We start from the raw sequence: 57,671 nt of genomic DNA, 5'->3' as shown, positions 1-57,671 counted from the left end.
ATACGTGTCCAGGTTGATCGTTCACCGTTTTCAGTATCGATGCGGTAGAAGTTAATATTCCATTTATCGCTTCCGGGTTTGAACCTTAAGGTCTTGAATGGAATGGCTGCTTCTGCCGTCCAGTATCCGGGAAATTGCTTTGCATCTGCCAGCCATTTATTATCCCAGGATAGTGCCAGGTCACCGCCTCTTGTGCCTCCATTGCTAATTAAACCTTCACGTTGTACACCGAAAGGGTTGATGCCGAATTGGAATGCATTGGTATTGTCCTGAAACGGATCTATTTCAATTGTAATTCCGTCGAAGTTGCCTCGGTAATCGCGTCGGAGGGAAGGGACTGCATATTCACGGTCTTCCGTTAGGTTATGCATTTTAGCGCTTACGTAGAGGTAGGTTTCATCGTATGTCATTCGTATTTCAACCGATGACTCAGCAGGAATTGAATCACTGGGAAAGTATTGACTAAAGTTTTTGATTACCTGTACATTTTCCCAGGCACTTTCATCTATGATGCCATCAATTTTGATTGGTTGGTTTGTGGAAGCAATATGATATGCATCTTCCTGGGCATGCAACCATGCAGGCAGTAGTAGTAGTAGCCAGTAAATCCTCTTCATGCACGGCAAATTTATTTTGCTTAAAGATTTTGAAAGCTGATTTTTTGATGAGTGGAGGGAAAGACTAAAAAATTTGGGTTTTAGATATAGCCTTGCCTTAGCAGCTTTTTATAAATAGCCAGACAGATCCATGCATCCGTTGCTGCATACTTTTCCTGAGATGGAGTCAGTTTTTCAGCTTCCCAGTTTGAGACTTGTTGATTCTTTGAAATCCTGGAATCAAGAAAGATTGCTGCCAGTTTCTTAACTCCCATATGCTTGACCCCTAGCTCTTTGACAACATCATTTAAATCCGTGAAATTCTTTGGTTTAAATTTTCGTGCACGGTTAAGATCTTTCAAGTCATCGTCTATGCTGATTCCTAGCTTTAGTATAGATTCATCAGCCATGTAATTGAATAATGAGGTGGGATACCCCATATTGTTCAGCCGAAATAAATAGGCGTTTTCCATGGTTGAAAGCTGTACCATAGCTGTGTGGTTATACTCTCCCTTGTTGAAGGTGGGCTTCTTTTCTGTATCAAAACCAACAACATCAAACTTACGAAGCTGCTGAATGGCTCTATTGCATTCTTCCTCAGAGTCGAGCGTATGTATTTCTCCTTCAAATGCTAAAAGAGGAAGTGCACGTATGTCTTCTTTAGTGATATGTTCAGCAAAGCGACTATTCACTTTTCCCGCTCAGCTTTTTGATTTTATAACCAGTGTAGGCTACCAATATCGTCATGAAGGGGCTAATGATATTAAAGAAGCAGTACATGAAATAAGTGCCTGTTGAAACACCCAATACGCTGGCGTGGTATGCGCCACATGTATTCCATGGGATCAATACGGATGTTACTGTACCAGAGTCCTCCAGAGTCCTACTAAGGTTTTCGGGAGCGAGTCCTTTTTTCCGATAGGTGTCTGCATACATTCTGCCGGGGACCACCAATGCTAAATATTGATCTGAAGCCGTGCCATTAAAGAAGATACAGGTGCCTACAGTAGAAGCTACCAACGAGCCGGTTGAGTTTACCTTGGAGATAATTGCGGAAGCAATCCTTCTGAGCATTCCTGCCCCTTCCATTACTCCACCAAAGATCATTGCTGATATGATCAACCAGATGGTGCCAAGCATTCCGGCCATACCTGATGCACTCAATAGTCCCTGGTCATCTAATACGGCATTTCCGGTGGTGAATGAAATATCCCCGAATAACGCCTGCATCGTTCCAATAAAACCATTTGTAAAGGCCGGTGAAGAACTGTAAATGGCATCATAAAATTTACCATCAAAGCTTGCTGTTGCTGCTACTTCAGCCACAAGGTCTGGCTGAAAAATCAAAGCAAATAGTGCTCCAAGCAACGTGCCAATCAATAGTGCCGGTAGTGCTGGCATTTTCTTCACGATTAGTACAACCACCACCACGGGTACAATAAATAGCCATCCACTGATATGAAACGTACCATCAATCGCGGCAAGTATCGATGCTTTTCCCTCTATGACTCCATCAGTTGAGTTTGTAAGGCCTATGATCAGGAATATAATTAATGCGAGAATAATAGAAGGTACAGTTGTAATAGTCATGTACCGGATGTGTGTGAATAAGTCTGTGCCTGCCATAGCAGGAGCAAGGTTGGTGGTGTCGGAAAGGGGTGACATTTTATCACCAAAATATGCACCGGATAAAATAGCTCCCGCAACCAATCCCTCCGAAATGCCTAGTGCTTGTCCAATGCCTATTAACGCAATACCTACTGTAGCGGCAGTGGTCCATGAGCTACCGGTAGCAATGGAAACAATGGAGCAAACGATGCATGCTGCAACCAGGAAAATAGTTGGATTGAGAATTTGAAGTCCGTAATATATCATCGCAGGAACCACTCCACTGAGCATCCACGTACCTGCAAGTGACCCGATAAGTAGGAGGATCAAGATAGAAGCCATGGCTGAGCTAATACTCTTAACTATGCCATCTTGAATTTCTTCCCACTTGTAGCCAATTCTGATGGCTACAATAGCTGCTACTCCTGCGGAAAGAATAAGCACGATTTGATTGGATCCACCAAGCGCTTCGCTACCGAAAATTCCAACATTTACTATCAGCAGTAGTATTAGGAAAATGATAGGGATTAAAGATTCGAATAAAGTGGGTTCTCGTTTTGTAGTCATTTGTGAATTCTATCTCGAACCCTCGAAAATAGGATATTTAACTAATATGCAATTGGAATACCTTAGTTATTTGAGATTACTGCCCAATTTGGCTCTCCATGGTAGGCATTCTCAGTAGTTATTTGTTGCACATTTTCTCCGTTGGAATCCATGATATAGATGTGGTCAACACTATCTCTTAAAGAGTGGAAAGCGATTCTATTACTTTATTGGCGACCATGCCAGTTCTGTATCATTGAAATCATTGAAGGTAATCTGCTTTTTAACTCTTCTATCGAAATCGTATATAAACACATCATTGCGATCAGGTGACCCCTCTTCATAAAACTGGGTAGTGTATGCCAGTCTTTTACCGCCTGGTTCCCAGGTTATATATTTTTCAAAAGATTCATTTATGGTTATCCGTTGTGTTGTACTGTCGTTTAAGTCATAAACATATACTTCATTATTTCCATCTCGATCAGAGATGTACGCAATTTTATTGGACTCATAAGACCATTTGGCTCTTCCATTATATGAGCCTTCATTGGTGATTGTATCCATAGATAACCCTTCCAGGTCACTTAATATAAGGGTTGAAAAATCCCCATTTTGAACCTGATGAATTAATAATTCTCCGTTCGGGGATAGGTTAAACTCGGTCTGATTGTAAGTATCTAATGGCACATCCTCTCCATCCAAGTTTTTCGCATCGATCAGAAAGGAGTCATTGACGTATGAATAATAAATAACCTTATTGAGCTGTTGATTCCAATTGGGCGCGTAATCGAAACCTGGATTTGTGGTAAGCATGGTTTCTGAGCCCTTTAAGTCATTTTTATAAATGTCGTAATTTTTATTCCTCACTGAGAGGTAAAGCAATATTTCTTGCTTAGTGTCAACTTCATTTGAAGTCTCTTTAGATGATCCACAAGAAATAGCTATCCAAGCAAAAATTATAATTATCCAACGATTCATGAAGCCTTCTTCAAAAAATCGATGGTAGAACAGTCTACCTTTGCCTTAAGGGCATGCAGTATATTATATAGTCCAAAAAATGTTCGGTTGAAATAAATGAAGTGACGTGATCCCCTTGCTTGCAACCTGTTCATTTCCGGATCTTTCGCAATAGCTTCTCCCTTCATGTAAATCTCAGTGAAGTATGCATCGTTGCTAAAATCAAATACTCCTTCATTGAATGGACGAGAGAGCAACTTGATCAGATCAGTAAACATGGCTGTCACGATTTTCACATCCTTTTCCGGATCACTTGGTCTGATAATCTCAAGTTCACGGAAAAGCTCATCTACTCGATTCGGATCATTCAATACATTATGACTGGCTAATTCGAAGTATGCTTCATAAAAGTCTTTAGGAATATGCTTGATACATCCGAAATCGATGACCCCAAGATCATTTTTTTCATCAATGATGAAATTACCAGGGTGCGGATCGGCATGCATCATCCGAAGTTCGTGCATCTGGTACATGTAAAAATTCCAGAGAATCTGTCCTAGCCGATCTCTATCTGCTTGCTTTTGCTCACGTTTCATCCATGCTCCTATAGGCTCACCTTCCAGCCAGCTCATTGTTAGTATCTGAGGAGAGGATAGTTTTGGATAGTAGGTAGGGAAGAAGACGCCATCAATTTTTTCACATTTCTCTGCAAAGTCCATCGACTGTCTTAACTCGAGCTGATAATCAGCCTCTTCCAATAGCTTACCTTCCACTTCCTTCATGTATGGGTCAACATCTTTGCCCTTTACATTCATCAGTTTTAGTGCAAAAGGCTTGGCAAGTTTGAGGTCGCTTTTGATGCTATCTGCCACTCCCGGATACTGAACTTTTACAGCTAGTTTCTCTCCATTTAGCTCTGCCTTGTGAACCTGTCCCATTGATGCAGCGTTGCTGGCATTTTTTCCAAATACATCGAAAATTTCATTTGGCTCCTTTCCCAGATTATCAATGAATGTCTTTTTCACGAGCGGGTAGGAGAGTGGTGGCGCACTATACTGTGCCATGGCAAATTTGTCAGAGTATGCTTTGGGAAGTACATTTTGATCCATACTTAGCAATTGTGCCATTTTCAAAGCACTACCTTTAAGCTCACTAAGCGAATCATAAATATCTCGCGCATTATCATTGTCCAGCTCTTCTTTATTGAGTTTGCCTTTGATAGCTGCTTTACTGTAAGCTTTCACATAGTTGGCACCAACTTTCGCGCCTGTGCTTACGAACTTACTAGCTCGTTTTACCTTACCTATTGGAATTCGATCAAGTTCTTTTGCCATTATACGGTAGCTTTAGAAAAGCCCATTTTTTGTAGAAAAAATTTACTTAAGTCAATGATGGAGTCAAGAGCAGGCAGCTCTCCGATATCAAATGCTGTCCTGGTTGATTTCTCAATAAAAACATCGGTATCTGCTCCATTGGCTGAGTCATCTTTTACCCAAAAGAAGAGCGTAGCAATGGTGTGTGACCATAGTACTTTTTTGTAAGCAGACTGAGTGGCATCTTGAGCTTTGTCAGGCAAAAACTCAAAGGTTTTAGCCCAATCTATATCTGACTGAGTAATGATTTTTTGTGTTTTCTTGAGTTCTTCAGGCAGCTCATGCGGCTTTTTGCCTTCCAGCTTATAAAGGATATATGACCGATCTGATTTTACAACCTCAAGGAACGTATATAAAAATGAGAGATGCTTCTCTCTTCCGTCCATTTCTTCGAATTCCGGATCATTCATTACCACTTTCATGGTTTGTGTGTAATACTCCTCCCATATTGACTTCTCAATGTTCTTCAGAGAGCCAAAATGTTTGAAGAAATCATCATCGGAAATCTTTAAATGTTTGGTGAAAATTCGAACGGTTTCCGGCTTTTTACCTTCCTCGAGGAGGAAATCCATGTAGCCTTTTTGAATCGTAGATTTAGAAACTGATTTTTTTGCCATGTTTGAAGATTTATCTCTTATTACTAAACATCCATTGCCACCTTATGGTTTTGATTTGCTATCTTTTTATTTTTAAATACTCGCCCTTTATAAACTCGTTAATTGTAAATATTCGGATCCAACCTAATTTTTGACTTTAAAGTATGCTCCGCCTTATTGCTGCTTTCGTTGTTTTTTCACTTACATCTGGTGAAGTTTTTTCTCGTGATGGTTCTCATCAAGATGGTGAAAGGCTGGAAGTGACCTGGTACACTTCCTTTCCATTTGTGTATGAAGATGAAAATGGTGTAGTGACCGGAGTTGAGCCTGAAATGTTTTCCCTGTTTCAGGAGTACATGAAAAAGAAAGGTCGTCCGGTTGACTTGGTTTTTACCAAAGCAAAAAACTTTGCAGATATTCTGAAGAGTGCAAGGTCCAATAAGGATGAGTATATAGTTGGAGCTTCCGCATTGTCGATAACTGAGAAACGTGAAGAGTATGCTCAGTTTACTGAATCTTACCTTCCAGACGTTACTGTATTAGTTTCGAGTGCCGGCACACCCATTGTCAATATTACTGAAGAAAAGGTTGAAATGATTCGCAACCTGGATGCTGTAACTATTAAAGGAACCAAGTACGAATCGCTATTGAATAATCTCCGTGATGAAACAGGCGTTAATTTTAACATCATTTACTTAAGCAGTGACCAGAATATCCTGGAAGGAATTTTAGCTTCGGATGATCGGTTTGGGTTTATTGATTTACCTATTTACTTGCTGAGAATCCAAAGTGGGGGAGAGGTGACACGCCAGAATTTCTTCACCACTAAAGGGGAAGGCTATGCTTTCATTCTGCCTGATAATAGCATTTGGAAAACTCATTTGGATGCGTTTCTTACTGATCCGGAATCAAAAGAAGCAATCGCATCGATTATCGCTAAATATCTCGGTCAAGATGTATTTGAATTTATTGACAACCTATATGGTGGCCAGGAATTAGGAACCTCTATTCTTACCAAAGAAAAAGAAATGCAGCTTGCATTGATCCGCAATGCGAACTTGAAACTGGAAGAAGAACAGTCTGTTAGAAGAATTTTAATTGTAAGTACCTCTGTATTGGCATTGTTTTTATTTGCAATCGGCTATCTCTTTTATAAGAATAAAAAGTCAACGCAACTACTGATTGGTCAGACAGAACAGATAGAAGAGCAGCAGTCTGATATTCAGCAAAAGAATGAGCAGCTAATGAACAGAAATGCGCAATTGGTTGCGCTGAATGAGGAGAAAAACAACCTTGTCAAAATTCTTGCTCATGATATACGGTCACCCCTTAGTCAGATCATCATGATCACAGACATTGTCAATCAAAATATACAAAGAGATCTCACTGAAACAGAACAAAAAATGCTGAGCCAGGTATCTGTAAGTGCTGAACGAATCAATAAAATGGTGACGAAGATTCTGGACGTAGAAGGACTAGAGGAACACCGGATGAATGTACTGCAGGAGCGTGTGGATATCAGTTTGATTATGAAAGATATTGCTCACCGATACCAACCGATTGCAGCTCAAAAAGGAATAGACCTGACTGTTGAGTTCTGTGTGGAACACAACATCATTCGGACAGATCATTTACTCCTACTGCTGGTCCTCGAAAATCTTATTTCCAATGCTGTGAAGTTTTCTGATTCAGGTTCTACTGTATCGCTTAAAGCTGAGTGCACGTATGATAGTGTACTATTCAAGGTATCTGATGAAGGACCAGGCTTTTCGGAAGCAGATAAGAAGAAACTCTTTAATCGCTTTCAGAAACTGAGTGCTCGTCCTACAGGAGGTGAAAAATCAACTGGTCTTGGACTATCTATTGTTAAAAAGTATGTGACTGACCTACGAGGCAAAGTTTGGGTTGAATCCGACCTGGGGAAGGGTGCAACATTTTTTGTAAAGCTGGAAGCATAATCTAAGCTAGTTTATTTGAAATGTCTTTGGCCTCTGATATTACTTGGGCAGGATACCCATTCGCTTCTAGAATTTTTATTGCATTTTTCTCTTCAAGACGTCCTTGTTTAAGCAGGTAATCAAATTCAATATTCTGATTATCTATTTGTTCACAAAAATGATAGGAGTCAAATTCATTATTTAAAAGTTCAGTTAGCTCTATGTCATGTGTTGATACAAAAACCAGGTTGTCATTTGAATTTAGCTTGGATAACACCGCTTTTCCCGCTGATATTCTTTCGATCGTATTTGTACCTTTAAAAAGTTCATCGAGCAGAAACAGGTTTTGCCCATTTTGTGATTCTTCTATCATTCGTTTTATGGTCAATACCTCTTCTAAATAATAGCTTTTATCATTCATCAAGTCATCATTGATTCTGATAGCAGTGAAAATTTTAGAAGGCTTCAATTCAAATGCCTTTGAAAAGCAGGTGTTGATCGTTAAAGCCGCTATAAAGTTTATCCCAATCGTTCTGATAAAAGTTGTCTTTCCGGACATATTGGATCCTGTGAGTATAACCGATTTCGATTCAGCTATAAACTCGTTTTTCACAGGGAAAGGGATAAGAGGATGATATATGTCTTGAGCTGTTATTTTTTTCTTTGTTGCACTAATTGTAGGATGACACCAGTTATCATCCAAGGATTTACGTAAACTCGCTAGTGAAATACAGCAATCGATCTCTCCCACAAACTCGAAAGCAGATGCTAACTCTGAACGTCTATTATCTAACTCCTTTAGTACTGAAAAAAGATAAAGAGGTTCAAGTAAATAAATCATTTTTATTAATTCAAACACCATAGTTGCAAGTGCTGCCAAATCAGCTGAACCACCATCGGTCGAATGAAAAAATGATAACTTAAATTTTAGTTTTTTTATTGCCTGGATGTCGCTTTTAGCATTTTCATAAAATTCCTCGCATTCCTTTCGCTCACCTAACTTTTCAGCCGCATCCACCAGATTCATTAATTCAGGCAGTGACTTGAGATAAACAATTACATTTCGCTTATTGATAAAATGAATGATAGAGTTTATTAGAATAACCCCAAGCAAAATCAAGATTGCTAAATGATAAAATGGAACTAATAGCGTTAGTAGAACACTCACAATTGAAAGTGGTCTCACGAACTTTAACCATGAAGGTGGTTTTAAGTGAGGCTTCTGGAATAGAGAGGTCAGATAAAGCGCTCCAGATCTTGAAAGTTTCAGTAAAGTGTATTGTGCAGAAAGTCTTTCTTTCTGATTTTCTTGATAGAATTCAATTAATTCTTCTTGAGAAGCGAAAGATGGCTTTAGACGAAGTGTTCTAATTTTTTTGTAAAGAAACTGTTGTCCCACTTTGGAGGTGGTTCTATCAATAAACATGAAGAATTTATCAAAATCCAAATCATTGTAAGTTCTATCTGAAATTGTCTGAGTGTCTTTCTGCGGAGTAGTACCCTTATAATATTCAGAAATTGAGTCAAAATTGAAGATATCCTCTTTGATTTGACCATATGCATCATCGAGGGCTTTTTTCTGTTTATTCTTTGAATTAAACATACTAATCATGTACCTCCATCAGGATTTCTGCTACTTCCTCGCCTACCAAACTGCCTATAGCTACGCCCATACCACCCAGACGGACGCCCATTGCAATCCTTTCTGACACTTTTGTAACAATAGGAGCTTTGGTTTCACCAAAAGCCATTATTCCAGTCCATTCCATTTCAACCTGGTACATCTGGTTGGGGAGAATGATGGATTCAAGGTCTGATATCAACTGAGTTTTGATCTTCTCATTTATACAAAATGTGGTAGTCTCTTCTTCTTCCAACGCCAAATTCCTTCCGCCACCGTAAAGGAGTTTACCGTAATAGTCCCTGAAATAATAATATCCTTCTTTGTAGTGAAAAGTCCCTTCAAACTTTAGAGGATTTTCCGGAATAACACTCATGACAATCCCCCTGCCGGGAGTTACATCCAGTTTTTTATTTAAAAGTTTATTCGTAAACGCATTGGTGCAGACGGCCACCTTTTTCGCTGAGAAATACGCATCTCTGCAGTCGACCTTAACGCCAGATGCCTCTTCCTTGATTTCCAAAACTTCACAACCTGTATGTATTTGAATTCCTATCTCTGCACAATATTTCCACAAGGAGGAAATCAACTTACCGGTATCTAGCTGTCCCTCCAGGTGATTTTCAATGAGGTGATGGGTTTGACCGAAACCAAACGACGTAATCTTATCATCAGAAAGTTTGAATACCTCTTCCTGGAAAAAGTCTTCCAGCAAATCATTGATGGCACCAATTTTATTAACTACCTCAGATTGTTTATCGAATATCAGCTCATAGCCACTTTTAACCTGTATATCAATCATACTTCTGCCCAGCCGCTGACATGTTTTTTGAAGCCCATCCCAACGTTTCTCTACAAGACTCACCATCCCATCCGCACCCAATGCTTCTATATCATTCAGAAGTTCAGACACACTGCCAAAACAAGCAAACCCTGCATTTTTTGTACTGGCACCAGTAGGCAGTATGCCTCGCTCCAGCACAGTCACTCGCAAGTCAGGCGATTGTTCCTTTAGAGTAGCCGCTGTAGAAAGGCCTGTAATGCCGGCACCTATTACGATAACATCGGTTTCTAGAAAGGATTGTTTTTCCCAAAGACTGAAGGTGTAACCATTATCCATGAATATATATTTTTTGCTATTTTTAGGCCAAAGAAATATTCAAATCACCATGAAGAAATTACTAATTCTTTTGCTACTTGCAAGTATAGCTCATAGCACGCTAGCGCAAGAATGCTATCCGGTTTCAAACGCCACCACCAAACGTATTTACAAAAAATTGAAGAAAGCTTCTTCAGATGAAGAGAAGTTGATGGTTGCAGATAATTTGATTTTAAGCAATTGCTTCACTTCTTATCAGATAGGAGTGCTTACCACCTTATTCTCTGCCGATGATTATAAACGAAAGTTTGTAAAAAGACATTTCCATGCGATCGCTGATCCGGAACATATATTTGAGGTATTTGAGGCATTCGATGACATGGCGATTACACTTACTACTTATGAAGAATTAAGACCTTATATTCTGAAGAAGAAAACGGTGGATGTTTCGTTGCATGAATCTGATTTAAATGCAATGAGCATGGAAGAGTTTGAGGATAAGTTCCGATACGTAAAAGCAGAAAATTTTTCAAGTGACAAAAAAGAACGGGTCATGTACTTTTTCAAAGATGAGGCCTTAACTATCTATCAAATCAGAAGGATAGCTACTCAATTTAGATTTTCCAATGATAGATTTTGGATATTGGAACAGCTCTATGAAAATTGCACGGAGAAAGATAAATACTATCAATTTGCTGAGTTATTTCGTTTCTCAAACGACAGAGATAAACTGCTGGCCTTTATTGATGAGTCTTGAAATTCACTCTCAACACATCCACTTTTATTTTAGCTGAAGCTAAGAAATCCAGCCAGAATAATTGTTGAGCAGATAGGTGATCATTGGGTGATTTCACTTCATAAAATTGATAATCTTCTTCTTTCCAGAGGAAGAGGTCAGGAAACCCTGCGCTGTTCTCTTTCATATTTTTAGACATTTCCAAAAGCACCTTTTTTAGCCCTGCTAAAGGGAGTCTTTCAATCATGATTTCCAGTGAATGGAGCAAGGACTCATGCCATGTCACAAACCGATTGGCAATACCAATCTTTTCATTGTGGAATCTGGTTATGTGATTAATAAGTTGTTTACGAGTCCTGAATTTGGCTAATTGTTCTCTGAGTAATGTCTCCCTGGATTCAAAAAAGATGGAGTCATTTAAATCCGATGGTTGCCTTTGCAGTGGGTGATGAAACGACCCATGATCTGCATCGAAGATGATGTTCCAGAAAGCCAAGCCAAACAGACCTCTCCAGAGATAGTTTTCTGCGTGCAAGCCGTCCCAGCCTTCTTCATAAAAGTACGAAAGCACTGCTCTTTCCACTGTTGAGTCAGGAGGTGGAATTTCTATGGATGGTGCTTTTTTTAATCGCCGGGTCATGCTGCGATCAATACGAATGCCTTTGCGATTTAAAAAGTCGGTGGCAAAGGTTAGCTCAGATGCATTGGCTGGGTTCTCCATCATTTGATTGGCGATTGCAATGGCATCATCCTTTTGATCCATTTTATCTAGTATTCTGACTTTCCGCTCTCTTGCAGGTGATTTATCGGTATGGGAATAATAATACAATGCCAGATCCGAACGCAGCATCCTTTCGAAGTGATAACCAACATCCAAAAGTAATTTTTCAGCAATTTCGGATGATCGGGGATAGGATAGCCATGCCTCCCAGGGCATTTCTTCCAGATAGTCCTCCAGTGGGAGTCCGGCCTCCTGGATCTCTGTAATCATCTTTTTGAGCTGTGAGAGATGCATGACGGAGAGTGCCTCTTCTCTTGATTCAAACCAAGGCTTAAATTTAGATTCATCCAGCTTTTCGATTTTTACATTACCCACATCCCGAATTACAAAATCAGTCATTTGTCCACCTCTTCGACCAAAAAACAGCAGTTTTATGAAGTCAACTTCCTCATTTTTAAGAACCTCGGCTACTTCCTCCTTTTCATGAATAACTTGAAGGTCAACCTCTGAAAGTTCCATTAAAATTTCTGCTTTTCGCTGACCTGGATGTAAAAAATCATACAAGTTGACAAGCTCCTGCTTGGTGAACAAACGGAACTGAGTGGGATCATCGCTTTCATTGATTTGTATAAACCCCTGATGCATCAATTCTTCTTTTGCTTCATGAACGTTAGGAATTTCATCATAGGAAATTTTATTGATTCTAAAGTAATGGCCTCTTCGATTTGAGAATCTCAAATAAAGACATTGTGCGGGTTCGCTTAATTCTCTGAACGATTGATAGAAGAGGTGTTCAGGCTGATCCAAAATGTGATCGTACTGCCTTTCTACAAACTCAAGTAAGTAATTGAAGTAATCTAAATAGTACTTTTGAGGTAGTATGATAGGATCATTTTTAGACATTTATCGAATAGAACTTCTTTATTGGTTACCGTGTTCGTTTAAATAGTATTATACATAGTACATACCGTCAATATTCATCATGAAGCCATATTTATTTGCATTTTATCTTATAACGGCATCACTGGTGTTTTCACAAAGTTACGTTGATTCCGGTATAAGACACTTCAATGTTGGAGAGTATGAGGAGGCATTGATAGATTTTGAAAATGCGGCAGAAATACAGGATATGTTGACTGAGGCTGCAAAAGCAAAGATATTTTATTACAGGGGTTTGGTGAGACTAAAGCAGGCAGAAAAAGCGAAGAGTAGTGCAGAGCAAGATTTTTTAATGTTGGCCTATGCTGATCTGCAGCAAGTACTGTCGAAAGACAAAAATATGGAGTTAGAGGTAAGCAATGCGTATAAGCAATTGAATGCCTTATTGCTTGAAGAGGCGGAGGACTTACTTAAGCAGGAAAAAAAAGCAGACGAAGTAGATCAAAAACTATCAATTCTTGATCGAAGAATTGAATATTTAGTGCTGGCCAAAAAGCTAGAGGTGTCGTCTTTGGTGGACTTGTATCTTGGAGAAACGAATAAACAGGCGGGAGATATCATTTTTGAGAGGGCTACCTCAGTAACGGAGATGCAACGTGCCAAAGCCTATTATGAAGAAGCCATTAAATACCTGGAGATAGCCCGCTATGATGATCCTTTCTCAAAGGACATAATTAAAACCTTAATCACTCTAGCCGAGCGTTTGGGCGATGTGGATCGGCTTGCAGAGTATCAGAAATTACTGGATTTGGCTGGGGGGTAGCTAAAAAGTCTCTAGCCAGGAAGGAGAGGAACAATAATGGCAGAGTGGTGCTGAGTCATGTAGATTCCCACCTTGCCTTTGCGAAACTTCGGCGAAGCGAGGGAACAGAGTATATAAAGAAGAAAGCACTTCAGTTTCTTGCCTGCCTGTCGCATAGACAGGGCGGCAGATAAGCGGGATGTTTTGCAGACTCTTGGTAGATGTCTAAGTAAGGCCATGCGCCATCATCGTTTGTTAGGCTCTTTCTTTTCAGTCGTATATCAATTCGTATTTCAGAGTTAGTCCGTCAATTGGGATTCTTATGTATTCGTCCACTGGTGTTAGTCCTTGAGGTCTCGGCTTGTAATAGTGGAACCTATATTCTGTTGTAGTTCGAGAGTTCCAGGTGTACTCCTCCGTTTCATCATTCGAGTATCTTGGAAGTTCGTATATGTCGTCTAGTGGTTGGTCAATTGTTTTGTCTTCAAAGTTCTCTGCGTTGACAATCTTTCTAATCAGTTGCTGCTTGTCCTTTTCACTGATTTCAATTGTAAATTGTTCGTAATAATCTCGAAGGCCAATTATTTCATGTTCTAGAATTTCGAAATCATCTTCAAGATGAAAATCGTGTTTTGCCAGAGTTTGGGTTACGTCTGATTTGAAAAACCAATAATCTTCGATCAGAAAAGAAGTTACTGGGAATGTTGTTATTAGGAAAGTTAGGATACCTAAGAAGATTCCTAGTTTCCTTCTTCCTTTACGTTTCGGTAGCCAGAAGGCTAAGAAAGTTAGTCCGATGATAAAAAGTATGTAAATCAAGATAATTGCAATCCAAAAGCCCATGATGATTCAATATGCAGATGCCCTGATTGAGCCTAACGTCCAACTAGCGAGAGTATGCCCACTAGTTGTAAACAGCACTAAGCTAGCAAAACTGCCCAACCCCTGCAACGGTATCTACGAAGAGCTGCGTTCCGCAAGTCTCAGTCCAGAAAGACGAAAAGAAGGGAGGGGAAATGAAAGTAGCAGAATGGGCGGTGAAGCGGTCTAGTTGCACTGAAACTAGCAGAACGCACACAGGCATATTCGCGCTAGTGCCTGTTATCTTCTTTTTCTTCAGCTAGTTCTAAAATGAGTCTCGAAGATTCTGAGCTTAGTTCGCCTATGTGTTCGTACTTGTCTGGGTAAACCAAGGAGATCCAGTCGAAAAGTTCTGTGAGTCGCAAGTTGTAGAGACTATCGACTGCTCTGTAGTTGAATTCTGAGTTAGCAATTGTGTCCATCTCAATTTTGGTAATTGCCGAGTTAATTAGAGTAAAACGGTACTGATACCCAATTGTGTCAATTTTAAAAATTGATAGCAGCTTGTTGGTTTCTAAAGCTTGAAGTTCAACAGTTGAGTCATTCAGTTCTTTGATATACTGGATTTCCTTCCACGGTTGGTAAGCCTGGTTAAACTCGTGATTCAACAAAATATCTTCCTTAGTTAATGCGTCAGGACTGTCTGAAAACACAGCAACAGCATCTTCAGTTAGCATGTTGGACAGTTCAGAAGTTGAGCTCTCCATCATGTACGTTCGCACTATTTCAGTGTTAGACCGCTGTTCACAAGAAAATGCGAAGAAAGATAGAAGTAGCAGAAAATACTTGATCATGGAGTGAATTGAAGATAACGCACAGCTAGCAGGTTGTGCGCCCACCAGTTGTGACTAGCACTAATCTAGCGAATCTGCCCAATTACCACAACATTATCTACGAAGCACTGCGTTCCACAGATAAAAAGCCAGAACTGAAGAAGTAACAAAAAATGATGAAATGGCAGAATGGGTAGTGAGCGATCAAGTCCTACAGACCTTGGCAGTACAGCACTTTGGCGCATAACTGCTAGCGCTTGTGTGTGCCCGGCATGGCACGATTACCTTAAGGTAATCATATTATCCAGCAGATGGAAGATCTGCACGGCGAAGTTGACAGAAGTCGTTAGCAAGTCGCAAGGTGGCTCACCGTGAGGTGTACACTGAAGGAAGCGAGACTGCAAACAATGGCACTGACGAACAGGAACTGTATACAGAGGCCAATCGAAGCGTGTAAGTAGGCACATCACTGCGAAGCACAAGGTCAACGATCTTCGAAGGGTAGATGCAGCAGGCGTCATTGGAAGGATAAGTGCCTTACCCGGGGAGGTCCTGACGAAGTAGAACTTGTCAGGAAGTCAGCAGAGGTCATAGTACCTGACAGTCACGAGCCTTTGAAAGAAAGGGAGGACTCACAAGTCAGGGAAGGGCCGAACATTGAATTGTGTCCGGATTCGGATAGGAATCCAGACCGTAGCGTCTGGATAGCTTACCCTTAGAAGGACAGGAAGTAAGTTTTATGATAGCAGAAGTACTAAGACGTAAGAACCTTTACAAAGCACACCGTCAGGTGTTGCAGAACAAGGGGTCGGCAGGAGTTGACGGGATGACCGTTTACGAGTTGGCGAACCATTTGGAAGCTAACCGTGACAGGATCATCACGGAAGTGCTGAACCACACTTACGTACCTGAAGCTATCCTTGGAGTAGAGATACCCAAGGGAAAGGGGAAAACCCGATTACTGGGGATTCCAACAGTAACAGACAGATGGTTACAACAGGCAGTGAGCCAGGTGCTAATGACAAAGTTCGAGTTAAACTTTGAGCCATTTAGTTTTGGTTTTCGGTCAGAGAAGAATACTCAACAGGCAGTAACGCAAGCCCTGGCATACATCAACGATGGATTTCAGGATATTGTGGATATTGATCTGAAAGGTTTCTTCGATGAAGTCGACCATGTAAAGCTGTTACAACTGATCTATAACAAGGTAAAATGCCCAACCACCTTGCGATTGATCCGCAAATGGCTAAGAGCACCTATCCAGATAAAGGGAAGGTTGCACAAACGCCGCAAGGGGATGCCGCAAGGATCACCACTGAGTCCTCTGCTGTCCAATATCCTGCTGGATGAGTTGGACAAGGAGCTGGCAAGGAAAGGTTTGCGCTACGTTCGCTACGCGGATGATTTTAGTATTTATACTAAATCAAAGGCGGAAGCACGAAAGGTGGGTAATGCTGTTTACAAGTTCCTTTGGGACAAATTAAGGTTACCTATCAATAGGGCGAAATCGGGCATTCGTAGACCTGTAAACTTCGAATTGCTGGGGCACGGATTTGCTTCAGTATACAAGAAGGGGGTGAAAGGACAATATCAGTTGGTAGTATCGAAGAAAGGGTGGAAGAACCTAAAACGCAGGCTTAAGGATATCTCCAGGAAGACCAGACCTATGAGTTTCGATGAACGACTCCAAAAGCTATCAGAAGTGTGGAAGGGTTGGGTGAACAATTTTCGCTTAGCGAATATTCATGCCAAACTCAAGACACTAGACGAATGGCTCAGGAACCGCCTGAGATACTGTATCTGGCACGACTGGAAGAAGCCTGAACGCAAGCGCAAGAACCTCATCAGACTAGGGATGGATTTTGATAGGGCTTATGCCTACAGTAGGACAAGAATGGGAGGATGGGCTGTAGCCCAAAGCCCTATATTGAGGACTACCATCACACTATCCAGACTAAGACGAAGAGGATACGAATCGATGCTTTCCTATTACCGTCAAACGATTCCTGAAATTCAGTGAACCGCCGTATACGAGACCCGTACGTACGGTGGTGTGAGAGGCGCACCCCATCAGTTACTTCTGGTGGGGCCGTCTACTCGATTATGCGGTCGGCTTTCATTTTCTCTTCTTTCTCGTTAATTTGTCAAGCAAAGTTACTAAATTTGCAGTCAAGCAATTTCAATTTTTGAATTATGTATTTCAGCAGACCTTGGACTTCTATCTAAGTGATAGGCAGTCCTGAAAATTCCAATCTCTTTTAGGTCAAGACAATCAGTCTATGGGTTTCGTGTGCCGACTTTTTTGTAAAGGCGTTACGTTGTCATAGTTGCTCTGTCGGGTAATACTGTCTATTCACTTCTCCACGATTTGAATTCAAGTATTCACCTGTAAGAAGTTACTAATGACAAAAAAGAAATTGCCCGTTCGTTTTACGGGTCAGCACTTTACTATTGATAAAGTGCTAATACAAAATGCAATAAAACAAGCAAATATAAGCAGTCAAGATACAGTTTTAGATATTGGAGCAGGCAAAGGGGTTCTTACTGTTCATTTATTAAAAATCGCGAACAATGTCGTAGCTATTGAAAACGACACAGCTTTGGTTGAACATTTACGAAAATTATTTTCTGATGCCCGAAATGTTCAAGTTGTCGGTTGTGATTTTAGGAATTTTGCAGTTCCGAAATTTCCTTTCAAAGTGGTGTCAAATATTCCTTATGGCATTACTTCCGATATTTTCAAAATCCTGATGTTTGAGAGTCTTGAAAATTTTCTGGGAGGTTCCATTGTCCTTCAGTTAGAACCTACACAAAAGTTATTTTCGAGGAAGCTTTACAATCCATATACCGTTTTCTATCATACTTTTTTTGATTTGAAACTTGTCTATGAGGTAGGTCCTGAAAGTTTCTTGCCACCGCCAACTGTCAAGTCAGCCCTGTTAAACATTAAAAGAAAACAGTTATTTTTTGATTTTAAGTTTAAAGACAAATACTTAGCATTTATTTCCTGTCTGTTACAGAAACCTGATTTATCTGTAAAAACAGCTTTAAAGTCGATTTTCAGGAAAAATCAGGTCAGGTCAATTTCGGAAAAATTCGGTTTAAACCTTAATGCTCAAATTGTTTGTTTGTCTCCAAGTCAATGGGTAAACTGTTTTTTGGAAATGCTGGAAGTTGTCCCTGAAAAATTTCATCCTTCGTAGTTCAAAGTCGGGTGGTTGTCAAGATGATTTTTCTGGTTTGGTGTCGTCTTTTAAGCTGCCGCATAACAACTTAATAACAGGAGTATTCCTGTTATTAACCTTTCAAATATACGCCCATTGTATCCAATGGACTAACTACATCACTCAGATTTTTGCTATTCACGTGTGTGTAGATCTCTGTGGTCTTTGCGCTGGTGTGACCAAGCAAATCCTGTATGTATCGAAGATTGGTGCCGTTTTCCAATAAATGCGTGGCAAAACTGTGACGTAGCGTATGCACTTTCACCGGTTTGTCAATTCCTGCACGTTTTACCGATCTTTTTAAAAACTTCCTGATGCTGCTCGAAGAATATCGTGAACCATCATAACTCTCAAACAAGTAGTACTTTGGAGCATATTCCAGATAATACTGTCGCAACACCACTAACAGCCTCCTCGATAAGATGGTATTCCGATCTTTATCTCCTTTCCCACCAGATACACGAATTTGCATCCTGTCTGAGTCGATATCCTCTACACGTAGATTCAGCGCTTCAGACACACGCAATCCGGCACTATAAATGGTCATTAGAATCGTTTTATGTTTAAGGTTAGGTGTACAAGCAAATAATCGCTGCACTTCCTTTACAGAGAGTACCAATGGGAGGGTTTGCTTTGCCTTTGGCCGTTGTAGTGCATACACTTGTCGGTCCCAACCCAATACCTGCTCCAGGTAAAACTTAATGGCGTTGATGGATTGATTTTGATACGAACGCGAACATTTCTTCTCTACTACCAGCTTTCGCTGAAATAGTAAAATGTCTGTTTCCGTGATCTGATGGAGCTTTTTGGGATATGTATATTTCAAAAACTCTCGGAACATATACCGATAGGTACGATAGGTAGAGTCGCTGTATCGCATCATTTTCATCTTGGTCTCCAACATTCCAAGAGCCGCTTTGTAAGCATCAGCAGTTTTATCAATAGAGAGTTCCATATGATGGATAAAGCTTGTGGATTCGAGTGAATTAAATATATTTATATCCGGATATATCCGATTATAAACGGATATATCCGGATAATAATACGACTATGTTTCAAGCGCACACATGTTTGAGTTGCAAAGAACCGATTCAGGGAAGAGCAGATAAAAAATTCTGCAGCGATCAGTGCAGAGCTACCTTCAACAACAGCAACAAAAAGCCCCATGAAGAGGCGATAAAGAAGCTTAATTCTCAGCTTCGAAAGAATCGCACCATCTTAAAAACATTGTGTCCGACCGGTAAGGCTACCGTAAGGAGAGAGGTACTGTCTGAGTTGGGATTTTCATTCAGACATTTTACAAGTGCATATGGTAAATCATCAGACCTGTATTTCTTATGTTACGATTATGCATTTAAGCCCATCGTGGAACGATCTCAGGAACACGGCACCATGATTCACAAGGTCCTGATTGTACAACAACAAGACTACATGAAGTCATTTGATCCCTGGGAGCACCTTATTCAATCCTAATAAAATAGAATGCAGGTGGTATATAGAGTTAATCATTAATTTTCATCCTGAGTGCGACTGAAGGGAGCGTATCGAAGGGTAGACAATTATTGTAGCTAATCCAATAGTACGAAACACTATACAGTATATTCTTAGGTGTGCGGATGCTCTTAATTATGTAGTTGGGCTTCATGCCCGTGAAGGCAGAGTTCCCCTCTTCTGAACTTTTCTAACTTGGAATAAGTTACCTAATTAGCTAACTTTGTTCGCATGAACAAAAGTGGTGATGTGAGAAAAGTTATATTCTTTGGCGAACATTTTTGGGAGTTTTACAACAAGCAAACTCCTAAGATAAAAGAGCGAATAAACTGGACAATCAAATTGATTAAGACGGTTGAACGAGTACCAACGAAATATCTCAAAAACATCACAGGGACTAACTTGTATGAGATGCGGATGATCTCGGGAACTAACATCTATCGAATATTCTGCTTTTTTGACAAGGGTAAATTAGTTGTAGTGTTGAACGGGTTTCAAAAGAAAACTCAGAAGACCCCCAAGAACGAAATAAAACTGGCTGAAAAGCTGCAAAAACAATATTATGATGAGCAAGACTAAAATTATAGACTTTGACGATCACCTGAACGCAGAGTACGGGGAACGGGGAACCGAATCCAGAGAAGCCTTTGAAGAAGGATTTGAAGCTTTCAGGTTGGGAGTGATGCTTCAAGAAATGCGCAAGAACCAAGGAATGACCCAGGAACAACTGGCAAAGAAGTGTGGAACAACTAAAACCTACATTTCACGAATTGAGAATAATGCAAGTGATATCAGACTGTCAACTCTGATGAGAATTATCAGAGAAGGACTTGGAGGTCATTTGAAACTAAATGTAGAAATATAACACGAAAGCCCTACAGCGATATAGCGCATGGCCTTAATTAGCCATCTGCTAAGTGTCTGCTAAACATCCCGCTTATCTGTAACCCTGCCTTGGCGGGCCCGGACAGATAAGCAGTTTTTATCGCAATTAATTAAGCTCGGAGGCCACAGCGCCATATCTGGGCGTTCACATCCATTGACAGCATGTAGTAAATTTCGTATCTTTCAGTATGACGATTAAACAACGTAAACTTGAGTTATAATTACTTGGATAACCTCAATCCAAAGTGAAGACGTTCTTAATCGCATTGAGAATCTTAAGAACAAACCGGACTTTGAGATTCCTGATACAATTCTAGAACTCATACATGAATCTAGTTCAGCCAAACTTGAGGATTGCATTGAACACACAAGTGCTCGTGAACTTTTAGAACGTAAATGGGAACAGTTTGGACGCCAGTTCGGCTCAAATGATGGCATTAATACCGTTTTGTTGACACTTCGATTTACTCATTGTGACAAAACTCTAGGAGCGTAGCAAAGTACAGATTATTGATGGACTAACAAAAAGGGCCCGACCCGCTAGTGCCGGTCTGGGCCCAAGGCCTGTGTGGAGGGGCGTCCTCACATTTCCTCCACAAACGCCTTAAACACTTCTTTGTGCTTTTCCAGATCTAAATCCGGTGAGACAGACACCCTCGCTATGTAATCTTTGTCGGATTCTTTGGTGGTGCCCTGGGTTGAGGTGGCAGGGATGGTCCAGTAGCACCCTTTTAGCTGTCCGTAGCTCACGCAATACTTGCTGTCATTGGGAATCTCCGTGATCATCATATGGATCAGCTTGTCATTCAATGCGCGCTTATACGTTTCCCGTTCTTCTTCGGTATCTCCTTTCGTTGGAAGATCCAACGAGAACACGGATGGGGTAAAGCCTTGTGAAGCCAGCTCCTCTGAAACGAAATTGATTTTGGCAGCAGGCAGTATTTCTTGAATGAAATTCACAAACTCACGGGTATTGATATACGCATCCTGAATGCGCTGATTCATCGAAGGCATTTGCTCCGCAAGGATGGACACCTGAAGGTCGGTCGCTTCATTGTCACACAGAACCAAGTGCTTTTCGATTCTATCCATCAGATCTGCAGCCTGATTATTAGCCACACAATAACCTGCCGTGCATTTGCCTCCGCTTGGAAATTTGGACCCGCTGACATAAGAGATGGTGCGGATGGACGAAAAGATCCAATCTTCGCTCAGGAATTGTACATTGGGACAGAAGGTCTGATCAATGATGAATACCGGATCAATTGCATCATTACCGGAAGCGGTCTTTCGTTTTTTGTTTAAAGCATCGCGAAGCTTCTCCAGATCCGGCACCTCCACTCGTGGGTTGGTGGGTATCTCCACAATGATGAATGGGATGGCATCAGCTTTGGCCACCTGCTCTAGCACCCTTTCGGTACTGTCCACCATGTTGTTTTCCCGATCTACCGGAAGGTCCAGTATCTCTACATGATCCAGGCATGCCGCTACCCGTCGCGCCTGATCGTTGGTGCCACCGTAGCAGTTGGGAGGGACGATGAACTTGATGTTTTTCTCAGGATACTTTTCACGTGCATCATCGATCAACCCCATCATGATGGCGTACTGCACGGAAAGGCCACTTGAACCGAGTAGGGGCGTGGTTTTGGTTGTCGTGATTTCTTTGATGGTTTCCTGCACCCTCGCTTTATCTGCTTCGAGGTTGAGTGCATGGCTTGAAGCAGAAGTTTCACCAATGAGTTGTTTCAATGCAGCATAGCAATTGACAGGGGTCATGGCGATGGTTTCTCGTCTTCTTACATGCTGAATGGCTGAAGTGTACGAAGCATTTTGCTCTCCATTAATCGTCAAAATACTTCCCATATCCGCATATATGCCAATGTGGAAATCGATGGCATCATGCAGATCAATCTGCCCTATTTCGTCTATATCCGAAACAAACACGGTACTGCCGTCAAATGCTGAAACCGCATCGATGCTATCTACTCGCTCCACTTCAAAATGATAGCTATACACGCGTCTGATCGTTTCTGCATCAAAAGAATCCGGTAACTCTCCGGTGTAAAGCACTCGGGTGTTTTTCTTGTAAAATAAGTTCTTTCTCAGAACGGCTAAAATGGGAATGGTGTAAGATGAAAAGCTAATGACGTGATCAGGATTCAGACCATTGATTTTAGCAATCGTCCATTCCAGGACAGAGGATAGCGGATGACCTAGACGAATGTAATCATAGGCCGTTGGCAATTCATTAAGCTGGGTTTGTTCAGCATTACCTGTTTTGTACAAGTCTTCAAATTGCTCTATGAATTCTGTTTTCGCCAGCGATTCATTGTAAATATCCAGACGGTGGGTGGTTAGGTTTAACCAGTCTGACGGAGTGTTTTTTACTACTTTCTCAATAAACGGTAGCACGTTATTTTCTTTCATAAATGTTGTTTTTAGATCGAATGATTGTTCTAAACTTTAATCCAGGATGCGGAGTTTCGCAAAGCTAAGCAGGAGGGTTTTTTCACCGGCTTTTTCAAAATCTACCTTAGCTTTTTTGTTGGCGCCTTGCTCGTCAATATTGGTGACCACACCAAACCCAAACTTTGGATGCTCCACTTTATTACCCTCCGCCAGATTGGATGTATCGCTCGGCTCAAAGTCTGCACTAGGTTTGTGATTCACTTTCGCTGCAAATCTCTTTGTGGTGTTCTCTTTTTTAATGTTGGAAACAAAGTTCTTGGTTACGTAATTGATGCCCGGCGACACAGGATCTTTGGACGAGAACTTCCGGTTTACTTTAATGAATTCCGGATCTACTTCCTCTAAAAAGCGACTCGGCTCACAGTTTTTAAGTCGACCATATCGATACCTGTTCAGCGCATAGGTCAGGTAGAGCTTCTTCTCTGCCCGGGTGATGGCCACATAAAAGAGTCTGCGTTCTTCCTCTAAGTCCGCACGGCTACTTAGCATCATTTGAGAGGGGAACAATTCCTCTTCCAGACCTACAATAAACACATAAGGAAACTCCAATCCTTTGGCCATGTGAATGGTCATCAGTGTCACCGCTTCATCGTTCTTCTTGTTTCTATCCTCATCAGTCAGAAGAGCTACATCCTGAAGAAAAGCACCCAGGCTTTTGTCTTCCCTGTCTGGGTCGTCGGTAAATTCTTTGATTGCATTGAGGAGCTCCTGCGTGTTTTCATAGCGGTTCATCCCCTCGATGGTCTTGTCCTCATAGAGCTCTTTCAGCAAGCCGGAGGTTTTAGCTATCTGAGAAGCCGTATCATAGGCATCCTTCTTTTCATTGGTCAGGCGGAAAGACTTGATCAATGCCACGAAGTTCTCTACCTGCGTTCCGCCGCGGTTTCCAACGTAGGAGGTGGCTTTTTCCATGATTTCCCACAGCTCTTTGCCTTCCTCATTGGCAGCTACCACCATTTTGTCAATGGTACCCGGCCCAATGCCTCTTTTCGGAAGGTTGATGATCCGACGCATGGCTGTTTCGTCATTCGGATTGACGGTGTACCTAAAATAGGCGAGGAGGTCTTTGATTTCTTTTCGTTGGTAGAACGACAGCCCACCCACAATGCGGTACTTGATGTTATTTCTACGCAGCGCTTCCTCAATCGCCCGTGATTGACTGTTTGTACGATATAAGACAGCAAACTCCTTTTCGGAGCAGTGGTTTTGCATCTTCGTTTCGAAAATAGCGGAGGCCACCAGTTTGCCTTCTTCGTTATCGGAAGTCGCTTTGATCAGCTCGATCAGATCCCCTTCCTGGTTGTCTGTCCAGACGTTCTTTTTTAGCTGGGCGGTGTTTTTTCCAATGACGGAGTTGGCTGCATTGACGATCGTTTTGGTGGAGCGGTAGTTCTGTTCCAGTCGGATCATTTTCAAATCCGGATAATCCCGCTCGAAATTCAGGATGTTCTGGATGTCGGCACCTCGGAACGCGTAGATACTTTGTGCATCGTCACCTACCACACAAATATTTTGCCGCACCGCAGCTAATCGCTTCGCAATCAGGTACTGGGAGATGTTCGTATCCTGAAACTCATCGATCATCACATAATGAAAGCGCTGTTGGTATTTATTCAGCACATCCGGATGCTCCTGAAACAGGATGTTCGTGTTGAAGAGTAGGTCATCAAAGTCCATCGCATCGGCAGCAAAGCAACGCTCACAGTAGGTCTTATAAATACGTCCCATTTCCGGCCGCATGTTCTGGGTATCATCTTCCAGGTAGATCGGATTGTTGAGGTACTCTCTCCACGAAACCAGTCGGTTTTTAGCTCCGGATATCCGGCTATATACAATGTTCGGTTTGTAAACTTTGTCATCCAGGTTAAACTCTTTGACAATCAGTTTGATGAGTGATTTAGAATCATCCGTATCATAGATGGTGAAGTTGCTGGGGTAGCCGATTTTGCCGGCTTCAGCTCTGAGGATTCTAGCAAAAACTGAGTGAAACGTACCCATCCACAGGTTTTTGGCTTCAGCACCCACCATTTCCTCAATCCGTTTTTGCATTTCACGGGCTGCTTTGTTGGTAAAAGTAAGCGCCATGATATTGAACGAATCCACATTGTGCGCCTTTATCAGGTGCGCAATTCTATACGTGAGAACACGTGTTTTTCCGGAACCAGCACCTGCAATGATCATGCATGGACCTTCTACATTTACTACGCCTTCTCGTTGGGGGGGATTGAGTTGTTCCAGGTAATCTGCCTTCGCTTCTGCCATGCGGCAAATCTATTTCATTTAGGGTAGATTTTTTTTGAAATGGGAATGAACATGGAGTGGATTTTTAACATCTTGCACAGCTATGATCGGAATTGTTGTGGAGTTGGCCCTTTCGTGGGTAATCCTCCGGTATTTAGCAAAGCAGGATTTAAAGGTTTTAGGGTTAGTCCCTACAAAAAATCAACTTAGACTATTCGTTTTAGGATTGGCTGCATCAGCTATTATGTGTGCGCTTTACTATCATTCAGTGGCACTTATATCTGGAGCTCACTGGGAAATGAATGAGCATTACGGTTTCTCAACTTTCATCAATAGTTTGTGGTATGCTTTAAAATCTGTGCTTTTTGAGGAATTCATCTTTCGTGGAGCGGTGCTCTACCTTTTGATTTCAAGAATTGGAATGAACAAATCATGCTGGATATCTGCGGTTGTATTCGGCATGTATCATTGGTTTTCTTATGGGATCATTGGCAATCCACAACAAATGATTTTTGTATTCCTTCTCACTGGTACATGGGGCCTGATGTTTGCTTATGCTTTTGCCAAAACCGGGTCGATATTATCACCTATTGCTCTTCATCTGGGGTGGAATGCAATAAGCATGATTGTATTCTCTCAAGGAAACACCGGAGATCAATTACTGATAGGAGTGGGGGGAGAGCCTTTAGAAGGAATGGTGTCTCTGGCGCTGTTCATACTACAATGGCTAGGGTTGCCGGTGATTGTTTTTCTCTACCTGAAATGCAACCCTTCAACCAACAAAGTGGAAAAAGCTGTTAAGGACGATAAAGCCTAGAAAAGCAAGAAAAAGGACCACCTCCAAAATGAGGATGAGATTGTTGGCTCGAAAGAATGGCTTTTTCACTTCTGTGAGGGACGTGTGGTGTTTTAACTTTTGCAATGGATAAAATTAATCAACATTAAATAAATGTTATTGCAAGGTTAATTAGTGAGGCCTTTTTGATCAAACTTCAGATTAAGTTTTTCCTAATAGGCCATCAATTTCTTCACAAAGAAATCATCTCTATAATGGTAGTTTCTTCCTATCTTGTTTTTCAACAAACTAACTTAACTACACACTATTATGGATTTTTCATCAATTAATTGGTTGGCCGTGCTGGTAGCTACGGTCTCTGCATTTGTGGTAGGTGGTATCTGGTACGGACCTCTTTTCGGGAAGGCCTGGATGGCTGAAATGGGATTTACCGAAGAAGAACTAAAGGAAGCGAACATGGCGAAAATTTATGGAACTGCCTTCGTGCTCGAGTTCATCATTGCACTGCAGCTAGCACTCTTTTTAGGACATGGCGATACCGATCCATCTGTAGGGCAGGGGGCGGCCTATGGTTTCCATATTGGCTTCTTCTTTATTGCTTTATCTATGGGTGTCAATGCACTGTTCTCACGTACATCACTCAAGTTGTGGTTCATTAATAGCTTTTACTTCGTTGTGTTGCTCATACTTATGGGAGTGATCTTGACGGTTATGTGATTTTGCATATTTGCAATAAATGGCAGAGAGCACTGGATCCCTTTAGGGAATAAAAGGGTGGCGATGGGGTCACCTCCTAACCCCCTAAAGGGGGAATAGAATTATATAGTCTCATGTGCTTCTAGTGGTGTTATTGGATCCCTTTAGGGAATAAAAGGGTGGCGAGGGGTCACCTCCTAACCCCCTAAAGGGGGAATAGAATTATATAGTCTCATGTGCTTCTAGTGGTGTTGTTGGATCCCTTTAGGGAATAAAAGGGTGGCGATGGGGTCACTCCCTAACCCCCTAAAGGGGAAATAGAATTAGATAGTCTCATGTGCTTCTAATGGTGTTGTTGGATCCCTTTAGGGAATAAAAGGGTGGCGATGTGGTCACCCCTTAACCTCCTAAAGGGGGGAATAGAATCAGATAGTCTCATGTGCTTCTAGTGGTGTTATTGGATCCCTTTAGGGAATAAAAGGGTGGCGATGGGGTCACCCCTTAACCCCCTAAAGGGGGAATAGAATCAGATAGTCTCATGTGCTTCTAGTGGTGTTGTTGGATTCCTTTAGGGAATAAAAGGGTGGCGATGGGGTCACCCCTATAATCCCCTCAAAGCCCGACTCTTAATATCTAGAGTTAGGCTCTAAAATTCTCGGGATAGTCATAATCTCAGTTGCCCTTCCATCTATATATCTCACATTTTCACCGTCAAAAAAGGCATCTTCTTCCAGCATGATCCGGATTTCTTTACCCCACTCTTCCAGATAGACACCTGCATTTAATTCAATGGAATGTGCAGTGTTTGGATATAATGGGTAATCTCCTTTGCCGGGAACACCCCCTTGCTGATCCCAAAGCCCAATGGTTGGCCCGGCTGCATGTCCGTGGAATCCAATTGGGTGAGTATAAATCACACCTTTCAATCCCTCAGCTTTGCATTGATCCAATGTGGCTTTCAAAATCTCGTTCCCGCTTCTGCCTGTTTTGAAGTTAGAAGTCAGGATATCTTGAACCCGGTTGCCCTTTTTGAAGGCTTCTTTAAGATACTCCGGTGCTTCTTTTTCATCGGGTTTCAGTACATAGGCGTGTTGTTGCGTATCGGTATTGAGTCTGAGGTAGGTGATTCCGAAATCTACATGAAGCAGATCGCCCGGGTATATGACCTGCTGTTCAGGTCGCTCGGAGAATGATCTCAGGTGATCAAACGATTCAGGGTCAGCTCGCTGAATAGATACCGACGGATGAAACCATGCAGTGAACCCAAGTTCACGGATGCGATCCCGATACCACCACACCACATCATCGGTAGTGGTTACCCCTGGTTGGATCACTTTTTCTGAAAATCCTGCGGCAATGATCTGATGCGCCATTCGCACGATATTCTGATACACCATCATTTCGCTGGCAGTTCGTGTTTCCAGCCATCCAATGGCTACATTTTCGGCTCCAACCACTCGATCCTGATACTTCTTAGGAAGCACATTCATCAGCATATCATAATGCGTAGAGGAGATACCATCTGCAAGTGCAAATGTCTCCGACTTGTTGATGCCAATCTTCTTCGGGTCTTTTTCGATGATCATATCGGCCAATGCCTTCCACTGATCGGGCTGTTCTTCCTTGTTCCATACTGTTTTGAAAAGGTCTCCAGTGTTGTACCTGGACATACCGAATGTTTCTAGTGCTTTGCCCTCACCTGGATCATATGCGATCAGCATGGTGGTTCTTCTGGCTGACTGCCAGGTAGCTGGCAACATCGTTTTGATGACCGGGTCTTCGTTATATTCTCTTGCAATGATGATCCACATATCTATTCCGGATCGTCTCATCACATCCGGAAGCACGGTCTGAACCCGTTCTTCCAACCATTGATCAATGACCTCTGCACGCTCGCGCATGGAGAGTACTTTTGGAAAGTAAGGATTTTGTGCAGAAAGGGTAGTGGTAATTAATAATAATAGAATGAAAATCTTCCTCATACTTTAGTCTTTAAGCACTAAAGATAATGATTCAATTTTCAGATTTAATCTATTATTATTCGGGATGAGAACTCTATCCCTTCAGCGGTAATTACTTTAAGTAAATAATATCCTTTTGCATATGCTGAAACATCCAATTCAATTTGTGTGGATATTGCCTCAGAATTTTCAAGTGAAGGCTTATACTTCTTGCTTCCTGAAATGCTAATCAACTGGAGGTCTTTAATGACAACTGGTTTATTGGTTTTTAATGTTAGCCTGCCTTTGTTAACCACGGTAGGAAATGCAGTTAATTGAATATGTAATGGTTCTACTACACCTGATACTCTGAGTATGTTAAAATACTCATATTGCCCATCAAAGTCCACTTGCTTGAGTCGATAATATAAAACTGATGCAGAAGGAGATTTATCCTTGAAATTATATATCACCTTTTTGTTAGAATTCTCCATTCCGGGCACTCTCCCAATTTCATTGAAGTTGATACCATCCTCAGATCGCTCAATAGAGAAATAGTCGTTGTTGGTTTCTGTTGCAGTAGCCCAGTTTAGATCTACGTGGTTTTCAGCACTGGCATTAAAGTATAGAAGTTGAACCGGTAAAGGTGTTGCTCCGTCATCACTGACAAATTCTTCAATGTCTTCAAAGCCATCATCAGATAGGTTGTCAATGGTAAAAGAGCTGTCTTCTCCAGTACCATCATCAATGGTGGATTGTGCATTGCCACTGTAGGAACCGGCATAAACATTTCCATCACCGGTGTAAGTGCCTTGTGATCCGTTTTTATTGAAGTTACCACTGACCACTAATGTTCCGCCACTAGCGATATTGATTTTATTGCTCATCTCGAGATTACCCAGAATTATAAATACGGCTCCATTACCCATATTGAGATTCATAGCCTTATTGGCGAAAGTGACATCACCATGGACAATGAGTGTGTCGTTGACGGTAAAGTCGTATGCTTCTTTATTGGCTGAGAAAGTAAGGTTCTGGGGTGTTGAAGTGGAACCCACGCTAATATTCCCAAAAATGGTGATGTCCGCATTGGTCTCAGGCAGGTTTAAAAAAGCAGGAGACCCATCTGTCCAACCACCGGACCATGAGCTATTATTTCCCCAAGCACCTGTGTAATTATTCAATGAAGTTTCTTGTGCCAGGGAAACTGATGCTATGATTAAAAATTTAGCAACTAACAAATATTTAATTCTGCTCTTTATTTGCATTCTCATCTTTTAAAATTCGGCGAATTTAGCTTTTACACGCTTGATTACAACACAACATACGTGCCTGAATATGCTAATGGATTTTTAATTGACAGCCAAATACAGTTTATCGATGCAATGCTGATTTAGTCCGATGAAACTGCTTTTTTATCTACCTTTGCCGCTCGTTTCAAAAACCCAATAATGAAGTACTTAAATAACTTAACGGAAGGAATAGGAAATACCCCACTTCTAAAACTAAATAGTGTCAACAAAGGCATCAAAGGCACGATTTTAGTTAAGGTCGAATATTTCAATCCCGGAAACTCAATTAAAGATCGCATTGCGCTTAAGATGATTGAGGACGCAGAAGAAAAAGGAATTCTAAAACCCGGAGGAACTATTATCGAAGGTACTTCAGGGAATACCGGAATGGGATTGGCATTGGTCGCAATCTCAAAAGGTTATAAGTGCATTTTTACCCTTGCCGATAAGCAGAGTAAAGAAAAAATGGACGTTCTACGTGCAATGGGTGCTGAAGTAGTCGTTTGCCCAACCAATGTTTCACCGGATGATCCGAAATCGTATTATTCGGTTGCTAAGCAACTGGAAAAAGATATTCCAAATTCTTTTTACCCTAATCAATACGATCACCCGGCAAACGCGCTTTCGCATTATGAAACTACCGGTCCGGAAATATGGAAAGATACCGACGGTAAAATCACGCACTATGCTGCTGGTATGGGTACAGGAGGAACGATCAGTGGTACATCAAAATACCTGAAAGAGCAAAACCCAAATGTAGTTACAGTCGGTCTTGATTCTTACGGTTCTGTATTCAAGAAATACAAGGAAACAGGTGAGTTCGATGAGAAAGAGATTTACCCATACTTAACAGAGGGAATAGGTGAAGACATCCTCCCTAAAAATGTGGATTTTGACATGGTTGATCACATCGTGAAAGTAACGGATAAGGATGCAGCCATCATGACCAGAAGGCTGGCAAGAGAGGAGGGACTTTTCGTTGGGTGGTCATGTGGGTCTGCTGTTCACGGTGCGTTGGAGTACGCCAAAGAAAATCTTAAAGAGGATGATGTGATGGTGATCATTCTTCCCGATCATGGGACCAGATACCTGGGCAAGGTCTATAATGACGACTGGATGAAAGACCATGGGTTCCTTGAGGATCGGAAGTTTGCTACTGCAAAAGATATCATCATGAACAAGAATGGGTCTTCAGATTTGGTAACAATTGATCACTCCACGAAAGTAGGAGAGGCGATCAAGTTGATGAATCAAAAGGGAATCGATCAGGCACCTGTGGTTAAAGGCAATGACTTTGTAGGTAGCGTATCAGACAGCTTGTTGTTGAGAAGTCTGGTGGAAAATCCGGATCTGAAAGACAAGCCTGTCTCTGAAATAATGGAAGCGCCATTCCAGTTCATTTCATCACTCGAGCCAATTGATGTGATGTCTTCCATGCTGAGCAAAGAAAAGAAGGCTTTGATGATCAGAGACGAGTCCAATAAGGTTCACATCATCACTCAAAGTGATCTTTTGGTAGCCATGACGAATTGATTAAATTTGTCTAGCACAATTTAAATGTTAACTCTTTACTTGCAACCCCTTGGTTTGATTTACTGAGGGGTTTTTTTGACTGCAAATCCCAAAAGTCAAAGAGTCAAATTTCAAATAAATTCCAAATTTCAATGTCTGATAAGGTTTACGATTTAGAAGAGCGAACATTTCAATTTGCTAAGTCAATTCGGTTATTAGCGAAGAAATTACCAAAAACCACAGCGAATATTGAAGATGTTAAGCAGATAATTCGATCATCGGGCTCAATTGGATCCAACTATATTGAGGCGAATGAGGCCTTAAGTAAGAAGGACTTTCTTTTTAGAGTAAAAATTGCTCGTAAAGAAGCAAAGGAAAGTGCGTACTGGTTACGATTGATTCTTGAGACAAATGACCAGGAGTTTTCTAATGAGATTAAAACACACTTTGTTGAAGCAACTGAGTTGAAAAAGATATTATCTGCCATAATTAGTAAATCAAGTTAAGGTTTGGTTCTTTGCATATTGATTATTGGAATTTGTTTGTGGTTTATTATTTGAAACTTGGAGGTTAACAACGTATGAAATCAAACCAACCAATCGGAATCTTTGATAGTGGAATAGGGGGGCTGACTGTGGCAAAAGCCGTGAAGGATGTGTTGCCCAATGAATCCATCATCTATTTTGGGGATACAGCGCACCTTCCTTATGGAGATAAATCTACAGCTGCCATTCAGGCATACTCTGTTAGAATTGCAGAATTGCTCTTAAAGCAAAAATGTAAGGTGATTCTGATTGCTTGTAATTCAGCTTCTTCTGCAGCTTATGATTTGGTTACAGAATATGTCGGTAAAAAAGCGAAGGTATTTGATGTGATCAATCCTACTGTAGATTTCATTCGGGAACACTATCAGGATGAAAATGTCGGGTTGATAGGGACTAAGCAAACCGTTTCTGCAGGAGTGTACGCCCGGAAAATCGCAGAGCTAAAGCAAAATATTCAGTTCAAATCACTAGCCACTCCCTTACTCGTGCCGATGATCGAGGAGGGAATCTATGATGATGATATTAGCAGAAATATCATTGGTAAATACCTTAACGATCCTACGCTGGAAAGCATTAAGTCCCTGATTCTTGGGTGCACCCATTATCCAATCATTAAAGAACAAATTCGAACTCACTATGCAAGCCTGAACAAAGAAGTCGAAATAATTGATTCGGCTGAAACAGTGGCGCTTACGCTAAAATCATTTCTGGAGTACAATCAGTTAATCAATAAAGAAAAGAGCCCGATAGAGCGATTCTTAGTCTCGGATTTTACTGAATCCTTCGAAAAAACCACCAAAATCTTCTTCAACAAGGAAGTAGACTTGGAACTCCTATCAATTTGGGATGAATTAAATTAAATTACGATTATGAGGACACTTTGGGCAACTAGCATTCTTATTTTCTTAGCTTCATGTGCTGTTAATAAATCCACCAATACTTTCCACCCATTTAATGGTAATCAAGTGAGTTGTGGAAATTTTATTGCATACAAGTTGACGGATGATAACGATGAATACGTTTCTGTTTCTTTTAGTGCCTCAGAGGTAGATTTCACTGAAAGTCAGGTGTTTGGAATAGGGAAAGCTAAAGTGCTGGAAGTAAGAAGGAAAAAATATAATGGCCCTATAAGCAGTACGCTTTGCAATGATGTGATGCCAGCTGAAATGCCTGATAAAGTATCAGATGAAGTAGCTACTTCCGGACTAGTAGAAATATTGCTGAGTCAGGAAGACATTGAAAAAGCGAAAAACGGGCAACCATACAGCGTCACAATTATTCTCAAAGATGTCCAATTCACCGAGATGACAATTGATTATTTAAGAATTGAAAAAACAAACGTAGGATGGTTACCAGGATAATAACATTTTTAGTCCTTTCATTAGCAGTGTGCTTTACTATTAAAGCACAGCAATTGAGTTGTGGTACACCAGAGCCTACTGCTGAACAATTGGAACGATTTAAGGACCTGGGCAAAAATGGACAGTTCTCTTTTGATGCAGGAAGAATTTCATCGACCACCTCACTTGCAATAGCAGCGCATGTCATTCGAAAAGATGACGGTACCGGCGGGCTAACAGAAACTGAGCTGAATGATGCAATCGATAATCTAAACACTTTTTACAGTAATGCCGGGTTGTCGTTTTTCATTCTCACCATCAACTACATTGACAATACTAAATACTTTGATTTTGTGCAGGCTGATCAGGGCGAAATGACAGCTGCGAACAACTTTGAAAACACCATTAATATCTATTTTGCCAATAGCGTAAGTGATGGAGATGGAGCTTATTTCTGTGGGTATGCCTATTTCCCGGGTGGTCCGGATGTGATTTTAATGGATAATGGATGTTCAGTAAATGGTTCAACACTTCCGCATGAAGTGGGGCATTTCTTTGCTTTATACCATACGCATGGTACTTCTAACTCCACATTAACCGATGAATTAGTTACCAGAGGAACCGGGGCAAACTGTGATACAGCAGGAGATCAATTATGCGATACAGCTGCTGACCCAAAGCTCACGGGCAATGTCAACTCTTCTTGTCAATACACCGGTACCGAGACAGATGCTAATGGGGATGCGTTTACTCCAGACCCTGCAAATATCATGTCTTATTCTCTTAAGCAATGTCGGGACGTATTTACTGATGGGCAGTACAGTCGGATGAATGAAGCGTATACAAACAATAGAAATTACCTGCGTCAGTCTAATTATGTCGCGGACTTTAATTACGATTTAAGTGCTGTATGCAGTGGTGATGAAGTAAGTTTTACTAATAAATCAATTAATGCTGACGCTTATGCTTGGGTTTTTGAAGGAGGAGATCCGGCTACTTCTACAGAAGAAAACCCTGTTGTTGTATATAACTCCAGTGGAACATTTAGTGTGGAATTAACAATTACTTCCGGAGGTGAAACTGAAACCAAGTCAATATCTAACGCTATTCAGGTGGATGAAGAGTTAAGCTCAACAGTTACTGAAGCAACAGGTTCTTTTGAAGAAAGCGAAATACAGGAAAAAATTGTTAATGCCGATAATGGTATAACATGGCAGCAAAGCACGAATGTAAGTAGTGAGGGTAGCAAGTCAATGTTCATCGACTTTTTCAATTATCAGGATCAATCACAAGAAGATTACCTGGTTTTCGCAACCCTGAATACTTCAAGCGAAAAGTCCTTTGAGCTTATGTTTGATTATGCATACTCTCCCTATAGTAATACTTATTATGATGGATTAGCCATTGTTTATAAGGGATCGTGTGAAAGCACCTGGAATTCAGTGTATTACAAAGAGGGTACTGATCTTCAAACGACACCTGATTTTACTACAAGTCAGTTCGTTCCAGAAGCGTCAGATTGGAAACAAGAAATAGTTTCATTTGATATTCCTGAAGGATTTGACGTTGTAGAGGTAGCTTTTAAAGGTGTAAATGGATGGGGAAATGCACTTTATGTAGATAATTATTCAGTAACTGCAGCCTCAGCGATTTCAGTGTCAAGTCTTGAAGTACAAAATACATCATGTCCTGATGCAAGTGATGGTTCAATTGTGATAACAGCCTCAGGTAATGGTCCATTTGAATACAGCATGGATGGAAATGCATACTCTGAGATCAATGAGTTTGAAAACCTTGAAGTGGGTCAATACGAAATAGGAATCAGAGATATCAATCAAACTGAGATAACCAGAACGGTTGACGTTTCATTTGAGAATGATTATCCGGAAAAACCGGTAATTGAAACCGGAAATGACGAATTGATCGTTCAGATAGAAGGCGACCAAACGGTAACATGGTATGTCAATGGAGAAATAGATGAGAGTACCACATCTGCCATTTATTCAAATCCTGAAACTGGAACATATGCAGCGGAAGTTTCAAATGGCGATTGCGGTACCATGTCAGATACTTTTGAAGTGCAGGAGGTTTCCATTCAAAGTGTAAATGTGATCAATACTTCATGTCCGGATGTGGCTGATGGAGCGGTTTCTATTGTAGCTTCAGGAACAGCACCTTATGAATACAGTTTCAATGACTCAGAGTATAGTGACCAAAGTGAATACCCGGATCTTTTACCTGGAACATACATGGTTAGTTTAAAGAATTTCATGAATGACCCCATCACTCAGGCAGTGCAAGTGCTTTCTGAAAATGAATATCCTGAATTACCTGTAATTACTGAAAGTGGGGGTGTCTTAAGTATTACATTGATTGAAGGTCAATCTGCACAATGGTACCTGGATGGCACAATGATACCGGATGAAACATCATCCAGTATTGACAACCTTGATAATGGTGCTTACACGGTTGAGGTATCCAACGGCTCATGCGCTACATTGTCAGAACCCTACATTGTTCTTGGTCTCGATAGATATGAAAACAATGTTTCTGTGTTTCCGAATCCTGTAGCGTCTGAGCTTTCGATCTCATTCAAAAGCAGTCAATCCGCCATTTCTCCGCAACAAATTGTAGTCACTGATTTGGCCGGAAGGGTTATAATTGAGAAAGAATACTCCGACAACTTGGATGTAAGCGATTTAAAATCAGGTATTTATCTTTTGCATCTTAAATCTTCTGAGCAAAACGTTGTTAAGCGTTTCGTGAAACAATAAAGAGCAGGTAAATTCGAGTGTGATTTCATTCGCATTCTATCTCGGCTTCCTTTTGATTTTTGTAGTATTCGCGGTGTATGCCGAGCGAAAAACTGCTGCATTTATTCAAAACCGACTGGGACCTATGGAGGTAGGTCCAAAGGGTATTCTTCAAACCATTGCTGATTTACTGAAGATGCTACAAAAAGAAGACATACGAGCCAGTGCAATTGATGTCATTCCTTTTCTTATAGCTCCATTTATTGTCTTTGCAGCTGTATTTACAGGATATGCGGTATTACCATTAAATGCTCAACTTGCAGGTTCTACCATTACCAGTGGTGTATTCTTTTTGTTAGCAATCGTTTCTTTGGACGTCCTTGGAATTCTAATGGCAGGATGGGCTTCTAATAATAAGTATAGCCTTTATGGAGCCATGCGATCTGTGGCTCAGATTGTTTCTTACGAAGTGCCACTTGGGTTAAGCGTATTATGTGTGATTATTCTTACAGGGACATTGGATCTTCAAATAATCAGTAGGCTGCAATTCGGTAATGGAATCTTGAGTTGGAACATCATTTATTATCCGATTTTGATCATCCCTTTTATCATCTTTTTTATTTCAGGACTTGCAGAATCCAACCGAACACCTTTTGATTTACCTGAGTCAGAGTCAGAGCTAATAGGTGGATATCATACAGAGTATTCAGGCTTCCGGTGGGGGATGTTTATGCTCTCAGAGTATGGTATGATGCTATTGCTGGCTATTTTGGGGGTTGTCTTATTCTTTGGTGGCTGGAACTCTCCACTTCCGGGCATGTTAGACGGACCTATTTGGGGTACGTTTTGGTTGATGTTAAAATCATTGCTATTGATCTTTGTTCAGATTTGGGTTCGGTGGACATTTCCCCGACTAAGAGTAGATCAGTTGATGAGCCTTTCATGGAAATACCTAACCCCAATAGCTATTCTGATGTTATTTGTTTGTGCATTGTGGAAATTATGGATAATTAGCTGATAGTGAGTTACTTTGGAAATATAGCGACAGGAGTGAAGACTACATGGAAAGGTATGTTGCTTTCCATTCGTTATTTCTTTCAGGCCCGATTCAAGAGAAAAAAGGAGTGGGTAGGAGAAGAAAACTACTTTGAAAAGGCTAATGGCACATTCACTGTGCAATACCCTCATGAAGAAATTCCGGTACCAGATAATGGCAGGTATCAGCTACATAATGAAATAGATGACTGCATCGTGTGTGATAAGTGCGCTAAAATCTGTCCGGTAGATTGCATAGATATTGAGCCCGTTCGTTCACCCGAGGTATTCGGTAAGACATCTGACGGTACCCCTCTGCGGATACATGCTGCTAAGTTTGACATTGATATGGCCAAGTGCTGTTTCTGCGGTTTATGTACGGTGGTTTGTCCTACAGAATGCCTCACTATGACTAAGGAATTCGACTTTAGTACCACAGACATACTGGATCATAATTTTTCTTTCAGCAAAATGACAGATAAAGAGATCGAGGAAAAGAAGAAGGAATTTGAAGATTATCAGGCGCAGAAAACAAAAGCCAAACCAGAATTACCTACTCAGAATAAGGAAGTGGATGTGATGAAAAAGCCTACTGCCAAGCCTGTTTTTAAACCACGTATCCCCAAAAAGAAATAATGATTGCTGCAATTCAGATTTTTCTAGGAATTTTGGTGCTAGGAGGTGTTGCAATCATCCTTCTCTCCAAAAACATAGTACATGCAGCTTATGCCCTTTGTTTGGCTTTAATCGGTATCGCAGGCATCTATGTCGTGTTGATGTCTGAATTGTTAGCGGTAGTCCAAATCATGTTATATGCTGGTGGTGTTGTCATTTTGCTGGCATTCGGTGTAATGATGACCAATCGGTTAAGGGGTGAAAAAGTATTATCCGGATCTAAGAATCAATTGATCGGAAGCATTATTTCATTAGGCGTATTTATCGGGTTGTCATTTTTAATAAATGACGCATCATTCAAGCTTAACGATACAGAAAGTAGCAATCAGATTAAGACCATCGGTGTTTCATTTCTGACGGATCACATAGTCGCTTTTGAGCTAATCGCATTTATTTTATTAGTTGCCCTGGTGGGAGCGACCTACCTTGCAAAAAACGCAGCAAATGAGTGAGCAGGTCTTAACATATTACCTCTACTTGTCTGCTTTTCTGTTTTCTGCGGGAATTTATGTGGTGCTCACTAAACGCAGTGCCATTTTTGTGTTAATAGGAGTGGAGCTTATGCTGAATGCTGCAAATCTCGTCCTTGCTTCATTTTCCCAATTTGATCCTGATCTAAGAGGTCAGGTGGTAGCAGTATTTGCGGTGGTATTGACCGTATGTGAAGTATCTATTGCACTCGCCATTCTCTTGAATATTTACAGAAAATCGAAAGCTTCCAATTTGGATGAGCTTACTAAACTAGGCAACACGTGAACGGTGGCGTAGTTACCATATTGACCTTAACCCTTCCTTTAATTGGAGGTGTATTGGCATATGCATCGAGTAACAAGACTTATTCAATAGCAGGTATTGGAATCTCATTCCTTGCTTCCTTATACCTAATCGTCGGGCTTGATGAAATTACCTGGACTTTTGAGTGGCTTCCGGGATATTCTGTCTCTATACTAATTGATAGGATTTCATCTATTTTGATCAGCCTTGTTCTTTTTATTTCCCTTCTGGTGCATGTATTTTCAATCGCATACATGGAAGGTGATGCCGGAAAGCATAGGTACTTTGCCAAACTTGGTTTTTTCACCTTTTCAATGGTTGGGTTACTCATAGCAGATCATTTAATTCTATTATTCGTTTTTTGGGAATTGGTTGGATTGGCATCCTATCTGTTAATCGGTTTTTGGTATCACAAAAAAGGTATCCCGGCATCTGCTCGGTTAGCTTTTATGGTTAATAGAATAGCGGATGTCGCATTGTTAGCAGGAATACTTATTGTCAATGCAAATGGTGTAATTGATATCTCACAAATGAGTGCTTCATTAGCATTTCTACCTTCAATACTGATCGCAGTAGGTGCATTTGGTAAGTCAGCTCAACTTCCTTTTTCGGGATGGTTAACCAAAGCAATGGTTGGCCCGACACCTGTATCAGCTTTAATCCACGCTGCAACCATGGTGGCTGCCGGAGTGTACTTACTATACAGGGTTGCTCCGTTTCTGCATCCGGACGTTTTAGTATTAATCGCATTTATTGGAGCGATTACAGCTCTTTATGGAGGAGTATCTGCTTTATTTCAACATGATATTAAAAAGGTACTTGCCTATTCTACCATCTCTCAGCTTGGATACATGGTATTGGGAATAGGAGTAGGAGGAGCAAGTGCTTCAATCTTTCATTTATTCACGCATGCCTTTTTTAAGGCGGGCTTATTCCTTGGGGCTGGTTCCATCATTCATTTCATGCATACAGCAACGGAAAAAAATGGGCAAGACATGCGCAATATGGGTGGGTTGAGGAAGGAGTTGCCATGGACATTTTTGTCATTCATTGTTTGTGCCTTGGCTCTTGCAGGACTGCCATTTTTCAGTGGGTTTATGTCAAAAGAAGCCATCGTTTTATCCGCCTGGAGCTGGGCGGATCAGTTGGGAACATGGGCATATATCATTCCTGATATTGCGTTAATTACTGCTTTTCTTACGGCACTTTATGTTGGCAGGATGGTACTTCTGGTATTCTTAGGGGAAAACAGGTTGAAGTTAAGCGTTCATTCAGGGGAGAAAATGGTGGTTATAATGCCGTTGACTGTTCTGGCCATTGGTTCGCTATGGATATGCTACAATTGGAATCCGCTGGCTCATAAAAGCTGGCTAAATACCCTTTTTAATAGCGATGAAATCAATGACTCTAACAGCCTGATTGTTACATTTCTATCTGTACTACTGGTGAGTTTGGGCTTGTTTCTATCGTATGGTTTATTCAAACCAAATTCACCTTATACTACCAATTATTCCAATCAAGGAAATAAATTTCCTGTCGCATTAAATGGATTTTACCTTTCGCGAGGCTATGAACAAATGGGCATTCTTTTAAGCAGTGCAGCAAACGTTTTGAATCAATTGGATCGCAAGCTTATTGATGGATTCATCCATTTTCTGGGTGTTGGAACAGTCGTGTTTTCCAAAACGATTGCGTTAATGGATCGCTTTTTGGTAGATGGGCCTGTCAATGGCATTGCATATTTTTCCGGTTTCATGGGAAAAAGGATGGCGGGACTTAGCTCACGAGATACTCAAACTCAATTAGCATGGTTGCTGATTGGGCTTCTATTAATTTTAAGCTGGATACTTCTCATTTGAACTTATAAACCCAAATTATAGTAACTTATAAAATGATTTAAATAGGACTATGAAAACAATAACCCTGGATTTATCAGACAAGGATTTTGAAAAGTATCAATTTGATTCTGATAATATTTCTTTCAAAAATTTTGTTGAAAAGGTTAGAAATACTCTTGCAAGGGAAGCGATGCAAAAGTGTCAAAAAATAGCCTCAACATCGGATTTATCAGGAATGACTATGAAAGAAATCAATGATGAAGTCAAGGCTATAAGAGATGCAAAAAATAATCGTTGACACCAACGTTATCGTTTCTTCTTTGATTTCTAAAGGCTATCCTTTTAAGATTATTAACGACTTGATCTTAAAAAATGTCGTGGAAGTGCAGCTTTCTGATGAACTCTTTAAAGAATACATGGAAGTTCTCTCAAGGCCTAAATTCTCAAAATATCCGGAGTTTGTGGTTAATGCTGAAATTGTGCTATTTAGGATTTATGAGTTGTCTAATAAAATAACTCCTAAAAAGAATTTAAAAATTATTCATGATGACAATGATAATCGATTATTGGAGCTTGCTATTGAATCCAGGGCCCAATATCTGATTACAGGTAATTCATCGGATTTTACATTTGATAGAATTGAAGAAACGATAATTTTGAGTCCTACTGAATATTGGCAAAACTATCGACCGAATCACGATGATTAATCACCAATGCAAAACACCCTGACCTACATTTTTCTCTTTCCGTTGCTGGTTGCCTTTGTGATGCTTTTTATCCCTGCAGAGCGATGGAAAATCTTTAGAAGACTCTCTTTTGCTGCAGTTGCGATCCAAGTGATTCTATCGGTAATATTGGCCATAAACTTTGATAAAAGCCTGAACGCTGAAAGTTGGGAGGGCATGTTCCAATTTATTGAGCAGACAGACTGGATCAATATGTCACTAGGGTCTATTGGCTCCATCAAGATTCAGTATTTTCTGGGAGTTGATGGGATCAGTATGCCACTCGTGGTACTATCGTGCTTTGTTTTACTGATCGGGGTTATTTCCTCGTGGAATATTCAAGAAAAGGCAAAAGGCTATCATATCCTTTACCTGGTGCTGAGTTCAAGTATTATCGGGTGCTTTATTTCGTTGGATTTTTTCCTTTTTTATCTATGCTTTGAATTCATGCTACTTCCTATGTTCTTTCTTATAGGAATATGGGGAGGTAAAAGGAGGTCGTACGCCTCCATCAAGTTCTTTCTCTATACCTTATTAGGCTCGCTATTCATTCTGGTTGTGATGATCGGACTGTACCTAAGCGTTGTAGATGGAGATACAAACACATTTAGTTTGGTTAAGATGATGGATGGGGTTTATGATTCCGGATCTGTATTGGATCCATCTTCACCCCAGTTGATCTTTGGATATTCAGCCAGAGTACTCGCATTTATATTCTTAATTATCGGATTTGGAATTAAACTCCCGGCAGTACCTGTTCATACCTGGCTTCCGGATGCACACGTGGAGGCACCAACCCCAATTTCAGTGGTTTTAGCAGGACTTCTACTAAAGGTAGGAGCCTATGGCTTACTGAGAATAGCCTACGGTATCTTCCCGGATATCGCCATTGAATATGCGGGATTTGTTGCTGTTTTGGGCGTTATTTCCATTTTATATGGTGGAATGAATGCATTGGCACAGCGTGATCTGAAACGTATGGTAGCCTATTCATCGGTATCTCACATGGGATTTGTCCTGGTAGGGCTCGCTTCTTTAACGGCCGTTGGATTTTCAGGCTCCTTGTTTCATATGGTTTCTCACGGCCTCATTTCTCCTGCCTTATTCTTAATTGCAGGAGTCATTTACGACCGAACCGGAAACCGACAAATGGAGAATTTTAGTGGACTTGCAAGTAGAATGCCGATATACACCTTCTTTATGGCAATCTTCTTTTTTGCGGGATTAGGACTTCCCGGACTTTCAGGTTTCGTGGGAGAATTGATGGTTTTGATGGGGGCTTTTGGAAGCAATGAATTATCGCTTTGGATCGGCATGCTGGCTATATTGGGGATTGCCATCTCTGCCGCGTATTTCCTATGGACCATTCAACGAATGTTTTACGGTAAATACTTTGTTAGGGAATCGGAATGGGAGTCGCGAATGTTTGACCTTACGGCAAGGGAAAAGCTGATGCTCATCCCATTGGTCATTTTGGTAATCGCCTTAGGTATTTACCCACGTCTGTTGTTGGACTACTCCAATGAAACCATTGAATTTTTCATGAAGCAGATTAGCCAATTCACTCAATGAACTTGAATGATCAACTAACCGGCATTCTTAATGACCTTCAGGGAGTATGGGTAGAAAGTACCTTGATTCTTGGTGCAATCTTGATTTTAATTCTTGGACTTATTAAGGAGAATAATTGGGTTTTAAAGGGGTGCTTCTTAGTTGTCATTTTATTAGCATTTTATCTAAATCTTTCAAGTAACCTGGATGGCTTTATACTGGAAGAAAGCCTTCAATTAACCCGATTGTCACGATCATTCACGGCTATTTTTATTTTGGTGGCATTTCTTCTTTTAATATTCAATCGGTCGTCGAGGCACTTGAGCGAATTCTATTTTTTCATATTGGCAATGTTGGTTGGAAGTACTTTCATGATGAAAGCCAACAGTCTATTGATCATTTACCTTTCGATAGAGCTTGCCTCACTAGCTTCATATGTCCTTACGAATTTCACTTTTAAAAAGCGTGGATTCGAAGCTGGAATTAAGTATTTGCTTTTTGGAGCAATCAGCTCGGCTGTCATGCTCTTTGGGCTGGGATTGATATATGGTACAACAGGCACATTTTTTATATCGGAGTGGGGTACGCAAACATTTGATAGTCTGTTGTCTCAGGTAGGTTTTATTTTTCTGTTGTTTGGCATTTTCTTCAAAATATCATTGGCTCCATCGCACATTTGGGTGCCTGCCACTTATCAGGCTGCCCCACCAGATGCTACTGCTTTCATGTCCATTGTGCCAAAACTTGCGGGACTGGTTCTTTTGATGCGAATCTTCGACACCAACTCGTTCTCGGAAAATCATTGGGTCATTCAGCTTGTAATGGTTTTGGGGATGATCACACTAATTATTGGGACACTTGGAGCCCTTCTCCAGCAAAATGCTCGAAGGATGATAAGTTTTGGCGCAATTGCACATTCAGGGTTTCTTTTACCGTTTGCCCTGATGGGAAATGACTTTACCCAAGAAGCTTTCTGGTATTATGCAGTTGTTTATGCAATTATGAATTTGGCCGCATTTTACCTGCTGGATATTTATGAAAGACAAGAAGTCAATACAGTGAGTGATTATGCAAATACCAATAAGTCTGTTTGGTTGGGGGCCTCATTCACGCTCATTTTGATTTCGCTTATTGGAATACCTCCAGTAGCAGGATTTACAGCTAAGTTTTTCTTGTTTACCAACTTATGGGAAAATTATCAACTAGCTGAAAATTCCATTTATCTATGGTATTTAATTGTAGCTGTGCTAGCCACTGTTGGGTCACTATTCTTTTACCTTCAAATACCAAAACAGATTTTTTTGAGTCAACCGGAAGACCTTAAGTCTTTCAATTTCAAAAACTCAACGAAAATTTTAGCAACTCTTTTCTGTATTGTCCTGTTATTGTTGTTCTTTGTACCTCAGTTGGTAATGGAAGCGCAACAATTGGTTAACAACGTCCATGAGTGACCCGATAAAACACGAATGTGGTATAGCCCACCTCCGCCTTAGGAAACCCCTCCAATATTATATTGACAAATACGGCACGCCTGCTTATGCAGCCAAGAAGATGTATCTGCTTATGAAAAAGCAGAGTAATCGAGGGCAGGACGGAGTAGGGGTGGCCAGTATAAAAATTGATCTCCCACCTGGACTGAGATACATTTCCAGATACCGAACGATCAATTCCAACCCGATCGAAGAGATTTTCGGTAAGATTAGCAAGAAGTACTACAAGGCTAAAAAGGATCCGAGCGGAGATGAAACAGATGCTAGTTGGTTGAAAGAAAACTATGCTTTCACCGGTGAAGTATGGCTTGGTCATTTAAGGTATGGTACGCATGGTAAAAACAGCATTGAAAATTGCCATCCATTTTTAAGACAAAACAACTGGCGAAGTAGAAACCTGGTCATGGCAGGTAATTTCAACATGACTAACGTGGAAGAGCTATTTAATATCCTGGTAGGATTGGGACAGTTTCCAAAAGATAAAGTGGATACTGTCACCGTGATGGAGAAAATAGGTCACTTTTTGGACGAGGAAAATCAGCGAATTTTTGATAAGTATAAGGATGACCTCAGCAACGAAGAGATCACCTATAAAATTGAAGAAGAAATAGACCTTCAGCGTGTACTCCATCGTTCATGCCGTGATTTTGACGGTGGCTATGCCATGGCCGGAATCATTGGCTATGGAGCTTCATTCGTCGCAAGGGATCCGGCAGGAATACGGCCTGCTTATTATTATGCAGACGATGAAGTAGTGGTCGTTACATCAGAAAAACAAGCCATTAAAACTGCTTTTGGTTGTGAGTATACTGATATTCAGGAGATCAAGCCGGGGCACGCACTGATTATATCTAAAGATGGCGGATATGAGCAAAAGCAGTTTATCGAGCCTATCGAAAGAAAATCGTGCTCTTTTGAGCGTATTTATTTCTCCAGAGGAACAGATCCGGATATCTATCAGGAAAGAAAGAAACTTGGAGAGCTATTGGTGCCCCAGGTTTTAAAGTCCATCAACTTCGATCTTAGAAATACCGTCTTTTCATACATTCCAAATACTGCAGAGACCTCTTTCCTGGGGTTAATGAGAGGCGTTGACAAATACCTGGTGGCCAAGCGCATGGAGGTAATTCTAGAAGGAAAACCATCTCCTGATTCCATTGAAGATATGCTCAATTTTCAGCCCAGGGTTGAAAAGCTTGTACTAAAAGACGCTAAGCTAAGAACATTCATCACGGATGATAAGGGGAGAGATGAATTGGTTTCTCATGTATATGATACCACCTATGAAGTCATCAATAAGCGCACTGATACATTGGTTGTGATTGACGATAGTATTGTTAGAGGGACCACACTGGAGAAAAGCATACTTACACTTTTGGATAGACTGGAGCCAAAAAAGATTGTTATAGTCTCATCTGCTCCTCAGATCAGGTTCCCTGACTGCTACGGCATTGATATGAGTAAGATGAAAGAGTTTCTTGCCTTCAGAGCTGTGCTGGGACTGTTAAAGGATCACAACAAAGAAGAATTGCTGGATGTCGTGTTTGACAAATGTTTAGCAAGTCAGTCAGAAGCATATCCTGCTAACCATGTGAACGAATTGTACGAACAGTTCACAGATGAAGAAATTTCCCAAAAAATCACGGAAATTGTTAAACCTATAGGCATGAAGGCTGAGGTGGAGGTCGTTTACCAAACGGTTGAAAACCTGCATAAAGCATGTCCTAACCATCTGGGAGACTGGTACTTTACTGGTGATTACCCAACACCCGGAGGAAATAAGGTGGTAAATAAAGCATTCATCAACTTTATGAAAGGGATAGAAGTCAGAGCTTATTAGAACGCCTTACTCACCACCTTTATGTGTGTCTTTACTTTCTAGTCAATTTATTTAGCTGAGCAATTGAAAGTACATGCATGAATACAGCAACCGGCATAAGGCTTCCTGCAACCAACATGTAAGGGTAAGTCATAGCTACTAAGGGCAGTAAAGGCTCATTTGCTCCATAAAGGTCAGGCTTGTACACACTAGTCATAAATACAAAAATGACGGTGGCTAAAACCAATAGACCCAGATAGTTCCATAGCTTTACAAGCTTCAGGTTTGTAGACTTTCCACTAAAAGCGATCAAGCCAACAATAGGCACTGTAATCGCATAAACCATATCATAATTATAACCTTCTATGCTTGCTTCTTTGTGTAGAATGCCAGCTGACACAGAAGCAACGAATAAGCTTTCAACCAAAATTCTGAAAGATTGGAAGTAGAAGATAGATCTTGTTGGAAGGTGAAGCAACCATTTTTCATTTCTGTTATGATAAACAAATACTCCTGTAAAAATGAACGCAGGAATAATCATTGTTAAGGCAAATCGAGGTGGGAATGAATAGGATTGAATGAAATCTGAAGAACCAACGAGGATCAAATAGATTTGCCAAAGAATAATTCCAACAACAAGTTGAGTTTTTTTTCTCTTCCTTTTAGAGGTATCAAATCCTTTATCGATAGCAGTAAACCCAAACTGAATGAGTAATACGCATACAGCGATTGTAAGTCCTATGTAACCTAGTTTGAGCATCATAGTTGTGATTGTTTTAGTTTAGTTAAAATGGTATCTACAGCCTCTTCACCATCTTCAAGCAGAAGTGAGCGTATTTCTTTCATCGCATGTCTCCAGGCTGGTATGGCTTGTTCAAGATGTGCTTTTCCTACTTCAGTGATGTTAAAGGCAGGAAAATCTTTCTTCGTGACATATCCGTGATCAACCAGCCGTTTCAAGTTTCTGTTGAGCGTAGATTTTTCCATGAAGAGTATATCACACAATTCTTTTTGAGTTAAATCTCTCCGCTTAGAAAGGACGAATAGTAAGCTCATTTGACTATTGGAAAGCCCATAGGTCTTGATGTGCTTCCTAAAGATGTTTGCAGTTATTCTGCTTATTCGAGATATCTTCCCTGATAGGCAGGTAGTTGGGTCAGTAGAGTCTAATAGAGGATAATTCATAATAAGTTGTATATACAACTTTACGATAAATATTTGATGTAGTTGCTATCCACCTAACTTATTTTAGAAATATGAACTGAAAATGTATTTTGGAAACAATTTGACCTTCAAATCACTTAATAGGGTATGAAGGTTAGCAAAAACGAAATACTATTTATATACGACTCGTCAGATATGCAGCAAAGAGAGGGACTTGCATACATCAAATCTCTCAAGCATTACGAAGTTAAGGAACTGGATGTGACCAAGGATGAAATGACTCAACTTCAATTGAGCAATTTGGCAACTCGTCTTGCTGTGTCTGATAAAGAATTGATGAGAACTGACAAGGAGTCTCACTTTAGTGAGGTGATGAATTTGGATGGTCATGATTTTCTTGACTATCTCGCCTCTAATCTAGAGATGCTAAAAACGCCGATAGCTGTTTATAGCGATCGTGCAAAATTTGTAGATTCCCAATATGAATTGATCAAAGAGGATGGTGTCAATAGCACTTCAGATGTTCAGACGTCCAGAACGATGAAGCAACGAGAGGAAGGATAATCATTCCAGCTTTACAGGTCTGTCTGTACCATATTTTTGGATCATCCATTTTTCTCCATAAACCGAACTGTAAGTGATTTCTATTTCAGGAATATTGACCTTGGTGGTATCTCCTCCGGAAAACCATGATCGCAGCTTTTGTGCGTTTAAGCTGTCATCAATTACCTGTACCAGGTTTATGTGCTCACCTGCAGGTACCAGTCGACCTACTTTAATGTTAGAATGACCCATTCCTTTAATGGAGTCAATTGGGTCGATAACTTCTGAAGTAAAAACGGCAGGATCCATATAATAGATGCTATCATCATAGAGAATTTTCACTTCCTCTATAAATGCAGGGCCTATTCCATTATTGAATAGTATCAATCGATACGAATCGTCGCTATTTGAATTCCATAATTCTAAGTATGGCAGGACGGAAGCGTATTGTTGCGTTCGAAAAATTTTTGTTTGATAGATGATGGTAAAAAGCGTACCTAATGAAGCTATTATAGCCACTACGCTAATCCAACGATCTGAAGACCATTTTTTCATGCAGCTAAAATAGCTACATCTAATAATATACTAAACCGAAAAGCTCTCCCCACACCCACAGGTTCTGGATGCATTAGGATTTACAAACTGGAATCCTTTACCATTTAATCCATCGGAGAAATCAAGGGTAGTTCCTAGCAAGTACAATAGGCTTTTTTTATCTACCAGTATTTTCACCCCCTTATCTTCAAAAACCTCATCTGAGTCTTGTATTTCAGGGTCGAAGGAGAGGTCATACATAAGACCTGAGCAGCCTCCGCCTTTCACAGATACACGAATGTTATGATCCAATGATTTGCCCTCATTTCCTAGTAGGGTCACAATCTCTTCTCTCGCTTTGTCAGTCACATTTATCATTAGGCCACCGGGTTTAATACTATACTGAAAACTGTAATATTATTCATGTCTCTGCCATAGTAAAGCTTATCCATAGCATCATACATGTTTTTAGCACGGAAGTAGGAGGTTTGCAATTCATTCATACCTTTCGTCATCCACTGGATCGTAAAGGAACTCTCTTTGTCCTTGTGGGTACGAACATAGTCGAGCATCTTGTGTAAGACATCTGTCTTATCAAATCCTGTGATGGATTTAAACAAAAAAGATTGATTATGCCGAGGGTTGATTGTAATCAAATCCAGTTTGACCTTCCCATCTACATTTGCAAATTCAAAGATCACCTCATCACTTCTTAGTCCCAGGAAGTTCTTGATTTCATTTTGAATCTTTGCAGACTCTACGTGTATGTCAGATCGTAGCTCCATTTCCTTTAATTAATCGGTAAACTTTTCAGATCGACTGAAAGTTCCTGCATTTTTGCAAACTTACTAATTGAGCACGATGCTCAACCCAATTATTACGACAAATTGTACAGACATAGTTGAAAATCTGCCAATTGGGCTGGTTTTTAACTTTAAAAGAAATAATCAAGATGTGGAAAAATGTAGAGCATATTGGAATTGCAGTCAAGGATCTAGAGGGTGTCAATGAAATTTATACAAAGCTTTTTGGCGAGCCTCCATATAAGTTAGAGTCTGTGGAAACAGAACAAGTAGACACCTCTTTTTTTAAAGTTGGTCAAACCAAAATCGAATTTTTAAGCGCGACCGATGAGAATAGTGCAATTGCTAAATTCATAGAAAAGAGGGGTGAAGGTATTCATCATATCGCATTTGAGGTTGAGGATATACACTATGAGCTAGAAAGATTGCAAAAGGAGGGATTTCAATTTACCAGGCCAGAGGTTTCAAAAGGAGCAGATAATAAATTGGTATGTTTTGTCCACCCCAAATCAGCAAATGGTGTATTGGTAGAGCTATGTCAGGAAATAAGATAAAAATTTAGAACTGTCATGCTGACGAAGGAAGCATCTCACAATATGATGAGATTCTTCGCTGCGCTCAGAATGACATTAATGCGAGATTAATGAGCAAAGAAAAAAGAACAGAAATAGGAGAGCTTGGTGAGTTTGGATTGATAGACCGAATCGCTGAAAAGTTTGAGCCTAAAAATGAAAGGACAATCAAAGGAATCGGCGATGATACTGCAGTTTTTGATTTAGGTGATAAATACCTTCTCACTACTACGGATATGCTATTGGAAGGCGTGCACTTTGATCTTTCTTATATGCCTTTACCTCATCTGGGTTACAAAGCTGTAGCCGTTAACATCTCCGATATTGCCGCTATGAACGGTACTCCAACTCAGATTACGGTTAATCTTGGTCTAAGTAACCGCTTCTCAGTGGAGGCTGTAGAGGCGCTCTACGAGGGCATAAAAGCCGCATGTGAAGAATACAACGTAGATCTGGTAGGGGGAGATACAACCTCTTCTGCTTCCGGACTTGTGATTTCAGTGACCGCTCTGGGAGAAGTAGACCGGGATCGTATTGTCTATCGAAATGGTGCGATGGAAAATGACATCCTTTGTGTGACAGGAGATCTTGGTGGTGCATTCGTTGGATTGCAAATCTTAGAGCGAGAGAAGCAAGAGTATCTGGCTAACCCGGACATGCAGCCAAAGCTTGATAAGTATGATTATGTGGTAGGAAGGCAATTGAAACCGAAAGCTCGAATGGATATCATTCATGAATTCAAAGATTTGGGCATACAGCCTACTTCAATGATTGATGTGTCTGACGGGTTAGCTTCAGAAGCATTTCATTTATGTAAGCAGTCAGGTCTTGGCGTGGCTATTTATGAAGATAAACTTCCAATTGAAAAGCAGGCCTTCGAAACTGCTGCTGAGTTTAGCATTGATCCGAACTCTTGTGCAATGAATGGGGGAGAAGATTACGAGTTGTTATTTACAATAGGTCAGGATGACTTTGAGAAGATTAAGAATCATGCGGATATCCATACGATTGGATATATGCAGGCGAAATCAAAAGGGAAAACGTTCGTGACCAGGAGTCAGAATGTGGTGGAGTTACAGGCACAGGGTTGGAAGCATTTTTGATATTTGTTAGTTGCCAAATATCCCCTTGAGGGGATTATAGGGGTGTGGCTAGCTGTAATTAAATAATAACACTTGACCTTCTTTCATGGAGGTATACTTTTAATAAAAAGTCGTCCAACCACTTTGAGTGGTGGGACGACTAATCAATGATCATAAAAAAGGGCCGCCGGAAGAACTCCGTGCGGCCCAATCACCTAATCACTACTACTACTTAATCTTAATAACTTACTTACCTACAATAAGTTTGACCGAAAGGTCAATATTATCCTCAATTACTTTGTCGCCCAGATCATCGAAGAATGAATCAGATCCATATTTCACGTCGAATTTTGATCTGTCGAAGCTTAAATCAGCAGTTGCTTCATAATTTCCTCCATTTTCTTTGATGGTAGCTGGAAAAGAAATCGTTTCTGTCTTTCCTTTAATAGTAACATCACCTGTGATGTCATAACTGTTTTTACCTGTGCTTTTTGCTTCTGTGATTACAAATTCGGCTGTTGGGTAAGTTTCAACACTAAAGAAGTCATCAGATTTTAAATGCCCTTCTAATTTAGCTTTCCATTCCCCAGACAGATCTTCGTTGTTCAACGAATTCATATCAATTACAAAAGAACCACCGGTAAGCTTATTGCCATCCATTTGAAGTGCTCCTTCTTTGAGTTTCAATGTTCCATTGTGGCTTTTGCCCACTACTTTTTTACCGGTCCAGGTAATTACGCTCTCTGCTGTATTTACTTTCATTTCCTTAGCGTCACTGCTAAGTAATGCTGCGAAAATGATAAATGCTTTAATCATGGTTTTGTGTGTTTAATTTCTCTTCAAAATAAATGTAACTACATATAATGTACAAGCACGAAACGATATAAGTTCAAAAATGTTCCATAATTTTGAAGAAAATTTGAATATATGATTGAGGTAGGGAAGACGCTGGTTTCTGATGATGTGATTGATGAGGCGTTTGTTTGTGATTTGACAAAATGTAAAGGAGCCTGCTGTGTGGAAGGAGATCTTGGGGCACCTCTGCTAAAGGAGGAATTACCAGAGATTGAAAAAGTGATAGAGCTAGTGAAGCCCTACCTGACAAAAGAAGCCATTGAGGTATTGGAAAAGGAGGGAGGCTACCTCCTGGATGAGGATGGAGATTATTCTACCACCACCATCAATGGGAAAGAATGTGCCTTTGCTTTTTATGATGACAACCGGATATTGAAATGCAGCATTGAACAGGCACATAAGGATGGTAAAACAGATTGGAAGAAACCCATCTCCTGTCACCTGTATCCAATACGTGTAGCAAAACTCCCTGATTTTGAAGCGCTTAATTACGATCGATGGCAGATATGTTCACCTGCTTGTGATCTTGGGAAAGAGTTGAAAGTACCTGTCTATAAGTTCCTTAAAGACGCTCTGATCCGGAAGTATGGAGAGAGTTGGTATGCGGAGTTAGTGGAGAAGGTAGAAAAGAAGTAATCTAAGTGTCCTTTTTATGCTTTAGTCGCTTTCAAGCCATTTTATTGCCTCCTGTATAATCAGAGAGTCATTTACTATGACATCAGGGATAATTGGGTTTCCATTATAATTTTTACCATTTCTATCAGCCATATAAACACCTGTGAGAGACAATGAAGTATTGTAATCAAAAGTAAACAATGCATTTCCTGTGGTTAAACCACAAGTAGGTTTTCCAAAGGTTTTGGTGTTTTCTCTTCCAATAAAACTGATAGCGACTGCTTCCCCTCCGCTGGCAACACCATTACCTATTAATACAGCAACTTTCGGGTTTTTCTTCTTTAACTCATAATTATCTTCTAATGATGCAAGCCTTCTATTTTCATCATACACGGCCGAATTGTCTCTATAGCTCCAAGATGTTACAACACTATCAGCATCTATAAAGTATCCTGCTATTCCTTCACCAAGTATTGGTCCAAGTCCTGCAATGGCTGGATACATGACACTACCTCCCCAGTTGCTCCGCAAATCGACTATCCATCCAATTAAATCTTCGTCATCCTGATTTGTAATTTGCTTTCTTATTTCCTCAGCATAGGTTTTACCTCTTTGTGGATCTTGCGTGAATGTAGCTCCAACAGTCTCAACATATCCTATTTTCTCAGGGAGGAGAGGTCTTGAAAGTTCTGGAATCTCACAGAAAATCTCGCTCTCACCTCTAATTGCTTGTAAATCATGCCTAGTGAAAAAACTATGATTGTCATCTAATAAGGTAAGGGCTTTCTTTATACCTGGATAGATATCATTTAAGGTACGGGTTCCATCAATTTCAGCATAGACTTGCTCTCTAAATTCGTCCCAGTTTATTTTATGCTTATGCAAAGAGTGATTTTGCATCGTTGATAAAACATCTCTAAGCACCTTAGTTCCTGTGTACGGCTCAATGTTCTCATCTTTATCAATACATGTACTAAAAAGGACAAGTATTGCTAAAAAAAGAACTCCTCTCGATACTCTAAGTATTACTTGCTTGTAATGACACATTGAAAACTCTAGAAAATACTTCTAATTTAATTGTCTAATAATTAAATGTAAAAGAAACTCTCATTGTTGTGAGCGGATGCTTGCTAAAGAAGTAAGGTTGAACTAATCCATACCGATTGGCATTACTTTTCCTAGTAGTCAATTCCATGAGCATGAACGATAGAAAAACCACCAACATCTTACTTTTAATTCTCGTCGTGCCGATGGTGTTTTATTTACTTAAAACGCTTTCATTTATTTTCATTCCACTGGTTTCCTCGATGTTCATCGCATTGCTTTTTTTACCACTGATGAGGTGGTTTAAGAAAAAACGTGTGCCTAAGATTTTGAGCATCACGATCGTAATTCTAATCATTGCAACTTTCTTTAAGCTAAGTGGTGAATTGATTCAACTTTCCAGCCGGGAAATCTTAGCGACTGACAATGTCTTTTTTGAAAAAGCGAAGCTAAAACTCACGACACTGTTAAACTCACTTGAAGTATTCTTCGGCATTGATTTTTTGCAGGGAGAGGATACCTTAGGTTCACTGATTGAAAAGGATACTGTTATCAAAAACTTTGCTCCTACAGTGGGCTTTATAACTGATACCGTATCAATGACACTTGTCACGATATTCTTTGTTGTCCTCTTTCTTGCAGGTTCTATTGATATGCAAAAAGTATTGAACAGCACTATTCTGAAGCAACATTTTTCGTCAGTTAAAACCTTCATGAAGATAGAGAAGGAGTTGATTACCTTTATTAAGGTAAAATTCTTTCTAAGCTTATTCACCGGTATAGGCATAGGAATTGCCTGTTGGGGTTTTGGTGTAAGCTTTCCCATCTTTTGGGGGTTGTTTGCGTTTATGATCAATTTCCTTCAAATGATTGGTTCGGTAATCACCGTAGTTCTCCTGGCTATTTTTGCTTTTGTGGAAATAGAGGCGGCATCTGTGCTTTTTTTATTCGTTCTTACTACCACAGCAATTCAAACTTTATTTGGAGGTGTTTTAGAGCCCATTTTTATGGGAAAATCATTTTCAATCAATGTGATCACGATATTGATAATGCTGATGCTTTGGGGATATGTTTGGGGAATCCCGGGCTTGATCATGTCTATCCCAATTACCGTATTTCTTAAAATCCTCTTTGATCAATCTGAACGAACAAAGGTTATTTCGGAATTAATATCTGGTAAATCAAGAAGTAATTTGACATGACACGGAATTAATTATTGAGATACCCAAATATTAAGCAAGTTTGTATAAAACTGGATTAGCAGCTACGTTATTTGCTTCAAAATTGTCCAGAACATAAGTCTTGAAGGTTTTTTTTAAAATCAAAGAGGGGATAATGTTCATAAAACTGTCCCACCGACAATGATTTATGACGCTGAATTCCTGTGGCTTATCGTCAACCGAACTGAACAGGGTCGAGTTATCTAACCCTGTTTGATCCTGAAACCAACCGGCAGTATACTCCCATATATCAAGGTTTTGATTTGTATCTTCAGCAACAAAGTAATTGAATAAGAAAACGCCTTTCTTTTGATGGTTTACAGTATCAATTCGCCTGATGTTCTCAGCATGATAGATAAAATGGAAGGAAGACAAATCATCAAATGTTTCCTGTATGGAGTGGTAAACGGTATTGTCTTTTAACTTTTCAATTGCAGAAAATGAGCTTAGTTCGATGAGAAGAATAACATCAAATCGATTGTGCAATTTTTTATTTAGTTTTTGTAAATAACCGCCATCTCTGCCTGGAGGGAATAGGGAAGCTTTGAACAAAGTGACCTCTAAAACATCGGGTTCTTTCTTCAGCTCATGCGTTAACGACTTGATTTCTCGTAACAACTGTTGTTTAGTGGAGCTCTCACCCCAAAAAGAGGTTCGCTTATCTACTTCTGCTGAAATAAGAATGAAACCACTCGTCAAAGGTTCTTTGAGCGTTACTTTGGAGAATTTCAAGTGTTGATTGACAATAGTGATATCGTTGCTCATAGCTAACTTGTTTACATCAAAATTGTCTGACTTTTCGGTACGTTCCTTTTACAAATGATAAAAAAGGGAAATTATTTATTGGCTCGAATCCTACTTAGAGTCACTTGTGTGATTCCAAGGTATTTAGATATATCTCCGAGACTGACGCGTTGTAATAAACCAGGATGTTTTTCTACAAAATTTGAGTAACGTTTTTGAGCATCTTCCTCCAGGATTTCTTTAATGCGCTCCATCATGTTAAGACTCGCCTGAGTAATGAACTTTCGGTAAAACGTTTCTAAAGCGTGGTGTCGATTACATAGCTCTTCGAACTGTAAAAATGGAAGCGAAAAGAACTCAGTATTCTCAAGTGCTACAATCCTATATTCGGAACATTCCTTTTTATTCCAACTTAGCAAATCCGTGAAGAGAACACCCTCTTCAAAGAATCGCATGATAAACTCCTTTCCCTCAGAGTTGAAACAGAATTTCACAACCCCTTTTTTTATAAAGTATAACTGCCTGCAATAGGTGTTTTGACTTGATATCTCTGTTCCGGCAGACACACTTACTTCATCCATTATTTCATTCAATTCAGTGGTTAACGTATCAGTTAAAGTGGAATGTTGATTGATGAAAGTGAGTAATTGATTCATTTCCTTGCATGAAACCTATATTTCAAATATAGCAGAATCGACAGTGGATGGATTATTAGTAGCCTGCCCACATTTAAATGAACAGGCTCTTATGTTTTTATGATCAAAAATAAATGATAATCTTAACTGGAATTCTTCGTTCATTTACTTCTGTAATAGAGGTTCCTTTCAAGTTTTCGTCATCTGTTCTAACCATTTCAAGCGGTAATTCAGGAATATCCTCTACTTTAAATTGAGTATCTGATCGTGGAATAAGCCTGAAGTTTCCTAATATTTCTCCTCTCATCTTAAGCTGTCCATCTTCAAGATACACTTCCATTTCCTTAAAAAATGGGTGCGAATATGTACCCACATATTCACTAAGATCGGATTCAGAAACTTCCACTACTTGGTTTGATCTATCCTTTACAACAAAGGGTATGAGTTTTGGCTTCTTTGCCGGCACACCTGTCTTGGCTTCTAAAACTTGATTAATGAGACTGACAATGTTTTCATTCCGTTCGCCAAGCATCAAGTACGTATTCACACGATGAACAATTATCAGATCTGATTCTGGGAAAACATACATGCGATGACCTCCTAGACCACTGGCATAGAATGCAGGTTCACCAAACGATTGATCATCTATCCACCACAGATAGCCATACCCATCTCGTCCTTCAAAACTTTCGGTTGTAGAACGAAGACTGGTGCTTTTTTCTACCCAGCCTTCCGGTAAGATTGTATTTCCTTCCCACATTCCTTTATTCAAATAGAGCTGACCAAATCGTGCCAAATCACGACTGGACATTTTGAAGAGGTAGGCTGGGTGAATGGACTTATTAGGCTCATTTCGATAGGTCATATCTTCCATGCGCAAATCCTGCATTCCAATAGGATTGGCAATATCCCGCATGAAAGCCTCAAAGAAGTCCTGGTTGGTTTCCTGATTAAAAATGCTCACCAGCGTGTTGAAGTCCCAGTTATTATAAAAGAATGCCTCACCAGGCTTTGCGCTTCCCCGTTCAGGTCGGTTGGCTTTCATGCTTCGCGGTTCATAAGCCGCCGGATGATAAATACCTGACCGGGCTGAAATGAGGTGCTCAACAGTAGCATTCAACTCTATATCTGTCAGACCGTCTTTATCCTGGATGTTCAGCTCCCTCAGTGTCTTACTCAGATCTAAATCTCCTTTTTCTAAATAGATACCGTACATCGCACTCATGAAGCTCTTGCGTATTGAATGGCACATGAATCGACGAGATGGATCGCCTAACGAAAGCAAAACGTTTCCCTTATGAACGACCATAAGTGATTCACTTTGCATTTGCTCGAAAGCACTTGTTAAGCTATCGAGACCGGCTTTTGAAAATCCTGCATCTTCGACACGTTTATAGATTTGCCACTCATTCTTCTTTTGTGCGAATGAGGTAAAGCCAAGAAAGACAACTATTAATAGTGCCCAAATATGTTTAGTCCTGTTCATTATTTTGAGTTTTATTTTTTTAAGTGATTTTTATAAATGGAGTAGAAGAGCGCCAGACTCAACCCCGTAACAGTAAGAATGGGAGCGAAGTAGAGTGGCAGCTCAATCGACGAATCAAAAAAGCCACTACTCTCCAGTGTTACTCCCAGGAGAAAGCCAATTCCTGCGCCTACAAATC

57 protein-coding genes (2 of these 57 cut by a window edge) are annotated in these 57,671 nt (G+C 40.4%); 30 read left to right on the top strand and 27 right to left on the bottom strand.

What is annotated here, in order from left to right; all coding sequences use genetic code 11:
• From ACQK2H_RS13140 to ACQK2H_RS13115, 6 genes are all read right to left on the bottom strand, one after another.
• On the bottom strand, positions 1-617 hold the beginning of the coding sequence (locus tag ACQK2H_RS13140; RefSeq protein ID WP_425391904.1) for a DUF5916 domain-containing protein. It extends 1,597 nt beyond the left edge of the window; the window shows 617 of its 2,214 coding nt (coding positions 1-617); the start codon lies at positions 615-617; its stop codon lies beyond the left edge, outside the window.
• Positions 618-697: 80 nt separating this feature from the next.
• Entirely contained in the window at positions 698-1,288 is a 591-nt protein-coding gene (locus ACQK2H_RS13135) for a 3'-5' exonuclease (protein WP_425391903.1), read from the bottom strand.
• Positions 1,281-2,771: a Na+/H+ antiporter NhaC gene (gene nhaC, locus ACQK2H_RS13130; protein ID WP_425391902.1), complete on the bottom strand. Its 1,491-nt coding sequence runs from the start codon at positions 2,769-2,771 to the stop codon at positions 1,281-1,283. The genes ACQK2H_RS13135 and nhaC overlap by 8 nt, the downstream gene beginning before the upstream one ends.
• Before the next feature lie 201 nt (positions 2,772-2,972).
• The gene (locus ACQK2H_RS13125; RefSeq protein ID WP_425391901.1) at positions 2,973-3,728 is read right to left on the bottom strand and encodes a TolB family protein; all 756 of its coding nucleotides are present in this window, start codon (positions 3,726-3,728) and stop codon (positions 2,973-2,975) included.
• Positions 3,725-5,041, bottom strand: a complete 1,317-nt coding sequence (locus ACQK2H_RS13120) for an ABC1 kinase family protein (protein ID WP_425391900.1) — start codon at positions 5,039-5,041, stop codon at positions 3,725-3,727. Before ACQK2H_RS13120 ends, ACQK2H_RS13125 begins: the two co-directional genes overlap by 4 nt.
• Positions 5,041-5,697 (bottom strand): hypothetical protein, encoded by a 657-nt coding sequence (locus ACQK2H_RS13115; RefSeq protein ID WP_425391899.1) that lies wholly within the window; start codon positions 5,695-5,697, stop codon positions 5,041-5,043. The genes ACQK2H_RS13120 and ACQK2H_RS13115 overlap by 1 nt, the downstream gene beginning before the upstream one ends.
• Before the next feature lie 143 nt (positions 5,698-5,840).
• Here ACQK2H_RS13115 and ACQK2H_RS13110 point away from each other — a divergent pair, with 143 nt between their 5' ends.
• Positions 5,841-7,634 (top strand): ATP-binding protein, encoded by a 1,794-nt coding sequence (locus tag ACQK2H_RS13110; protein ID WP_425391898.1) that lies wholly within the window; start codon positions 5,841-5,843, stop codon positions 7,632-7,634.
• 1 nt (position 7,635) lies between these two features.
• Here the strand turns inward: ACQK2H_RS13110 and ACQK2H_RS13105 are convergent, their stop codons facing one another.
• A complete protein-coding gene (locus tag ACQK2H_RS13105) occupies positions 7,636-9,216 on the bottom strand; it encodes a MutS-related protein (protein ID WP_425391897.1) in 1,581 nt (526 codons plus the stop codon).
• A 1-nt stretch (position 9,217) separates the two neighbouring features.
• The gene (locus tag ACQK2H_RS13100; RefSeq protein ID WP_425391896.1) at positions 9,218-10,354 is read right to left on the bottom strand and encodes an NAD(P)/FAD-dependent oxidoreductase; all 1,137 of its coding nucleotides are present in this window, start codon (positions 10,352-10,354) and stop codon (positions 9,218-9,220) included.
• Positions 10,355-10,403: 49 nt separating this feature from the next.
• Between ACQK2H_RS13100 and ACQK2H_RS13095 the strand changes: the two genes are divergently transcribed.
• Complete coding sequence (locus tag ACQK2H_RS13095; protein WP_425391895.1) at positions 10,404-11,090, top strand: DUF4476 domain-containing protein; 687 nt, start codon at positions 10,404-10,406, stop codon at positions 11,088-11,090.
• Here ACQK2H_RS13095 and ACQK2H_RS13090 read toward each other — a convergent pair.
• Complete coding sequence (locus ACQK2H_RS13090) at positions 11,074-12,693, bottom strand: VRR-NUC domain-containing protein (protein ID WP_425391894.1); 1,620 nt, start codon at positions 12,691-12,693, stop codon at positions 11,074-11,076. The two genes, ACQK2H_RS13095 and ACQK2H_RS13090, sit on opposite strands and share 17 nt — an antisense overlap.
• 79 nt (positions 12,694-12,772) lie before the next feature.
• Between ACQK2H_RS13090 and ACQK2H_RS13085 the strand changes: the two genes are divergently transcribed.
• Positions 12,773-13,492, top strand: coding sequence for a hypothetical protein (locus ACQK2H_RS13085; protein ID WP_425391893.1), 720 nt, complete (start codon positions 12,773-12,775; stop codon positions 13,490-13,492).
• A 249-nt stretch (positions 13,493-13,741) separates the two neighbouring features.
• Here ACQK2H_RS13085 and ACQK2H_RS13080 read toward each other — a convergent pair whose 3' ends face one another.
• Positions 13,742-14,314, bottom strand: coding sequence for a hypothetical protein (locus tag ACQK2H_RS13080; RefSeq protein ID WP_425391892.1), 573 nt, complete (start codon positions 14,312-14,314; stop codon positions 13,742-13,744).
• Positions 14,315-14,562: 248 nt separating this feature from the next.
• A complete protein-coding gene (locus ACQK2H_RS13075) occupies positions 14,563-15,126 on the bottom strand; it encodes a hypothetical protein (protein WP_425391891.1) in 564 nt (187 codons plus the stop codon).
• Between the two features lie 718 nt (positions 15,127-15,844).
• Between ACQK2H_RS13075 and ltrA the strand changes: the two genes are divergently transcribed.
• The gene (gene ltrA, locus ACQK2H_RS13070) at positions 15,845-17,125 is read left to right on the top strand and encodes a group II intron reverse transcriptase/maturase (protein ID WP_425391890.1); all 1,281 of its coding nucleotides are present in this window, start codon (positions 15,845-15,847) and stop codon (positions 17,123-17,125) included.
• 382 nt (positions 17,126-17,507) lie between these two features.
• A complete protein-coding gene (gene erm(F) / locus ACQK2H_RS13065; protein ID WP_425391889.1) occupies positions 17,508-18,308 on the top strand; it encodes a 23S rRNA (adenine(2058)-N(6))-methyltransferase Erm(F) in 801 nt (266 codons plus the stop codon).
• A 94-nt stretch (positions 18,309-18,402) separates the two neighbouring features.
• On the opposite strand, the gene xerA is transcribed toward erm(F), so the two are convergent.
• Positions 18,403-19,284 (bottom strand): site-specific tyrosine recombinase/integron integrase, encoded by an 882-nt coding sequence (gene xerA, locus ACQK2H_RS13060; protein ID WP_425391888.1) that lies wholly within the window; start codon positions 19,282-19,284, stop codon positions 18,403-18,405.
• Positions 19,285-19,379: 95 nt separating this feature from the next.
• On the opposite strand from xerA, the gene ACQK2H_RS13055 reads away from it, so the two are divergent.
• The 3 genes from ACQK2H_RS13055 (at position 19,380) to ACQK2H_RS13045 (ending at position 20,685) form a co-directional block, all read left to right on the top strand.
• Positions 19,380-19,802, top strand: coding sequence for a hypothetical protein (locus tag ACQK2H_RS13055; protein WP_425391887.1), 423 nt, complete (start codon positions 19,380-19,382; stop codon positions 19,800-19,802).
• Between the two features lie 249 nt (positions 19,803-20,051).
• Complete coding sequence (locus ACQK2H_RS13050) at positions 20,052-20,399, top strand: type II toxin-antitoxin system RelE/ParE family toxin (protein WP_349567705.1); 348 nt, start codon at positions 20,052-20,054, stop codon at positions 20,397-20,399.
• Positions 20,386-20,685, top strand: a complete 300-nt coding sequence (locus tag ACQK2H_RS13045) for a helix-turn-helix domain-containing protein (RefSeq protein WP_425391886.1) — start codon at positions 20,386-20,388, stop codon at positions 20,683-20,685. Before ACQK2H_RS13050 ends, ACQK2H_RS13045 begins: the two co-directional genes overlap by 14 nt.
• A 602-nt stretch (positions 20,686-21,287) precedes the next feature.
• Here ACQK2H_RS13045 and ACQK2H_RS13040 read toward each other — a convergent pair.
• Positions 21,288-23,132, bottom strand: coding sequence for a cystathionine beta-synthase (locus ACQK2H_RS13040; RefSeq protein WP_425391885.1), 1,845 nt, complete (start codon positions 23,130-23,132; stop codon positions 21,288-21,290).
• 36 nt (positions 23,133-23,168) lie between these two features.
• A complete protein-coding gene (locus ACQK2H_RS13035) occupies positions 23,169-25,436 on the bottom strand; it encodes an ATP-dependent helicase (RefSeq protein WP_425391884.1) in 2,268 nt (755 codons plus the stop codon).
• Between the two features lie 82 nt (positions 25,437-25,518).
• Here ACQK2H_RS13035 and ACQK2H_RS13030 point away from each other — a divergent pair, with 82 nt between their 5' ends.
• Positions 25,519-26,232, top strand: coding sequence for a CPBP family intramembrane glutamic endopeptidase (locus ACQK2H_RS13030; protein WP_425391883.1), 714 nt, complete (start codon positions 25,519-25,521; stop codon positions 26,230-26,232).
• A gap of 288 nt (positions 26,233-26,520) precedes the next feature.
• Positions 26,521-26,928 carry a DUF1761 domain-containing protein gene (locus ACQK2H_RS13025; protein WP_425391882.1) on the top strand — a complete coding sequence of 136 codons (408 nt, stop codon included), beginning with the start codon at positions 26,521-26,523 and terminating at the stop codon, positions 26,926-26,928.
• A gap of 605 nt (positions 26,929-27,533) precedes the next feature.
• On the opposite strand, the gene ACQK2H_RS13020 is transcribed toward ACQK2H_RS13025, so the two are convergent.
• Both ACQK2H_RS13020 and ACQK2H_RS13015 read right to left on the bottom strand, forming a co-directional pair.
• Positions 27,534-28,889, bottom strand: coding sequence for a M24 family metallopeptidase (locus ACQK2H_RS13020; protein WP_425391881.1), 1,356 nt, complete (start codon positions 28,887-28,889; stop codon positions 27,534-27,536).
• Between the two features lie 44 nt (positions 28,890-28,933).
• The gene (locus ACQK2H_RS13015; RefSeq protein WP_425391880.1) at positions 28,934-30,115 is read right to left on the bottom strand and encodes a hypothetical protein; all 1,182 of its coding nucleotides are present in this window, start codon (positions 30,113-30,115) and stop codon (positions 28,934-28,936) included.
• 183 nt (positions 30,116-30,298) lie between these two features.
• On the opposite strand from ACQK2H_RS13015, the gene ACQK2H_RS13010 reads away from it, so the two are divergent.
• The 15 genes from ACQK2H_RS13010 to ACQK2H_RS12940 all read left to right on the top strand — a co-directional run bounded on the left by ACQK2H_RS13010 (position 30,299) and on the right by ACQK2H_RS12940 (position 46,217).
• Positions 30,299-31,672: a cystathionine beta-synthase gene (locus ACQK2H_RS13010; protein WP_425391879.1), complete on the top strand. Its 1,374-nt coding sequence runs from the start codon at positions 30,299-30,301 to the stop codon at positions 31,670-31,672.
• 131 nt (positions 31,673-31,803) lie between these two features.
• Positions 31,804-32,157, top strand: coding sequence for a four helix bundle protein (locus tag ACQK2H_RS13005; RefSeq protein WP_425391878.1), 354 nt, complete (start codon positions 31,804-31,806; stop codon positions 32,155-32,157).
• Between the two features lie 74 nt (positions 32,158-32,231).
• A complete protein-coding gene (gene murI / locus ACQK2H_RS13000; protein ID WP_425391877.1) occupies positions 32,232-33,056 on the top strand; it encodes a glutamate racemase in 825 nt (274 codons plus the stop codon).
• A 9-nt stretch (positions 33,057-33,065) separates the two neighbouring features.
• A complete protein-coding gene (locus tag ACQK2H_RS12995; RefSeq protein WP_425391876.1) occupies positions 33,066-33,557 on the top strand; it encodes a hypothetical protein in 492 nt (163 codons plus the stop codon).
• Positions 33,542-36,310, top strand: a complete 2,769-nt coding sequence (locus ACQK2H_RS12990) for a T9SS type A sorting domain-containing protein (protein WP_425391875.1) — start codon at positions 33,542-33,544, stop codon at positions 36,308-36,310. The genes ACQK2H_RS12995 and ACQK2H_RS12990 overlap by 16 nt, the downstream gene beginning before the upstream one ends.
• A gap of 19 nt (positions 36,311-36,329) precedes the next feature.
• Positions 36,330-37,307 (top strand): NADH-quinone oxidoreductase subunit NuoH, encoded by a 978-nt coding sequence (gene nuoH, locus ACQK2H_RS12985; protein WP_425391874.1) that lies wholly within the window; start codon positions 36,330-36,332, stop codon positions 37,305-37,307.
• Positions 37,308-37,309: 2 nt separating this feature from the next.
• A complete protein-coding gene (locus tag ACQK2H_RS12980) occupies positions 37,310-37,960 on the top strand; it encodes a 4Fe-4S dicluster domain-containing protein (protein WP_425391873.1) in 651 nt (216 codons plus the stop codon).
• A complete protein-coding gene (locus ACQK2H_RS12975) occupies positions 37,960-38,451 on the top strand; it encodes an NADH-quinone oxidoreductase subunit J family protein (RefSeq protein ID WP_425391872.1) in 492 nt (163 codons plus the stop codon). The genes ACQK2H_RS12980 and ACQK2H_RS12975 overlap by 1 nt, the downstream gene beginning before the upstream one ends.
• Complete coding sequence (nuoK, locus tag ACQK2H_RS12970; protein ID WP_425391871.1) at positions 38,444-38,755, top strand: NADH-quinone oxidoreductase subunit NuoK; 312 nt, start codon at positions 38,444-38,446, stop codon at positions 38,753-38,755. Before ACQK2H_RS12975 ends, nuoK begins: the two co-directional genes overlap by 8 nt.
• Positions 38,752-40,632, top strand: a complete 1,881-nt coding sequence (locus ACQK2H_RS12965; RefSeq protein ID WP_425391870.1) for an NADH-quinone oxidoreductase subunit L — start codon at positions 38,752-38,754, stop codon at positions 40,630-40,632. Before nuoK ends, ACQK2H_RS12965 begins: the two co-directional genes overlap by 4 nt.
• 49 nt (positions 40,633-40,681) lie before the next feature.
• Complete coding sequence (locus ACQK2H_RS12960; RefSeq protein ID WP_425391869.1) at positions 40,682-40,909, top strand: hypothetical protein; 228 nt, start codon at positions 40,682-40,684, stop codon at positions 40,907-40,909.
• On the top strand, positions 40,890-41,318 hold the full coding sequence (locus ACQK2H_RS12955; protein ID WP_425391868.1) for a putative toxin-antitoxin system toxin component, PIN family: 429 nt from the start codon (positions 40,890-40,892) through the stop codon (positions 41,316-41,318). The genes ACQK2H_RS12960 and ACQK2H_RS12955 overlap by 20 nt, the downstream gene beginning before the upstream one ends.
• Positions 41,319-41,324: 6 nt before the next feature.
• Positions 41,325-42,908 carry a complex I subunit 4 family protein gene (locus ACQK2H_RS12950; protein WP_425391867.1) on the top strand — a complete coding sequence of 528 codons (1,584 nt, stop codon included), beginning with the start codon at positions 41,325-41,327 and terminating at the stop codon, positions 42,906-42,908.
• Positions 42,905-44,338: an NADH-quinone oxidoreductase subunit N gene (locus ACQK2H_RS12945; RefSeq protein ID WP_425391866.1), complete on the top strand. Its 1,434-nt coding sequence runs from the start codon at positions 42,905-42,907 to the stop codon at positions 44,336-44,338. The genes ACQK2H_RS12950 and ACQK2H_RS12945 overlap by 4 nt, the downstream gene beginning before the upstream one ends.
• The gene (locus ACQK2H_RS12940) at positions 44,331-46,217 is read left to right on the top strand and encodes an amidophosphoribosyltransferase (RefSeq protein ID WP_425391865.1); all 1,887 of its coding nucleotides are present in this window, start codon (positions 44,331-44,333) and stop codon (positions 46,215-46,217) included. Before ACQK2H_RS12945 ends, ACQK2H_RS12940 begins: the two co-directional genes overlap by 8 nt.
• A 31-nt stretch (positions 46,218-46,248) precedes the next feature.
• On the opposite strand, the gene ACQK2H_RS12935 is transcribed toward ACQK2H_RS12940, so the two are convergent.
• Both ACQK2H_RS12935 and ACQK2H_RS12930 read right to left on the bottom strand, forming a co-directional pair.
• Positions 46,249-46,959 (bottom strand): hypothetical protein, encoded by a 711-nt coding sequence (locus ACQK2H_RS12935; RefSeq protein WP_425391864.1) that lies wholly within the window; start codon positions 46,957-46,959, stop codon positions 46,249-46,251.
• Positions 46,956-47,381 carry a MarR family winged helix-turn-helix transcriptional regulator gene (locus ACQK2H_RS12930; RefSeq protein ID WP_425391863.1) on the bottom strand — a complete coding sequence of 142 codons (426 nt, stop codon included), beginning with the start codon at positions 47,379-47,381 and terminating at the stop codon, positions 46,956-46,958. Before ACQK2H_RS12930 ends, ACQK2H_RS12935 begins: the two co-directional genes overlap by 4 nt.
• Before the next feature lie 126 nt (positions 47,382-47,507).
• Here ACQK2H_RS12930 and ACQK2H_RS12925 point away from each other — a divergent pair, with 126 nt between their 5' ends.
• The gene (locus ACQK2H_RS12925) at positions 47,508-47,924 is read left to right on the top strand and encodes a hypothetical protein (RefSeq protein ID WP_425391862.1); all 417 of its coding nucleotides are present in this window, start codon (positions 47,508-47,510) and stop codon (positions 47,922-47,924) included.
• Here the strand turns inward: ACQK2H_RS12925 and ACQK2H_RS12920 are convergent, their stop codons facing one another.
• The 3 genes from ACQK2H_RS12920 to ACQK2H_RS12910 are packed head-to-tail and all read right to left on the bottom strand — an operon-like array spanning position 47,925 to position 49,222.
• Positions 47,925-48,458: a hypothetical protein gene (locus tag ACQK2H_RS12920; RefSeq protein WP_425391861.1), complete on the bottom strand. Its 534-nt coding sequence runs from the start codon at positions 48,456-48,458 to the stop codon at positions 47,925-47,927. It lies immediately after the preceding gene.
• A 30-nt stretch (positions 48,459-48,488) separates the two neighbouring features.
• Positions 48,489-48,815, bottom strand: a complete 327-nt coding sequence (locus tag ACQK2H_RS12915; protein ID WP_425391860.1) for a HesB/IscA family protein — start codon at positions 48,813-48,815, stop codon at positions 48,489-48,491.
• Entirely contained in the window at positions 48,815-49,222 is a 408-nt protein-coding gene (locus tag ACQK2H_RS12910; RefSeq protein ID WP_425391859.1) for a hypothetical protein, read from the bottom strand. The genes ACQK2H_RS12915 and ACQK2H_RS12910 overlap by 1 nt, the downstream gene beginning before the upstream one ends.
• 167 nt (positions 49,223-49,389) lie before the next feature.
• Here ACQK2H_RS12910 and mce point away from each other — a divergent pair, with 167 nt between their 5' ends.
• Both mce and thiL read left to right on the top strand, forming a co-directional pair.
• Entirely contained in the window at positions 49,390-49,794 is a 405-nt protein-coding gene (gene mce, locus ACQK2H_RS12905) for a methylmalonyl-CoA epimerase (protein ID WP_425391858.1), read from the top strand.
• Positions 49,795-49,883: 89 nt separating this feature from the next.
• Positions 49,884-50,915, top strand: a complete 1,032-nt coding sequence (gene thiL / locus ACQK2H_RS12900) for a thiamine-phosphate kinase (RefSeq protein ID WP_425391857.1) — start codon at positions 49,884-49,886, stop codon at positions 50,913-50,915.
• Between the two features lie 225 nt (positions 50,916-51,140).
• On the opposite strand, the gene ACQK2H_RS12895 is transcribed toward thiL, so the two are convergent.
• Positions 51,141-51,710 (bottom strand): YceI family protein, encoded by a 570-nt coding sequence (locus ACQK2H_RS12895; RefSeq protein ID WP_425391856.1) that lies wholly within the window; start codon positions 51,708-51,710, stop codon positions 51,141-51,143.
• A 111-nt stretch (positions 51,711-51,821) separates the two neighbouring features.
• Between ACQK2H_RS12895 and ACQK2H_RS12890 the strand changes: the two genes are divergently transcribed.
• Positions 51,822-52,385, top strand: coding sequence for a DUF3109 family protein (locus ACQK2H_RS12890; protein ID WP_425391855.1), 564 nt, complete (start codon positions 51,822-51,824; stop codon positions 52,383-52,385).
• A 21-nt stretch (positions 52,386-52,406) separates the two neighbouring features.
• On the opposite strand, the gene ACQK2H_RS12885 is transcribed toward ACQK2H_RS12890, so the two are convergent.
• Positions 52,407-53,411: a S41 family peptidase gene (locus ACQK2H_RS12885; RefSeq protein ID WP_425391854.1), complete on the bottom strand. Its 1,005-nt coding sequence runs from the start codon at positions 53,409-53,411 to the stop codon at positions 52,407-52,409.
• 152 nt (positions 53,412-53,563) lie between these two features.
• On the opposite strand from ACQK2H_RS12885, the gene ACQK2H_RS12880 reads away from it, so the two are divergent.
• Positions 53,564-54,610: an AI-2E family transporter gene (locus ACQK2H_RS12880; protein WP_425391853.1), complete on the top strand. Its 1,047-nt coding sequence runs from the start codon at positions 53,564-53,566 to the stop codon at positions 54,608-54,610.
• A gap of 30 nt (positions 54,611-54,640) precedes the next feature.
• Here ACQK2H_RS12880 and ACQK2H_RS12875 read toward each other — a convergent pair whose 3' ends face one another.
• The 4 genes from ACQK2H_RS12875 to ACQK2H_RS12860 all read right to left on the bottom strand — a co-directional run.
• Positions 54,641-55,393: a hypothetical protein gene (locus tag ACQK2H_RS12875; protein WP_425391852.1), complete on the bottom strand. Its 753-nt coding sequence runs from the start codon at positions 55,391-55,393 to the stop codon at positions 54,641-54,643.
• Positions 55,394-55,464: 71 nt separating this feature from the next.
• The gene (locus ACQK2H_RS12870; protein WP_425391851.1) at positions 55,465-56,028 is read right to left on the bottom strand and encodes a Crp/Fnr family transcriptional regulator; all 564 of its coding nucleotides are present in this window, start codon (positions 56,026-56,028) and stop codon (positions 55,465-55,467) included.
• Between the two features lie 103 nt (positions 56,029-56,131).
• Positions 56,132-57,493 (bottom strand): serine hydrolase, encoded by a 1,362-nt coding sequence (locus ACQK2H_RS12865; protein WP_425391850.1) that lies wholly within the window; start codon positions 57,491-57,493, stop codon positions 56,132-56,134.
• A gap of 11 nt (positions 57,494-57,504) precedes the next feature.
• Positions 57,505-57,671 carry the 3' end of a DUF6249 domain-containing protein gene (locus ACQK2H_RS12860; protein ID WP_425391849.1) on the bottom strand. Its footprint extends 175 nt past the window's final position, so only the last 167 of its 342 coding nucleotides appear in the window; its start codon lies beyond the right edge, outside the window; it ends in the stop codon at positions 57,505-57,507.

Origin of the sequence: Ekhidna sp. (assembly GCF_965228795.1) — a bacterium.
In the GTDB taxonomy this organism is placed as follows: domain Bacteria; phylum Bacteroidota; class Bacteroidia; order Cytophagales; family Cyclobacteriaceae; genus Ekhidna.
The sequence above is the reverse complement of the archived record's forward strand: the minus strand, read 5'-3'. Positions and strand labels throughout refer to the sequence as shown.

Bases quoted from the DNA above. Each gene is read 5' to 3' on its own strand.
- nhaC (WP_425391902.1), bottom strand. From the start codon at position 2,771: ATGACTACAAAACGAGAACCCACTTTATTCGAATCTTTAATCCCTATC.
- ACQK2H_RS13125 (WP_425391901.1), bottom strand. From the start codon at position 3,728: ATGAATCGTTGGATAATTATAATTTTTGCTTGGATAGCTATTTCTTGT.
- ACQK2H_RS13120 (WP_425391900.1), bottom strand. From the start codon at position 5,041: ATGGCAAAAGAACTTGATCGAATTCCAATAGGTAAGGTAAAACGAGCT.
- ACQK2H_RS13115 (WP_425391899.1), bottom strand. From the start codon at position 5,697: ATGGCAAAAAAATCAGTTTCTAAATCTACGATTCAAAAAGGCTACATG.
- ACQK2H_RS13110 (WP_425391898.1), top strand. From the start codon at position 5,841: ATGCTCCGCCTTATTGCTGCTTTCGTTGTTTTTTCACTTACATCTGGT.
- ACQK2H_RS13105 (WP_425391897.1), bottom strand. From the start codon at position 9,216: ATGTTTAATTCAAAGAATAAACAGAAAAAAGCCCTCGATGATGCATAT.
- ACQK2H_RS13100 (WP_425391896.1), bottom strand. From the start codon at position 10,354: ATGGATAATGGTTACACCTTCAGTCTTTGGGAAAAACAATCCTTTCTA.
- ACQK2H_RS13095 (WP_425391895.1), top strand. From the start codon at position 10,404: ATGAAGAAATTACTAATTCTTTTGCTACTTGCAAGTATAGCTCATAGC.
- ACQK2H_RS13090 (WP_425391894.1), bottom strand. From the start codon at position 12,693: ATGTCTAAAAATGATCCTATCATACTACCTCAAAAGTACTATTTAGAT.
- ACQK2H_RS13085 (WP_425391893.1), top strand. From the start codon at position 12,773: ATGAAGCCATATTTATTTGCATTTTATCTTATAACGGCATCACTGGTG.
- ACQK2H_RS13080 (WP_425391892.1), bottom strand. From the start codon at position 14,314: ATGGGCTTTTGGATTGCAATTATCTTGATTTACATACTTTTTATCATC.
- ACQK2H_RS13075 (WP_425391891.1), bottom strand. From the start codon at position 15,126: ATGATCAAGTATTTTCTGCTACTTCTATCTTTCTTCGCATTTTCTTGT.
- ltrA (WP_425391890.1), top strand. From the start codon at position 15,845: ATGATAGCAGAAGTACTAAGACGTAAGAACCTTTACAAAGCACACCGT.
- xerA (WP_425391888.1), bottom strand. From the start codon at position 19,284: ATGGAACTCTCTATTGATAAAACTGCTGATGCTTACAAAGCGGCTCTT.
- ACQK2H_RS13055 (WP_425391887.1), top strand. From the start codon at position 19,380: ATGTTTCAAGCGCACACATGTTTGAGTTGCAAAGAACCGATTCAGGGA.
- ACQK2H_RS13050 (WP_349567705.1), top strand. From the start codon at position 20,052: ATGAACAAAAGTGGTGATGTGAGAAAAGTTATATTCTTTGGCGAACAT.
- ACQK2H_RS13045 (WP_425391886.1), top strand. From the start codon at position 20,386: ATGAGCAAGACTAAAATTATAGACTTTGACGATCACCTGAACGCAGAG.
- ACQK2H_RS13040 (WP_425391885.1), bottom strand. From the start codon at position 23,132: ATGAAAGAAAATAACGTGCTACCGTTTATTGAGAAAGTAGTAAAAAAC.
- ACQK2H_RS13035 (WP_425391884.1), bottom strand. From the start codon at position 25,436: ATGGCAGAAGCGAAGGCAGATTACCTGGAACAACTCAATCCCCCCCAA.
- ACQK2H_RS13030 (WP_425391883.1), top strand. From the start codon at position 25,519: ATGATCGGAATTGTTGTGGAGTTGGCCCTTTCGTGGGTAATCCTCCGG.
- ACQK2H_RS13025 (WP_425391882.1), top strand. From the start codon at position 26,521: ATGGATTTTTCATCAATTAATTGGTTGGCCGTGCTGGTAGCTACGGTC.
- ACQK2H_RS13020 (WP_425391881.1), bottom strand. From the start codon at position 28,889: ATGAGGAAGATTTTCATTCTATTATTATTAATTACCACTACCCTTTCT.
- ACQK2H_RS13015 (WP_425391880.1), bottom strand. From the start codon at position 30,115: ATGCAAATAAAGAGCAGAATTAAATATTTGTTAGTTGCTAAATTTTTA.
- ACQK2H_RS13010 (WP_425391879.1), top strand. From the start codon at position 30,299: ATGAAGTACTTAAATAACTTAACGGAAGGAATAGGAAATACCCCACTT.
- ACQK2H_RS13005 (WP_425391878.1), top strand. From the start codon at position 31,804: ATGTCTGATAAGGTTTACGATTTAGAAGAGCGAACATTTCAATTTGCT.
- murI (WP_425391877.1), top strand. From the start codon at position 32,232: ATGAAATCAAACCAACCAATCGGAATCTTTGATAGTGGAATAGGGGGG.
- ACQK2H_RS12995 (WP_425391876.1), top strand. From the start codon at position 33,066: ATGAGGACACTTTGGGCAACTAGCATTCTTATTTTCTTAGCTTCATGT.
- ACQK2H_RS12990 (WP_425391875.1), top strand. From the start codon at position 33,542: ATGGTTACCAGGATAATAACATTTTTAGTCCTTTCATTAGCAGTGTGC.
- ACQK2H_RS12975 (WP_425391872.1), top strand. From the start codon at position 37,960: ATGATTGCTGCAATTCAGATTTTTCTAGGAATTTTGGTGCTAGGAGGT.
- nuoK (WP_425391871.1), top strand. From the start codon at position 38,444: ATGAGTGAGCAGGTCTTAACATATTACCTCTACTTGTCTGCTTTTCTG.
- ACQK2H_RS12960 (WP_425391869.1), top strand. From the start codon at position 40,682: ATGAAAACAATAACCCTGGATTTATCAGACAAGGATTTTGAAAAGTAT.
- ACQK2H_RS12955 (WP_425391868.1), top strand. From the start codon at position 40,890: ATGCAAAAAATAATCGTTGACACCAACGTTATCGTTTCTTCTTTGATT.
- ACQK2H_RS12950 (WP_425391867.1), top strand. From the start codon at position 41,325: ATGCAAAACACCCTGACCTACATTTTTCTCTTTCCGTTGCTGGTTGCC.
- ACQK2H_RS12945 (WP_425391866.1), top strand. From the start codon at position 42,905: ATGAACTTGAATGATCAACTAACCGGCATTCTTAATGACCTTCAGGGA.
- ACQK2H_RS12940 (WP_425391865.1), top strand. From the start codon at position 44,331: ATGAGTGACCCGATAAAACACGAATGTGGTATAGCCCACCTCCGCCTT.
- ACQK2H_RS12935 (WP_425391864.1), bottom strand. From the start codon at position 46,959: ATGATGCTCAAACTAGGTTACATAGGACTTACAATCGCTGTATGCGTA.
- ACQK2H_RS12930 (WP_425391863.1), bottom strand. From the start codon at position 47,381: ATGAATTATCCTCTATTAGACTCTACTGACCCAACTACCTGCCTATCA.
- ACQK2H_RS12925 (WP_425391862.1), top strand. From the start codon at position 47,508: ATGAAGGTTAGCAAAAACGAAATACTATTTATATACGACTCGTCAGAT.
- ACQK2H_RS12920 (WP_425391861.1), bottom strand. From the start codon at position 48,458: ATGAAAAAATGGTCTTCAGATCGTTGGATTAGCGTAGTGGCTATAATA.
- ACQK2H_RS12915 (WP_425391860.1), bottom strand. From the start codon at position 48,815: ATGATAAATGTGACTGACAAAGCGAGAGAAGAGATTGTGACCCTACTA.
- ACQK2H_RS12910 (WP_425391859.1), bottom strand. From the start codon at position 49,222: ATGGAGCTACGATCTGACATACACGTAGAGTCTGCAAAGATTCAAAAT.
- mce (WP_425391858.1), top strand. From the start codon at position 49,390: ATGTGGAAAAATGTAGAGCATATTGGAATTGCAGTCAAGGATCTAGAG.
- thiL (WP_425391857.1), top strand. From the start codon at position 49,884: ATGAGCAAAGAAAAAAGAACAGAAATAGGAGAGCTTGGTGAGTTTGGA.
- ACQK2H_RS12895 (WP_425391856.1), bottom strand. From the start codon at position 51,710: ATGATTAAAGCATTTATCATTTTCGCAGCATTACTTAGCAGTGACGCT.
- ACQK2H_RS12890 (WP_425391855.1), top strand. From the start codon at position 51,822: ATGATTGAGGTAGGGAAGACGCTGGTTTCTGATGATGTGATTGATGAG.
- ACQK2H_RS12885 (WP_425391854.1), bottom strand. From the start codon at position 53,411: ATGTGTCATTACAAGCAAGTAATACTTAGAGTATCGAGAGGAGTTCTT.
- ACQK2H_RS12880 (WP_425391853.1), top strand. From the start codon at position 53,564: ATGAACGATAGAAAAACCACCAACATCTTACTTTTAATTCTCGTCGTG.
- ACQK2H_RS12875 (WP_425391852.1), bottom strand. From the start codon at position 55,393: ATGAGCAACGATATCACTATTGTCAATCAACACTTGAAATTCTCCAAA.
- ACQK2H_RS12870 (WP_425391851.1), bottom strand. From the start codon at position 56,028: ATGAATCAATTACTCACTTTCATCAATCAACATTCCACTTTAACTGAT.
- ACQK2H_RS12865 (WP_425391850.1), bottom strand. From the start codon at position 57,493: ATGAACAGGACTAAACATATTTGGGCACTATTAATAGTTGTCTTTCTT.